We start from the raw sequence: 57483 nt of genomic DNA on the forward strand, positions 1-57483 counted from the left end.
ACGGTGTGGTGGCTCGCGTACGCCGGGATCGTGGTGCTCAACGGGCAGGTGCAGGGCATCCTGTTCATCCTCGTCATCGGCGCCGCGACCGACTACGCGCTTCTGTACGTGGCGCGGTTCCGAGAGGCGATCGGCGCGGGGGAGAAGAGATGGGATGCCACGATCCGGGCCTGGAAGGGGGCGTTCGAGCCCATTCTCGCCTCGGGCGGCACCGTGATCGCCGGGCTCCTCTGCCTGTTGCTGTCGGACCTCGCGACCAACCGTGCGCTCGGCCCGATCGCGTCGATCGGCATCGCGTTCGCCGTGCTGTCGGCGCTGACGTTCCTGCCGGCTCTGCTCGCCCTCTTCGGACGTGCGGCGTTCTGGCCCTTCCTTCCGAAGCCGGGCAGCGCAGACCTGCCGGACGACCTCACCGTCCCCGTGAAGGGGCTCTGGCCGCGGCAGGCGCGTCTCGTGGCGCGACGGGCGCGACCGATCTGGATCGTCTGCACGGTCGTCCTCCTCGCCGCGTGCGCCGGGCTCACGCAGCTCCGCGCGGACGGCGTCCCCTCCAGCGATCTGGTGCTCGGTGCCTCCGAAGCGCGCGACGGGCAGGCGGCGCTCGCCGAGCACTTCCCGGGCGGCTCGGGCAGCCCCGCGTACGTCCTCGTTCCCGAAGAGCGTGCGGCTGCGGCCGTCGAGGTGCTCGATCGGGCGGACGGCATCGACTCGGTCGCGGTTCTCTCCGCCGACGCCCCCGGGGGACAGGCCCCCGTCCAGGTGGCCGACGGCGCTCTCGCGACCACCGCGTTCGGCCCGCCGGGAACCCCCGCGCCGACGCCCACGGTGTCTGACGGCGACGTGCTCCTCGCGGCGACGCTCACCGACACCGCGGACTCGGCGGCGGCCGACGACGCCGTTCGTCAGCTGCGGGTCGATCTCGCGACGGAGCTGGGGGAGGGAACCGCGCTGGTCGGCGGCGTGACGGCGACCGACATCGATTCGATCGACACCTCGATCCGCGACCGCACGCTCATCATCCCGATCGTGCTCGCGGTGATCCTGCTGATCCTGATGGCTCTGCTGCGTTCGGTCGTGGCGCCGCTGATCCTCATCGGCACGGTGATCCTGTCGTTCGGCGCGGCGCTCGGCGTGAGCGCGCTCGTCTTCAACGGACCGCTCGGGTTCCCCGGGGCCGATCCGTCGGTGCCGCTGTACGGCTTCGTCTTCCTCGTCGCGCTCGGGGTGGACTACAACATCTTCCTGATGTCGCGGGTGCGCGAGGAGTCGCTCGCCCACGGCACCCGGGCCGGCATCCTCCGCGGGCTCGTCGCGACGGGCGGGGTCATCACCTCGGCGGGGCTCGTGCTCGCGGCGACTTTCGCCGCCCTGGGGGTGATCCCGATCCTGTTCCTCGCCCAGCTCGCGTTCATCGTCGCCTTCGGCGTGCTGCTCGACACCTTCGTCGTGCGCTCGCTCCTCGTGCCGGCGCTCGCCCACGACCTCGGCGCCGTGGTCTGGTGGCCCTCAAAGCTGTGGCGGCGCGAGCGGACCGGCGCGGGGGTCGCCACCGGCGCGGACGCGGCCCCCGCCACCCGCGCGGGTGCCGCCCCGGCCACTCGCGGCGAGGGTGGCACCCGCCACACCCGCGCGAGCGCGCGTAAGCTCGACTCATGACCAGGGCGCTGTTCATCGTGGATGTCCAGAACGATTTCACCGAGCACGGGGCTCTCGGAGTCGCCGGGGGCGACGCCGTCGCCGAGCGGATCTCGCGTTATCTGGCCGCGCACGCCGACGAGTACGCCGTGATCGTCGCCTCCCGCGACTGGCATCATGGCGACGACGACAACGGCGGCCATTTCTCCGCCACTCCCGACTTCGTCGACTCGTGGCCCGTGCACTGCGTCGCGGGTACCGAGGGGGCCGAGTACGACGCGGTGTTCGATGCGAGCCGCGTGACGCACCACCTCAAGAAGGGGCAGGGGCGTCCGGCCTACTCGCTGTTCGAGGGCGTCTCGGACGACGGGCAGACCGCGGCCGACATCCTCGACGCCCACGGGATCCGCGACATCGACATCGCGGGGATCGCGACCGACTACTGCGTGCGCGCGTCCGCCCTCGATGCGGTCGCCGCCGGCCGCGAGGTCCGCGTGTTCACCGACCTCGTCGCGGGCGTGCACCCCGATTCGAGTGCGGCGGCCCTGGCCGAGATCGAGCGCGCCGGAGCGACGCTGGTGACCTCAGAGGTCTAGTTCCTCGGCCCGCGGGATCGAGATGGTCACGCGGGTTCCGACGCCGGGCTCGCTGCTGAGACGCAGGACGCCGTGGTGCTCGGTCACGATCCGCTGCACGCTGGCGAGACCGATGCCGCTGCCGCCGTCCTGGGCGTCGGCGAAGCGTCCGCGCTCTCCCTCCTCGACGATGCGCTGCAGGTCCTCGGGATGGATGCCACGACCCCGATCGCTCACGGAGACCGCCGCCCCCTCGTCCGTCTCGTACACCTCGATCGTGATCTCGTCGTCGGAGTACTTCGCGGCGTTCTCGAGGACGTTCGCGACCGCGCGGCGGAGACCCAGGATGTCGCCCTTGACGGCGACGGCATCCATTCGTCCGAACACGACGCGCCCGGGCCCCTCGCCGGGGAGGACGAGGGCGACGGCACCGCGGGCGATCAGGTCGAGCGTCGCCTGTCGTCGCCCGCGCTCGGGCCGCGTCAGGGCGTCGGTCATGAGGGCTTGGGCCATCGCGACGAGGTGATCGCTCGTCTCGCTGGCGAGTCGCAGCAGGCGGTGATCGGCGGGGAGCTCTTCGCTGAGCAGATCGAGGTATCCGCGGAGGGCTGTCACGGGCGAGAGGAGATCATGGGCGAACGTGCGCTGCAGCGCTGCCTGCTCGTCGGCGATCTGCTTCTCGCTCGTGAGATCGCGGACGAGCTTCACGAAACCGAGCACCTGCCCCTGCTCGCTCCGGATGGCCGAGATCGTCACGCGCGCCCAGAACTCGCTGCCGTCCTGGCGGACGCGCCAGCCCGTGTCCTCGACGTGGCCGTCGCGCTGAGCCGCGGCCAATAGACGATCCGGGATGCCGCGCCGTCGGTCCTCCTCGCGATAGAAGCGCGAGAAGTGGGAACCGAGGATCTCGTCCTCGGTGTAGCCCTTGATGAGCTGCGCCCCGAGGTTCCACCCGCGCACGAAGCCGCCGCCGTCGAGTTTGACGATCGCGAAGAGGTCGACCTGATCGTCCCAGTCGGTCGGCAGGACGCGCCGGAAACTCGCGAGCGGACGGTCTGGGCCACCGGGGACGTCGTCCGCCCGGGGCGGAACGGGGGCGCTCATCCGCGCACGGCGGAACACTCGGGAATGCTTGCTGAGGGCATTCTTCGATCTTGACCGGTGAGGGGCACGGGCACCAGCACTTGACAGGACTTTCTGGCCGGATGACGCGCGCGTCAGCTGACGGTCACCAGCGTGCGCTGCCAGCCGCTCGACCCGTTGGGCGCGATCGCCGCCTGTTCCTGGATCTGCAGGTTGCCCGCCTTGTCCCGCGCGCGCACGGCGATGTAATGCGCGCCCGGGTCGGCGTTCCACTCGAGTTTCCACTGCACCCACGACTGGTCGTTGATCGGGGTCGACAGGGTTGCCTGCTGCCAGTCCCCGTCGTCGATGCTCACCTCGACCGCTTGCACACCGATCGGCTGCGCCCAGGCCATCCCACCGATGACCACGGTGCCGGCGGAGACGGGAGTGCCGATCTTGGGAGTGTCCACGCGCGATGACATCTTGATGGGGGCCTCGGCCGCGTAGCCGCGCGGAGTCCAGTACGCCTCGGCCTCGTCGAAGCGCGTCACGGTCAGCTTCGTCACCCACTTCGTCGCCGAGACGTAGCCGTACAGACCCGGGACGACCATCCGCACCGGGAAACCGTGCTCGAACGGCAACGGTTCCCCGTTCATGGCGACGGCGAAGATGGCATCCAGGTCGTCATCGATGAGAGACGCCAGGGGAGTGGATGCTGTGTACCCGTCGACGCTCTCGGAGAGCACCATGTCGGCCCCGCTCTGCGGACCCGCCTTGCGCAGGACGTCGCGGATGGGGACGCCGGTCCAGATCGCGTTGCCGACGAGGTTGCCGCCGACCTCGTTCGACACGCAGGTGAGCGTGACGCCGTACTCGTCGAGGCCCATGCCGACGAGATCGTCGAAGCTCAGCTCGATCGGGGTGTCGACCATACCCTCGATCGACAGCTTCCAGGTCGTGGGATCGACGTTCGGAACGGTGAGCGCGGTGTCGACGCGGTAGAAGTCGGAGTTGGGGGTGATGATCGGCGTGATGCCGGGAACGCCCAGGTCCGCTCCGGCGGGCACCGTCACGGTGGTGCGCGGGGAGGGGATGCGCAGGGCATCCCGCGCGGCGGCCACGGACGCCGTCGCCACGTTGACGACGCGGGCGCCGACGCCGACGACGATCGCGGTCGCGGCGGCGATCCCCGAGACGAGGAAGAAGCCGCGACGGTCCACTCCGGCGGCGGGGGCATTGTCCGCGACGGAGGCGTTGACCCACTTCCGCAGCCGCGCGGTCAGGATGAGCAGCAGCGCCACGCCGGCGAGGGTCCCGACCACGGGCGGCAGCCAGGCGAGGGCGCTGGCTCCGGTGCGCGTGACGATCGCGGCGGTCGCCAGCGCGCCGCCGATCGCGAGGAGGATCGCGCCGACGAGACGGAACCGGTACTCGAGAAGCCCCGCGATCGCAGCCGCGACGACAGCACCGAGTCCCACTCCGACCAGGAGGGCGATCTTGTCGGACTCCCCGAACAGTGTGATCGCGAGCTCTTTCAACGGCCGCGGCACGATGTCGACGATGAACGATCCCACCGCGAGGACCGGGCTCGCTTCGCGCGCGAAGATCGCGGCCAGCAGTTCGGCGCTGCCGAGCAGGGCCAGAGCCGACACGACCCCGGCGAGCGGCGCCCAGATCCAGGTGCGCGGTCGGCGGATGGCGCGTGCGCCGGCGGTCTCGGTGGTCATGGCATCCCTCGTCTCCGACGGGCACGCGGGGCGGGACCGTCACCCTCGTATTCGGAACGGGAAGGAGAACGGATGCCGCCGCCTCAGCGTCGCGGAGCGAGATGGAACAGCGCGACCCCCGACACGATCAGCGCGAGGGCGACCGCGAGGCCCGCGGTGATCGGCTCGCCGAGGAGCGGAACCGCCACCACGGCGGTGAGCACCGGGCTCAGGGCTCCGGCACTGGAGGCGAGGCTGCCGCCGAGGTTCTGGACCGCGACGACGTAGCAGGCCGTCGAGAGGAGCCCGGTACCCACTCCCTGCACGAGCGCGTAGGTCCCGATCTGCGACCACGGCACGGTGCCGTCGAGCAGGTGCGACGGCATCGCACCCGTCAGGGCCAGGGCGACAGCCGCCAGGGTGGAGGTGACGCTGATGACGACGATCACGCTCACGAGGTCCAGTCGAGCGGATGCCAACCCCAGCGTGTAGAGCGCCCAGACCAGGCCGGCGGCCAGCAGGATCGCGATCCCGCCGAGATCGGCCGAGCCCCCGCGGAGGATCGCGCTCGCCGCGACGCCGACGACGATCGCCGTCAGGGCGAGGAGGCGCCGAGGAGAGACACGGGTGCGGTGACGCAGGAAGAGCAGAAGCGTGACGAAGAGGGGAACGGTGCCCGGGACGAGCAACCCCGTGAGCCCCGCCGAGGTGAGCTGTGCGCCCCACGCGAAGAGGAGGAAGTGCGGGATGCCGGCGAGGAGCACGAGCGCGAGGGCTCCGGCACCCGCTCCGCGCAGGGAGCGCAGCGTCCGGGGAATCCACGGAGCCAGCAGGACCACGGGGACGGCGAAGCGCAGGATCGCGGCATCCGCCGTCGTCAATCCGGTGGCTTCGAGAGCGCGAGTCGACAGCGCGAACGCCGACCACAGGGCGATCACCCCGGCGAGAGCGGCCGTGCCGACGACGGTGCGGCGCGAGAGAGCTAAGCGCGGGGCGAGCGCGAAGGTGGTCACGTCGTCAGCGTAGGAATTTCCCCGGCGCAGGCGATTGCGGAAATTGCTCTACGGGCGGCCTGATTGGCAGAATCTGCTTCATGCACGCTCTGGATGATATCGATCGCCGAATTCTCCGCGAACTCGAGCAGGATGGACGGATCTCCAACCAGGACCTGGCCGACCGCGTGGGGCTCTCGCCGTCGCCCTGCCTGCGTCGGGTCCGGCAGCTCGAACAGGCCGGGGTCATCGAGGGGTATCGCGCGGTCGTCTCACCGAAGGCCGTTGACCTCACCATCACCGCCTTCGTCCGGTTGCGGCTCGCCTCCCACGAGGGGGCGACGGTGGATGCCGTCGAGGAGCGCCTGCGTGCGATCCCGCACATCGTGGAGGCTCATCTGCTCGCCGGCGATTGGGATTACCTCGTGCGCATCGTCACCCCGAGTTTCGAGGAGTACGAGCGGCTTCTCCGCGAGAACCTGCGCGCGATCCCCGCGCTCGCGTCCATCGACACGACCTTCGCCTTCGCGGTGACGAAGCCCGTATCGCCGTTGCCGCTCGGATGACGCGGCCGGGGTGACCCGCGCCTCGCCGATACGATGACACGACCCGTGGCATCCGGCATCCGCCCCCGCCCGAGAGGAGCCCGACGTGGAAGACCTCACGCGCTGGGTGGCGGCGCTGACCACGCTCGTGGGGCTCGGACTCACCCTCGGCCTGAACCCCGCGCTGTACGGCGCGACGGCCGACATGCTCGCGCAGAACGTCCGCGTCGTGCCGCGAATGGCGTGGATGGTCGCGGGCCTCGCGACCGGGGCGACCATCCTCTACCTCGCGCTGCAGAGTTTCGACCCGACCGAGTTCGTGACCGCCGCCGAGCGGAGTGCGACCACGGCGGTCCTGGATCGCCGGGTCGACCTCGCCGCGGGTGCCCTGTTCCTCGCGGGCGCGGTAGCCGTCGCGGTCTGGCGTCTGCGCGTGCCGGTGCGCCCCGTGCGCGCCCGGGCGACGAAGAGCCGCGCGCACTCCTGGAGCTACTACGTGCTCGGGGTGAGCTGCTCGATCATCGGATTCACGACGCTGCCGATCATGTACATGACCGGGCGGATCGCCGACGGCGTGAGCGATCATCCCGCTCTGCGGTGGGTGGCGTACGCGATCTTCCTCGTGGCGCTCGCCGCGCCGTTCGTGCTCCTAGCGACCGCGTGGCTGCATTTCCCCGTCACGGCGGCGCGCGTCAACGGCTACTACGTGCGGGCGATCGACATGGATCACCGGTGGCTCTACGCCGGGGTCCTGGGCCTCGCCGGGGTCGCGTGCGTGACCCTCGGTCTCCTGCCCGGTCGTTGAGGGTCAGCGCTTCGCGCGCGAGTCGGCGGCCCGAGTGGAAGCGGCGTCTTCGTAGACTCCCGGCATGGCTTTCGCGTCGTTCCGAGACGATCCGTCGATCCTGCTCGCGACGCTGGGCCCGGGCGGGCGCTCCGGGGCCGAGGTCCGCTCGGTGATCGCGACGTGGGACATGATCAACGTGGACGTCCCCTCGCGCGAGATGATCGAGACGGCGGCGGGCGCGCTCCAGCGTGCGGGCCTCGTGACCATCGAAGAGGGGTGGCGACTCCGCCTCACCGCCGAGGGAGCTCGGATCCGACGCATACCGCGTGTCTCCGGAATGCGATCGCTTCCGAGCGCTCTGGGGGAACTGCTGCCGCCGTTGACGCCTGATCCGTCCGTGGTGCTGCCGCCGGAGATCTACGACGCCGCGTTGGACGACTACCTGCACCCTGCCCCGCTGCTCCCACGGTGGGTGTCGGCCCTCTTCCGTTCGGGTCAGTCCGCTAAGGGCTCGAGGCCGAAGAGAGCGGGAGGCGGGTCCACCTCAGGCCGCACCGGGGTCCCGTTGGTGCGCCGCGGTCTACCGGGATGCGATGATCGGCGGGTGATGAGCGACGAGGAGTCCGAGGCGGATGCCGATGACGATGCCGGTCACGTGATCGTCAGCCTGAGCGTCTCGACGACGACCCGTGTGGACGAGCTCGAACGGTATCTCGAAGATCCATCGGGGCCCCCCTTCATCTATGACCTCGGTATGTCGAGCTTCGATGAGTCCGCGGCTGAGGCGCGGGCCGACAAGCTCGAGATGACGATCACGGAGCTCGTGGATCGGCTGGAGGACGTCCCGCGCGCTGTGCTCCACGACCCGGAATCCTTCGTGCGGCTGTACATGACGCTTCCCGCGGGAGCCGAGACGATCGGGGCCGACATCGTGAAGCGGCTGGCCGAGGTGAACGCCACGATCTGGATCGACGCGTAGCGCACCCTCGACCCGGCGTCCGAGACCCCGCCGGGGTCGCATGCGTGACCCTCGGGCTGCTGCCCGGTCGTTGAGGGTCAGTGCTTCGCGCGCTGCTTCTGCACCTTCGCGATGACCTTCCGGCGCACCTTCCGCACCTTCGGGTCGGTCCACACGCGGTAGGCGACGGTTCCGGCGGCGACCGCGCGGCCGATCGCCGTTCGGGCGAGGACAGCCCCCGCGAGGCCCACGGCCCCGGTTCCTACCCAGCGTGCAACTCCCATGGCATCCCTCGTTCTCTCGGTGAAGCACCCACCTCACACGATGGGGCGAGGGATGCCAGGGCGCTTGCGCCGCGGTGCGCGATGTGCAGGGGCGCCCGCACGCGAACGGCGGGATCGCTCTCACGGGGGATGGTTGTATCGAAGTTCTTCGGTCGGTCAAGGTGAGGCATGACGAGAACAGTTCTGTATGTCATCGCCTCCGTGGCGTTCGCCGTCGCGGCCGTGGCAAGCGCCATCGGCGGGCAATGGGTCATGGCCTCCGCGTTCGTGGCCATCGCGGCCGCGTTCCTCGTGATCGCCATCCGATCGCGTCGCGATCCGGGGCGTTAGGCGTCCCCCGGCCGTCACCTGCTCGGTCGTCAGGCGCTCGGGGTGCTACTGGCGCGGACGACGAGCCGCGGGGTGAGCGTGAGCGACTCGAGGTGCGTGTGCTCGCCGTCGGCCAGGTCGAGAATCAGCCGCATCGCCGCCCGCCCGGACTCTTCGAAGGGCTGCCACACCGACGTGATGCCGAGGATCTCGGACGCGATGCTCCCGTCGTAGCCGACGAGCGCGATGGGCCGCGCGAGGGGGAGGGTGGAGAGGACGGCGTGGACCTCCGCAGCGAGGTGGTCGTGATTCGCGACGACCGCTGTCACAAGAGGGTCCGACACCGCCGCCTCGATTCGGGATGCCAGCGCCGCCGAATCCGGCACCTCGCAGCCGACGACCTCGACGTGTCTCGACATCCCCTCGGCCCGGAGCATTCCCGCTGACACGTAGTCGGAGGATCGCTGCGTCTCATGCACGAAAGCGACCCGGCGATGCCCGAGGCTCCCCAAGTGCCGGCCGATGAGCTCGCCGCCACGACGGTCGTCGATGAGCACGACGGGAATGTCCGGGTGGATCCCGGTGCTGTCGGGGACATCGACCAGGACGACGGGCGGTCCGGGGAGGGATGCGGTTTCGGTGGCGTCGCGAGAAAGGGGTGCGCCCATCACGATGATGCCGTCGATACCCGCCCGAACCGGGAGTGCTTCCAGGACGGGAGCATCCGCTCCAGCCGTCGAGGGCAGGTCGTGCACGACGATGTCGACCCCCACCGTCGAGGCGAACGTCAGCATGCCCGTCAATCGCGTGTAATACGACGGATAGGTCGAGAAGGGCGCGGCGACGGCGATCCGCTTCCCGGCGGAGAGCTGGGTCTGACCTCGATAGCCCAGACGAACGGCCGTAGCGATGACGGACTGTCGGGTCACCTCGTTCACCTTGTGCGGACGATTGATGGCCAGAGAGACCGTGGAGATGCTGACCCCGGCCGCTTTCGCCACCTCGTAGATCGTGACGCGACCTCGATCGGAGTTCTTCTTCGTCATCGCGCACCCTAAAACCTTTGTATCGAAGTGTTTTGATCGTACAGAGTGTCAGGAAGAGAGGAGTCGACGTATGAGAAATCGCAGGACAGTCGACCCGTTCGTCGCGGCGACCGCCCGTCGGATCGATTCGGCGGCTCGCGGGGACGGCCCCGCATCCCGCGGACCGCGGCGCCCGTCGAGCGATCCGGTTGCGCGCCGCGAGGACGCGCGGCGACAGGATGCCATCGCCTTCGCTGCGATGCGGATAAGTGCCCCGTCGGTGGCTGTGGAAGAGCACGTCCTCCCCGTGGCGCCTCACCCGGACGCGCGGCTCCGCGTCTACTGGCCCACGGAAGAACCGCTCGACGCGTCCTCCGTGGAGAAGGTCCCGATCCTCGTGTACTTCTTCGGCGGCTCGTTCACCGTGGGCGGGATCGACTGGGTCGGTCTCGACGCCATGTACCGGGCGCGGGCGTCGGATGCCGGGGTGATCGTCGTCGCCGGCGAGTACTCCCTCGCTCCGGAGGTCACGTATCCCGCCCAGCCCGAACAGTGCTGGGCGGTCCTCGAATGGACCGTCGCGCACGCCGCGGCCATCGGGGGAGACGCGAGTCGGGTAGCGATCGGGGGAGCGTCGGCGGGGGCGAACCTCGCCGCGGCCGTCGCGCTCATGAACCGCGATCGCAGCGCTCATCCGCTGCGTCTGCAGATCCTGGAAGTGCCGGCCCTGGACCTGACGGGCTCCCACCTCGATGCGCGAGCGGTTTCACCGCTGCTGCCCGGGTTCGTGGTGCGCCGCCTTCTCCGCCCGATCGTCCGCGACTATCTCGGCGCCGACAGTGCACGAATCGCCGGCCTCGATCCGTACGCGTCACCGATGCTCGCGTCGGATCATTCGGGTCTCCCGCCCGCACTCATCCTGACCGCGGAACGCGATGTGCTCCGCGGCGATGGCGAGGCCTACGCGCGCGTGCTCTCGGCATCCGGTGTTCCCGCCACCTGTGTCCGCTACCTCGGACAGGACCATGGATCAGCCGGATACCGCGGTCTCAACCCGGCTGCCGATCACGCCCACCGGCAGGTCGTCGCCACGCTCCGGACGCTTCACGACGATCCCGTCGACTACTCGGCGGCTCTCGGGGTATCGGCCTGATGGACGACACCGCGATCGAGGTCGCGCCGGCCATCCTCGCGTGGGCAGAACGGATCGCGGAACTCTCGCGATCCTTGCCGGGGCTGACGGCGGAGGACATGTCCGTGCGTCGAGAGGCGGAACGACGTCTGTCGGATGCGCTCGCTCTCGAGTTCTGCGAGCCGCCCGCCCGTGACGTGACGGTTCGCGACGAGGTGGTCCACACCGCCGTAGGCCCCCTCCTGCTACGCCGATACCGCCCTCCGGGCCTGCCCTCGGCCGCGCCGACGGAGGTTTTCCTCCACGGTGGCGGCTTCATCTCGGGGTCCGTGCGCGAAGTCATCAATGATCGGCTGCTGACGGCTCGTGCACGACGTGCTCGCGTGCAGGTGGTTGCGTTGGAGTACCGCCTGGCGCCCGAGAATCCCTACCCCGCCGCCGTCGAAGACACGGTCGCCACGATCGACGTGCTGCGCGAAGATCCCGGACGATTCGGCGTGGATGCCACGCGGATCGGCATCGCGGGTGTCTCGGCCGGTGCGGGCATCGCCGCGAGCGCGACCCTGTTCCTCCGCGATCGCGGCGAGAGCCCTCTCGTTCTCCAATCCCTCGAGGTTCCCGCACTCGCGCTCGAGGCCTTCGGTCCTTCGTCGGTCCGGTTCGCACGCGGGTACGGGCTGGATGGGTACGAGGACCTGCTCGAGCTGTATCTCGGCGGCGGACCGGGGCCGCACACGACGGGCGCCCAGCCGCTCTTCGTGGCCGACCTCGCCGGACTGCCTCCCACCTTCATCCAGGTCGCCGAGTTCGACCCCTTGCGGGATGCGGGTCTCGAGTTCGGCGAACGGCTGCGAGCAGCCGGGGTCCCCACCGCCGTGTTCCTCGGTGCCGGGCATGTGCACGGTTCTCCCGGCCTCACGGCGACGTTCCCGCCCGCTCGCGCCTGGCACCGCCGATCGGCTGCCGCGGCGCGGCTCGCCTACCACCGTGCGAGTGACCACTCCGCTTGAGACCTCGAGGACGACGATGTTCCCTCCCACCCCTTCCGATCCCGCCATGGCGTCACCCGCGCCCGCGTTCGCGACGAGCACCGCCGCGCGGGACGACATCCCCGGCAGCCCCCAGCCCCGCGGGTTTCTTCCTCTGTTCGTCCTGGCGTGGTTCGGGGTGACGATCGCCCTCGGCACGATCAGCGGAGCCTCGATCCCCAAAGCGTTGGCGTTCCTCGACGACGCGACGAAGGCGACGAACCTGTCGATCATCGCGGGTGCCGGGGGCGTCATGATCATCGTCATCACGCCCCTGTTCGGCCGGCTCTCCGACCGCACGATGTCGCGCTTCGGCATGCGGCGGCCCTGGCTGATCGGTGGAGCCCTCGTCGCGACGGTCGGTGTCATCGTGCTCGCCCTGACACAGGATCTCGTCGGGACCCTCGTCGGGTGGCTGATCGTTCAGGCCGGATTCGGCGCGAGCAACATGGTGATCCACGCACTCCTGGCCGATCAGATCCCCCGGCGCATCCGCGCACGCGTCGCCGCGGCCGCCGGCGTGGCGACCGGGCTCGGACTCATCGTCGGCGCGCAGATCATGGTGCTGCTTCCGAACGACCAGAGATGGGCCTGGTTCGTGGTGCCGGGTCTGATCGGTGTCGTGCTGAGTGCTCTCTTCGTGTTCCGCTTCCGTGACATCGTTCGGACGGCGCCGCCGCCGCCCTTGCGTGCGGCTGACGTCCTCTCGACGTACTGGCTGAGTCCTCGCCGGTACCCCGACTTCTTCTGGGCTTTCTTCTCGCGGTTCTTGGTGACGATGTCGATCACCGCGATCTCGACCTTTCTGCTGTTCATCATCATCGACCGGCTCCACGTGCCCGTGACCGAGGCCTCACCGGTCCAAGCCCTCGCGCTGGTGGTCTTCACGATCGGCAACATCGTGACGGCGGTGCTCTTCGGATGGATCTCCGATCGATCGGGCCGACGCAAAGCCATCGTGGTCGTCGCCAGTGTGCTGAGCGCGCTCGGTCTGGTGGTCACGATGCTCGCCTCGGACGTCGGCTCGATTCTGATCGGTATCGCGATCGTGGGAGCCGCACAGGGGGCGTACGTGTCGGTCGACGTGGCGCTCATGACCGAAGTCCTCCCCTCCTTCGATGAGGCGGGGAAAGATCTCGGCATCGTCGCCCTGTCCTACCAGATCCCTCAACTGCTCATTCCGGTGATCGCGCTCCCGCTGCTGGCCGCCGGAGGGGGCGGGTACGACGCGTTCTTCGTCCTCGCGATCGCGTTCGCGGTCGTCGGCGGGCTCGCCGTCCTTCCCATCCGTTCCGTGCGCTGATCGAGACATCGCCCCGAAAGGAGAACCCCATGACTCCCCGCGCCATCGTCGGCGTTCTCGCGCTCCTGCTCGCGCGAGGCGCTCTCCTGGCTGTCGCCGCCTCCGTCCTGATTCCTCAGGGGGCCGGCATCCTGCTCAATGTCGTCATCGTCGGTATCGATCTCGCGACCATCCTGGTGGTGGCCCGACTCGTGCGGAAGAACGGGGGAGGGCTGCGGAGCTTCCTCGGACCGCTCGTGCTGCGGCGCGACCTCCCCTTCGCCGGCATCACGATGTTCGCCCTCTTCCTCGGTCTGGGCGTCGGCACCTTCGTCGGCAACGCGCTGATCTACGCCGGCCCCGCGCCCGCGTCGTCCTCGCCGGGCTCCGTGCCGGTGTGGGTCGGGCTCTGGTCTCTGCTCCTCATGCCCGTCACCGTGGCGGTCGCGGAGGAACTGCTCTACCGGGGCTGGGCGCAGGAGCGACTGCTCGCGGTGTGGCGTCCGTGGGTCGTCATCACCGTCGTGGCGGTCGCCTTCGGGCTCCAGCACGCGGCCCTGTCCGCGACCAGCCTGGGAGAGGCGGTCGTGCGGGTGATCGCGACGGGCCTCGCCGGAGCGGCGCTGGGAATCCTCCGGTACCGGGGCGTCTCTCTGTGGGCGCTCATCATCGGCCACTGGGCCTTCGACGTCATCGGCCTCGGAGTGCCCGCCGTGCTCCGATCGCTCGCCTGAGCCGCCGTCAGGCGTCGAGTTGCGCGATGCGCCGGGTCAGCGTGTGCTGCCGCCGAGGCGAACGCAACGCCACGCCCATCGCCGCGTTGCGGAGGCCGCGGAGAATCGGGCTCCGCAGGGTGGCCATGCGGGTCATTCGATCGGTGAGAGTGATGACTCCCTGCGCGGCGGGGCGACGAAGTCGTTCGTAGTCGTCGAGGCGATCCTCCGCGCGCTCGCCCTCCAGGACGTCGTTCAGGATGCCGCCGAGCAGAACGGCATCCTGGATACCGAGGTTCATCCCCTGGCCGCCGGCCGGACTGTGGACGTGCGCCGCGTCGCCGGCGAGGAAGACGTTCCCGTCACGATAGGCGGACGCGAGCCGATGGGCGACGCGGAAGCGCGAGCTCCAGGCGACGGACCGCACGACGGCGTCCCCCGGCCCTCGTTCGTCGAGGATGTGCTGGACGTCCGCGGCCGTGGGTTCGGCGGGCGCGTCGTCCATGGTCGCGACGATCCGGTGGCGTCCACCGGGGAGCGGGGCGACGACGACGAGGCCCTGCTTCGCGAGGAACAGCTGCACCTCGTCCGGCGCGAGGGACCAGGTCATCGAGACGTCGGCGAGAACGAAGGAGGCGGCGTACTCCGACCCCTCGAACGTGATCGCCCGCGCTTTCCGCACCCCGCTCCGACTGCCGTCCGCGCCGATGACGAACCGGGACGTGGCCTTCTCACGGGTGCCATCACGATGGCGGAGGACGACGGACTCCGCTCCCGCGCCGGTGCCGAAGGACTCGAACGCGACTTCCCTCTCGATCTCTCCGCCCAGGTCCGTGAAGGCTCGGGCGAGGAGTTCCTCGGTGCGCGCCTGCGACAGCATGAGGGTGAACGGGTACGGCGTCTCGAGGCTCCGGAAGTCGAGGTGGGCGAGCTTCCTCGCTCCGTCTCGAACGGTGAAGTCCGGCACGATGACGCCCTCGTCGACGATCGGCGCCGCCAGGTCGATGGATGCCAGCACCTCGAGCGTCCGCGCGTGGATCACCGCGGCGCGAGAGGTCGATGCACCGTGTTCCGCTGCGTCGACGATCCGAACGTTCGCCCCGCGCCGGCGCAGCGTCACGGCGGCGGCGAGGCCGACCGGACCGGCTCCGATGATCAGGACATCAGTGGTGTGAGGAGAATCGGAAGTCATCATGCGTTGACAATTTCACCGCGATCGAGAAAAGTCAACGCTTGTTGTTAAAATCTCCGCATGACTCCCGAGGACCCCCAGGCACCCACGGCGAAAGGCCGGCGATCCCGCGAATCGATCCTCCGCGCGGCCGCCGCGCGCTTCGAAGCCGACGGCTTCGACCGCACGACTGTTCGGGGGATCGCGAAGGACGCCGGCATCGACGCGGCGATGATCGTCCGCTACTTCGGAAGCAAGGAGAGCCTCTTCCTCGCCGCGACCGCGATCGATCTCGAGTTGCCGCGCCTGGACACCGATCCCGAGGGCGGCCCGGGGTACGCCCTCGCGCGACACGCGATCGCGCTCTGGGAGAGTGAGACTCCCGGACGAGCGCTTCGCATCCTGCTGCGGGCTTCCGCGCAGGACGCGGATGCGGCGGACCGGGTGAAAAAGGTGTTCACGACGCAGGTCTTGCCGTTTCTCTCCGGAAAAGGGGAGCGTTCGCCCACGCATGCCGGCCTCGTCGCCTCGCAGATCCTGGGGTACGCCTTCGGTCGCTACGTCCTCGGGCTGGAGCCCCTTGTCGGTGTCGCCGACGACGACGCGGCGCGCCGACTCGGCGCCGCCCTTCAGGCCGTGATCGACACTCCGTGATGCCCGGACATCCCGTCGCGCGGGCGCGCATCGGGCGGTAGTGTTCCTCCATGCGTACCCTGACGACGTTCTGGTGGCGGCTGCAGTAGCAGCCAGGTGACGCATGTTCGCGGGCTGCACGGCAGCTCGCGCCCCGCAGGTCTTCCCGTGCAGCCCTCTCGACCGGAGGACTCGCACTCATGGACTCATTCGCCGCGACCCAAGCCCGAATGGCCGACCTCGACGACCGCATCCGCGCCGCGCCGAGTCGCTTCCGCGTGCTCACAGGGGAGCGGCCCACGGGGCGTCTTCACCTGGGCCACTACTTCGGGACCCTGTCGGAGCGAGCCGTGCTCCAATCCCGGGGAGTCGAGGTCTTCCTCGTGCTCGCGGACTACCAGGTCATCACCGACCGCGACACCCTGGAGAACGTCGCGGACAACGTGGGGGACATCGTCCTCGATTACCTCGCGGCGGGGCTCGACCCTCTGGGGACGACGATCTTCCCGCACTCCGCCGTGCCGTCCCTCCATCAGCTTCTGCTCCCGTTCCTGAGCCTGGTGACGGAGGCGGAGCTGCATCGGAATCCCACGGTCAAAGCAGAGACCGCCGCCTCGGGCCGCGCCCTCAGCGGACTGATGCTGACCTACCCCGTCCATCAAGCCGCCGACATTCTCTTCTGCAAGGGCAACCTGGTCCCGGTCGGAAAAGACAACCTTCCCCATGTCGAGCTGACGCGCGTCGTCGCACGGCGGTTCAACGAGAGGTTCGGACCCGTCTTCCCCGAGCCGGAACCGCTCGTCACGACCTCGCCGGAGGTGCCGGGCGTGGACGGACGCAAGATGTCGAAGAGCTACGGCAACGCGATCGCCCTGGGAATGACCGAGGACGAGACAGCGGCCGTGATCCGCCGCGCGCGAACCGATGGAGAACGCCGGATCACTTTCGATCCTCCGCGGCGCCCGGGAGTCTCCGCGCTTCTCACGACGATCTCCCTGTGCACCGCGACGCCGCCGGAGATGATCGCGGACGAGATCGGCGATCGCGGCAGCGCCGAACTGAAACGCCGGGCAACGGATGCCGTGAACGCTCGGTTCGCGGAGCACCGGCGCCGTCGGGCTGAGCTCGGGGCCGACCCCGAGGTCGTCGATTCCGTCCTTCGTTCCGGGATCGAACGGGCGAGGGAGATCGCGGATCGCACGCTCGACGAGGTTCGCGAGGCGATGGGAATGCACTACCTGCGACGGCCCTAGCGGGTCGTACCGGGAGGTGCGACCGACCGTGCAGCGGCGGGCCACGGTGAACCCCACGATCTGGGCCGACACTGATCGGGAGGCCCCGATTCGAGACGCGCCCCCTCGACCGGAACGGGGCGCCGGACGAGTGTCCGACGCCCCGCTCCAGACGGTTCGCGCTGATCAGCCGCAGGCTCGACGGCTGTAGGTGGCCGTCGTGTCCGTCGCGCTGGAGACTCCGCCGACGACGCCGCGAACGGTGGCGACGACCGAGCCCGCCGGGAGCGTCCCGGTGCGTCCCGTGAGGGCCACCGAGCCTGTCTTCCCTGCGCTCAGCGACGTGATCGTCCGCGAGCCCAGCGGCGTGGCGATCTCGACCGACACCGTCACCGCCGCGCGATTGGTCACCTGCACGGTCAGCACGGGCTTGCCCGCGGCGCAGCGGGTCGAGACCGACACGCTGGATGCCGTGAGCGCCGTGCGGGCCGCGACGGTCGCCGAGGTCGCGGTGGCCGAGGTGAACCCGTCCTTTGTCGTGGTGGCGCGCACGGAGAGCGCGTGCCCGACGTCGGCCGACGCCACCGTGTACTGCGTGCCGGTCGCCGACGTGATCGGGGCCCCGTCGCGCAACCACTGCAGGGTCGTGGTCGCATCGGCGGGGTCGGTCGTGGCCACGCTCGCGGTGAGCACGGAGCCGGTCACCGGGTCCCCGGAGATGGTGGGAGCGCTGAGCCCCACCTTGCGGGAGACCGTCACGGTGTACGTCCGCACGGTCGTTCCGTCGGCCGCGGTGACGGTCACCGTGCCGACACCGTTCGCGTCCGCCGGCTGGACGATGGCGACGCGCGCGTTCGTGTCGGTCGGAGCGGCGTGAAGGGTCGGCCACGCCGCTCCGGCGTGCTCGACCGTGTACGACGTCGTCCCGGATGCGAACGCGGGCACCTGCTGGTAGTCGGTGCTGAGCCGCGCGAGATCCGCCACCGAAGAGGTGCTGGGGGCGAGAGCGAAGATCTGCACTTCCGACACGACGAGGTGCGTGGACGGGTAGGCGTTCATGACGACGCGAACCTGCGAAGCCGACACGTCGCCGAGAGGCACATCGACGACGGGAGCCCCGCTCGTCGGCGTGTCGACGGTGACGGTTCCCGCCGAGGTCCAGGTGCCGCCGGGCGTCTGGTACTCGACGGACATCGTCTTGGCCCAGCTGGTGGCGGAGCCGTCCTTGTAGAAGAACACCTTGACGTGGCGGACGTCCCGCGTGCGGTCGAGGGCGTACGTCAGGGTGTCCTGCGCGTTGAGCGTGCCCGAACGCCAGTTCGACCACCCCTTGTCGCTGGTCGACCCGTTCTTCGTGCGGTCGACACTGTACGAGTTGCTCTCGGTGTACGTCGCGGACGCGGTGCTCGCCGGTGCGACGTTGGTCTCGCCCGGTGTGGTCACCACCACCGACAGCTGCGCGTCGAGCGCGGGCTGACCCGTCTCGTTCGAGACGGCGGAGCCGCGCACGGTGACGACACCGGTCTGAGCGAACGCGTTCGCGGCGACGCCCGTCCAGTTCCACGTGACGGCGGTGTTGGTCCGCGCGTCGGACGATCCGACCCGAGCGGGAACCGTGGTGGGCGCTGCTGATTGCACCGCGGCCAGCGAGCTCCCCGCGTAGACCGTGACGGAGACCGGGTCGGTGTCGACGTATCGGCCCACGTCGACGGTGGCCGTCGCGGTGAAGGCCGAGCCGAAGGCATCCGTCCCCTGACCCGACACCTGCCGGGTGCCGGGCTGAGACCAGTCGATCGACGTGGTGTCCCAGGTGACGTCCGCCGAGCGCTGCACTCCGCCGGCGTACGAGAGGGTGACCTGGCCGGGCAGCGACGGAGCGCGGCCGGACGGCGTGGCCGCCGTGACGGGCGAGACGGACGCGATCGCCGTGCTGGCGAGGGTCCACCTCTGATTGCCGCCGCCGTTGGCGGTGTACACCCCGACGGACGCGCCGTCGGCGGTACTGGCCTGGTTCACGTCCAGGACGCTCTGCGAGCTCGCGTTCGCGAGCGCGAACGTCTTGCCGTCGGTCGTCGAGGGAGTCCACCGGACCCGCGGATCGGTGTCGGATACGGTCCCCGGGTCGAGAAGCGTCGTCCCCTGAGAGGTCGCGGCGAGGAGCTTTCCGGCGCCGTTGGTGAGGGAGACCGTCTGGCGGTTCGTGCCGGCACCGGAGAGGACGTGCGCGGTCCACTTCTGGGTCGTCGCGGTGGATGCCGCCGTCGCCGAGGTGCGCAACACGATTCCGGAGGTCTCGCCGCTCAGAGCCTTGCCGCTCTGCGCGCCGATGAACTGGTAGCTCTTGCCGTCCTCGAGACGCGGGGCCGCGGCGGCGACGCCGGACACGCCCTTCACGACGAACGTGGTGACCGATTTCGCCGGCACCGTGAGGGTCGCCGACTTCTTCGCGAGGTCCACGGGAACCGTCGTCCCGGCAACGAGCGCGTTCGCGGTGACATCGGTGTCCGGAGACTGGGTGGTGACGATGGGTGTCACCGTCGCCCCGGCGGAGAGCGTTCCGAACTGCGACAGGTCGATGGTGATGTCGCGCGAGGCGGTGTCGGAGTTGACGTGCACGAGCGTCACGCCGTCACCGGCCGCCGTGACCGCCGCCGTGGTCTGCGTGTCGTCGGTCGGAATGAGGTGATCCCCCGGGTGGATGTAGTGCGTGAAGTTGCGGATCGTGTTGAACTTCGCGTTGGTCAGCACCTTGCACGAGGGGTCGGCGTCACCGTCGGCGAGGCGCCGCGCCGACTTCCCGTCGGCGTTGCAGTCGAAGTCGACGAAGATGCTGCCCCAGTTGGTCTTCTCGACCTTCTGCATGTTGTAAAGGTCTTCCACGGGCTGCCAGAGCACCCAGGCGCTGGGCTCGAGCTCGCGGAGATCGTCGACCATGTGCCCGGCCACCCCCAGACCGTTGTCGATGTTCGTCTGGTTGAAGCCCTTGCCGGAGCTGTCCCAGTTGCCCTCGACCTCGCTCATCCACAGGTTCTTGTCGCTCGTCTTGGCGATGTCGCGCACCGCGAGGCGCCCCGACGTCCCGTACGTGTGGACGTTGAGCCGACTGACTGCGGACTTCGCCTCCGCGCTCCACCCGGCCCAGTCGGTCTGGAAGATGCTCGGGTTGGTCTCGTCGGGCGAGGCGATGTGCGCCTTCGTGGTGGTCCCGGGTTGCGCGAGACGGTCGCGCAGAGCTTTGATCACGAGGTCCTGGTTGGCGGGACCGACGTGGGCGCCTTCCTGCCGGCTCGCCGTCGTGGGCCACCCGTTCGACCCGATGTTCGTGCCCCAGTAGTTCGTGTTCGGCTCGTTCAGCGGCTCGATCGAGTCGAACGAGATGCCGTAGGTCTGCTCGAGGTGCTGGGTCACGTTGACGAGGTAGCTGGAGAACTTCGCCATGTCGGCGGGAGCGATCTGCTCCGAGGTCGAGTTCGTGCCGCCCGAGACGTAGCCGCTCTGGGTGAGGAAGTAGGGCGGCGAGTTGCTGAACGCCTCCCACTTCGTCACCTTGTTCTTCAGCGCGTTGACCCACCAGTTCTGGGCCGGATCGGCGGTGAAGTCGTACGACGAGGCGCTCTCGCCGTCCCACGCCGCCTTGTACCGATTGCGATCCGCGTACGTCGAGGTGATCGCGCCGTTCGCGTCGGTGGCGTTCAGATTCGGATTCCACCATCCGGGAACCGCGCCGCCGGGGCGCAGGTAGGACGGAACGTCGGTCGCGTTGCCGCCGCCGATGTTGTATCGCGCGACGTTCAGGTTGAGCCCGTCGGTGCCGAACACCTTCTCGTACAGGTCGTTGCGGACGGCGTCGGGGTAGCCTCCGGTCGCTTCGGCGAACCAGGCGAGGCTCGTGCCCCATCCCTCGAACGCGGAACCCTGCGAGGCGGGGTTCGGCGTGATGCGCACGACGTTGGCGGCAACCGCAGGGGATGCCGCCGACGCCGCGACGAACGATCCCGCGACCGTCGCGGCGACCGCGAGCGCCGCGAATGCTGCTCGTGTTTTCATTTTCCGTTCGTTTCTCATCGCGTGGGGGCGATGGCTAGGGGTGAATCGTTGTCCGTCGCGTTCAGGGGAACCGACGGGTGTTGCGTGTCCTTCGAAGACGGAGAGGGTGCTCATCTCCCATCGCCGCAGCGCGACGGCCCTCCTCCCGTGCGGCGCGAAGCATCGCGTCGAGCCGCGAGCGCGAACGCCGTCGACCGACGGCGGCCGATGCCACCACGAGGGCGATTCCCGCGAGGGCCGTCAGCTGCGGCCACGGCACCGAGAACACCGTCGTCTGGGCCGAGACCGAGTTCATCGGCACACCCCGGCCCTGGTCGTCGGCCGCGGAGCCGGTGAAGTCGACGGTCAGGGGAGCCCAGAACAGCACCCACGCCGACGGCAGGTCGACGCTGAAGCTGCGACGTTCCCCCGGGAAGATCGTGACCTTCCCGTCGTCGCCGGTGGGGAAGTCCTGAGCCTCGAAGCCTCCCGTGACGGTCCCGCCGGCGACCACCATCGTGTTCCCGTCGTTCACCACGTCGAAGGTCGCGCGCAGCGTGCCGGGCTGGAAGGGATTCCACGACAGGTCGTACGAGCCGCTCGGGTTCTCGATGTGCACGGCGGCGGAGAGCTCACCGCTCACCCGCGTTGTCACGCGGAACCCGACACGGCTGTCGACGGCCACCTGAGCATCCCCTTGCGTGCCGGAGGACAGAACGGATGCCGCGATGCCGGCGGAGTGGTCTCCGGGCTGGGCATCGGCGGGCACCGTCGTCGTGAAGGCGACGATCGCCGTTTCGTTCGCGGGAACGGTCACCTGCTCCGGGAGGGAGATCCAGGTTCCGGCATCCTTCGACTGCTGGCTTGTGGGGAGCATGTCGAAACGTCCGCTCGGCGTGTGAAAGCCGTCGGCGGCGGTAAGGCGGAAGGTGACGGTGTCGGTGCTGAAGTTCCGCACGGCGAAGTGATCGACGGCGGACGCCCCCGGATCCAGATCCTGCTCGATGATCCCTCGGTCGTCCGGGGCGCTCTCCCCGGCGGGAGTGACGGACCAGGTGATGTCCGGGGTGGCATCCTCAGCTCGTGCCATCGGCGCCGCGAGCATCGGTGCGGCGATGACCGAGGCCGCGAAGGCGAGCACGGCGACTCCGATCAGGGGCCACCGGCTGATGCGGGCATCCATGGTCATGTTCTCTCCTCCGGCTCGGCGTGCGGTCGGGCTCTGTGTCGCGTCGACCGCACGCCCGGTGCGAACAGTCGTCAGTTCACGTCTTCGAAGAGCGAGAGCGTCAGTGTCGAGTGGTACTCGCCCGGGGCGACCGTCGCGGGGGCCTTCAGGAGCAGGTGCGCCGTCGCCGACGACTGCGTCTGGCCGGCACTGACGAGAGCGGCCGAGTCGAGTCCGGCGTACAGCAGGTCGCCGCTCACCAGTCCGGTGTTGTTGTCGTCCGCGGGTGAGTTGGTGGCGGCGTCGGGGTGCGGCACGACGACGTCGCCCGGTGCGACGTTGCCGTCCCCGTCGGACCCGACGAGAGCCGGGGTCCACCCGAGGTTCGCGGCGGGGATCGTCGCCCCCGAAGGACCGGAGAACGCGGTGGCCTGTCCGGTCACGTACCACCAGCGCGACTGCCCGGTCGTCAGTCCCGAGGAGATCTCCGCCGCGGTACGGGTGTCGGTGACGGTGACTTTCGGCAGGTCACCGGCGAAGGCACGCTGGGCCGCCGAGCCGGATGACGTTTCCGCGAGCGCGGCGGTGGTGCCCGCGACGGTCAGCGTGAGCGAGCCGGGCGCGACGACCGGCGCGATGTCGACGGAGACGTCGACGTCGGTGCCGGACCCCACCTGGTTCGCGTAGGCGGCACTGGCGGTTCCCATCAGCAGGAGGCATCCCGTCGTGGCGACGACGAGACGGGCGGCGAGGCCTGTGGACATTCTCATGGTGTTTCTCTCTCCGATCACCGCGGCGGTGATCACGGGTGGGGTCGTTCGACGGGTGTCGATCGGTGTCTCGTCGTCGACCGCGGATGCGCGTGTCGATCGGATTCGCTGGGGTCGTCCGTCACAAAGCTGCCGCGCGTTCGTGGGACACGGCAGAGGGGGCGGAACGGCTTCGTGCGGGCGGCGGTGTTCGGCACGAAGAATGCGGGAGCGACATCGCTCCCGCGAGGTGGTCGGGTAGGTGTTCACGGGGATGTTAGCGCAAACATGGCCGTGTGACACCACCTTCGGCGTGGCGCGGTCCCTAGCCGATGAGCGAAGGGTGAGACGAGGAACGAAAATACTTCGCGCTCCAGAAATTTGCTTGCGCGTCGCTCCCAGGGCCGCTAGATTCTGGCCGTTTGTTATCGCTAACATTTGCGGACGGGCTCGACGACGTGCCCGCCGCCCTCATCGAAGAAGATCCGAGGGACCCGCCCCATGCAATCCACTCATCCACGCCCTCGCGGCCTCCGCCGCGGGCTCCTCGCGGGCCTTTGCGCGCTCGGCATCACGGCGACCGGTCTCGCGGTCCCCACGGCCGCGTTCGCCGACGACGTTCCCGCGCCCACGGCTCGTTACGACATGTCGCACTCGGGTTCGACATTGCTCGACGTCTCCGGCAACGGTCGGAACGCCACCCTCTCGGGCCTCACGGACGCGTCGTTCGTCGACGCCGGTGGGGATTCCGTGCTGCGCTTCCAGAAGAACGGTTATGCGGCCCTGCCGCAGGGGCTGGTGACGGGATCTGACAACGACTTCACCGTCGAGTACACCGTCACGACGGCCACCGCTCAGGCGCAGTTCGGCTGGGTCATCGGCGACGGCTTCGGCTCGTGGAACACCACCGCGCTGGGCAACTACGTCTTCGTGAACCCTCGCTCGCAGGAGTCGTCATACAGCAACCAGGTGCTCGGTGGCATCCGGGTCAAGAGCGGTTCGTCGAACGGCGAGACCCGTATCCCCGCGGGCGGTGGTCTGAACCCCGGTTTCACGACGCTGACGCTGGTGGGAAGCGGCAACACGCTGACGCTCTACCGCGACGGATCGAGCATCGGCACGGTCACGCACAGCCTCTCGATGAGCAACATCGTGCCGACGGGGAAGACGCTCGGCTATCTCGGACGCTCGCTGTACTCGTCGGATCCGCTGCTGCAGGCCGACGTCACCGACGTGAAGTTCTGGGACTCTTCGCTCACGCCCGCGCAGGTTCAGGCGAGCATGCCGACCGCGGCGGCGAAGAAATCCACCACCGACGGCCTGCTGCGCATCGACCTGCCCGCGATCCTGCGGGGGTCGAACACCTCGCTCACAGCGGTTTCCGCGAACCTCTCGCTTCCCGCATCGGCCGACAACGTTCCGCTGACGTGGTCGTCGTCGAACACGGCCATCGTCTCCGACGCGGGTGTCGTGACCCGGCCGAGCGGCAACAGCCAGACCGTGACGCTCACCGCGACGACCGGTGTCGGCACGACGCTCGCGTTCCCGGTCACGGTGCTCGGACAGGGCCCGAGCGCTGACCTCGACGCGATCAGCGTCCCCTCGCGTGTCACCGAGAACCTTCCGCTGCCGGCCGTGGGATCGGCCAACGGCTCCGCCGTCACCTGGACGAGTTCCGACCCGGCCGCCATCTCCGGGACGGATGCCTCGTACTCGGCGCCCGCGGTCGGTGCCGCCGATCCCTTCCGAGGCGCGGGCGTCATCGCGCGTCCGGCCTACGGCACCGGAGACAAGACCGTCACCCTCACAGCCCACGCGACCCTCGGCGGATCGACGGTGGATCGGACGTACGCGGTCACCCTCGCCGAGCAGGCGCGCTCCGCGCCCGACGCCGGATATGCGGCGGCGTACTTCAAGTCCGACTCCGACGAGAAGATCTATCAGGCCGCCACCTCCGGCAACGACTTCTTCACGTTCTCGGCCGTCAACGGGGGTGCCCCGACCATCAGCTCGAGCTCTGACACCCGAGGACTGCGCGATCCGTTCGTGCTGCGGTCGCACTTCGACGACAAGTACTACATGGTCGCCACGGACCTCTGCATCAGCTGCGGCACCAGCTGGGGAGCATCCCAGTCCGCCGGCAGCCTGAAGATCGAGGTCTGGGAGAGCACCGACCTCGTCCACTGGTCACGCACGAACGGGGTCGACACCGGCATCACCGTCAACCGTCCCGAAGCCGGGATGACGTGGGCTCCGGAGGCGTACTGGGATGACGCGCTTCAGTCCTACGTGGTGTTCTTCTCCTCGCGTCTGTACGGCAACACGGCGCACAGCAACACGGACAAGCTCTACTCGCGCGTCTTCTCCGTGCTCACGCGCGACTTCAAGACCTTCACGTACCCGCCGAACAGCTGGCAGGACACCGGCTTCGCGCGGATCGACTCGACCGTCACGAAGATCGGCGACACCTACTACCGCTTCACCAAGAACGAGGAGAGCAACGCCGCGGGCACGCTCGAGGCGGGCAAGGACATCTTCCTGGAGAAGTCGAAGGTGCTGACCGCCCCGACGACGAGTTCCAACTGGAGCGGTGACCCGTCGACGACGTGGCAGCTGGTGGACACCAACATGACGACGCCCAAGACCTCGCAGGCCGGCGAAGGTCCGGAGATCATCAAGCTCAACGCGGGGGATCCGAACAACACCTCCGGCGACGCCTACGCCTTCCTCGTCGACAACTACGGCAGCGGCGGGTACCGGGCGTTCCTGACGACAGGCTCCGCGATCGCGTCCAGCACCCAGACCGACCGGCTCTCGCAGCGGTCGTCGTGGGCGGTGCGCGCTCCCGGCGGCTTGCCGGCGAGCCCGCGTCACGGCGCCTTCGTCAGTGTGCCGCAGACCGTGCTCTCGGCCATGAAGGACTGGACGAACGTCCAGGCGGTGGCATCCACGACCGCCCTCGAGACGACGGCGACCTCGGCGACGGCGACGGTCACCGCCGCCGACGGGGGACAGGTCGCGGGAACGGTGACGTTCTCGCGGGGGAGTTGGACGTCCACCGTCCCGGTCACCGGTGGTCGTGCGACCACCGACGTACCGGCGGGGTCGGGGACGTTGACGGCGCACTACGACGGGTACTCCGACGGTCTCGTCAGCCCCTCGTCCGCCACCGCGACTCTGCCGAAGCGCTCGCAGACCGTGACCCTCGCCCCGATCGCCGACCAGGTCGTCGGCGCCGCCGACGCTCCGGTGACGGCCTCCGCCTCTTCGGGGCTGCCGGTGGCACTGTCCACCACGGGTCCCTGCTCGATCGTGAACGGTGCGGTGCATGTGACGGGCGCCGGCACGTGCACGGTGACAGCTGCGCAGGCCGGCGACGACGTGTACGACGCCGCCACGCCCGTGCAGCGATCGTTCGTCGCAACGGTGCCGCTGGCGGCACCGACGGTGGTCGTCTCCAGCCGCTGCGCCGTGGGCAAGCCTGTGCTGACCGTGCAGGGGACGAATCGTGCCGGTGTCACCGTGACGTTCGACATCGCGACGCCGCTCGGCTCCACGTCGGTCAACGGCGTGGCATCCGGCAAGACGACATCCGCGGTGTTCACCGGTCGATCCGGTTCGCTTTCGGCGGGGTCGGTGACCGTCACGGCCACCGCGAAGGTCGACGGCGTCAGCACCCGATCCACGACCACCGCCGCCTACCCCGCACGCACGTGCGGCTGAGGTGAGCGCTCGTCGGATCGATTCGTGAAAGGGGAAGGGGCGGCGTCGACGACGCCGCCCCTTCTTTTCAGGCCCTGCGTTCGGCGGGGTGGCGAACGGTCACGCGACGGTGAGGAAGCCGAGGACGGCGGCGGCGACCGAGAGCAGCGCGAGCACGATCGCCGGAACCGGGCTTTCCTGACGCCGCAGGTGGGTGGCGGCGGCTCCCGCCATGAGCACCGCGAGCGCGATGCCCGCGATGGGGCTCAGAACGGGAAGGATGCCGACGAGGGGAGGGACGACGAGTCCGATGGCGCCGAGCACCTCGGCGACACCGATGAGCTTGATCGGACCGGAGGTGAAGTCTTCCACCCAGGCGAGCCCGGACGAGGCGAGTGCGTCCTTCGGTCGAGCGATCTTCATCAAGCCGGCGGCGAGGAACGCCAGCGCGGCGAGCCCGGCGACGATCCAGAACGCGATGATCATGTTTTTTCCTTCGTGTCGTGAGGTGTGCGGAGGGCGGTGCCGGCGTCATCTCGAGATCGCTCGACCGTGTTGTTGCCCGCGCAACAACATATCCAAGAACTCGTTGCCTGGGCAACTACAGCACTAGACTGGACCCATGGAACCGACCGTGCCGCGGATGGACAGCACGCAGGGAGCGGCCTGGCTCGCCCTCGTGTCGCTCGCCGATCTGCTTCCGCACGCCCTTGATGCGCAACTCACCGCTGAGGCCGGGATCATCAACTTCGAGTACGGGATCCTCAGCCTGCTCAACGTCGCGGACGATCAGACGCTTCGGATGAACGAGCTCGGCACGCGACTGCGGTCACCTGCTCCTCGTCTGTCCAAGGCCGTTCGGCGGCTCGAGTCGAAAGGTCTGGTCGAGCGGAAAGTCGGCGCGCCGGGAGATGCGCGCGCCGTCCATGTGCGCATGACGCGAGCCGGCCGACGGGCCTGGCTGACCGCCACCCCTCCGCATATCGCGTTCGCGCGGGACACCCTGCTGGCCCCGCTGACGCCCGGCCAGCTCGAGGACCTCGCACGGCTCCTCGACCCGATCCTCCGCCAGCTCGACCCCGAGCTGTGTGAGACTCGCGCCACAGGTGGCCGTCCGCCCGCCGACGGCTGATCGCTTCGGCCCGCTTCGCATCAGAAGAATGTCTGTCGGAAACGCATCGGAGCTAAACAGGCAACTCGAGTCGGTGCACGGCAAGGCTACGGCGTCGCTATAGACGGCGAAAGCTGCGCTGGCCCATTCGCTCCAGTACGCCACGGTGAGCAAGGCCGGCACTTCCTGAAGGCAATGCAGTGATGAGCGACTTCGCGGTCGGTCGTCTTCTCGGAGCGTGAAGTCGCGATTGTCGGTGACGCTATCGAGTATGCGCGCAACTTGTTCGAGTAAGACGAGTTTGGTGGGCCCGGAGGGGCTCGAACCCTCGACCCGCGGATTAAAAGTCCGATGCTCTGCCAACTGAGCTACAGGCCCTCGACCCCCAGCCTAGCGGGCGCGACGAGGCTCGCCGTCCTCATCGGCGGGAGCGGGCCACGATCCAGAAGAGGTACGCGCCGCCGACCACGGCGGTGAGCAGGCCGACCGGGATCTGCAGGGGTGCGAGCGCGCGCTGCGCGATGACATCCGCCACGAGGAGCACGGCAGCGCCGGTGACGGCCGAGCCGATCACGGGGATGCCGCTCGTGCCCATCGCTCGGCGCGCGAGCTGGGGCGCGGCGAGGGCGATGAACCCGATCGGGCCCGCGACGGACGTGGCGGTGCCGGTCAGGAGGGCGGCCACGATCACCAGGATGAGACGGACGCGACCGGTCCGGACGCCGAGCGAGCGCGCTGTGTCGTCGTCGAGCTCGAGGGCGCGGTAGTCGCGGTGCACCGCGATCAGCACGGCCCCCAGCACGCCGAGGGATGTCAGAAGAAGAACGACATCCTGGGCGGAGGTCGCGACGAGGCTCCCGTGCAGCCACTGCGTCGCGTTCCGGGCCACGTCGATCGGCGCGCGCGTGAGCAGGTAGTCGTTGACGGCGGCCAGCAGTGTCGAAAGGGCGATGCCGGCGAGGATCGTGCGCTCCCGCGAGATTCCGACGCTGCGCGCAATGGCCATGACCACGACGACGGTGAGGAGGCCTCCGGTCCAGGCGCCCACGGCGGGCGAGGCCGGGGGAGCGATCAGTGTCAGACCGATGAGCGCGCCGGTTGCGGATCCGGCGCTGAAGCCGACGATGTCGGGACTCGCGAGCGGGTTGCGCGCGAGCGTCTGGAACACGGCGCCGGCCAGCCCCAGAGCCGCGCCGATCAGCAGAGCGGCGATGGTCCGTGGCATCCGCATGCCGACGACGACGACGGTCGTGCGCCCGTCGGCTCCGCCGGTGAGAGCGGATGCCACATCCCCCAGCGACGCGTGGAACGAGCCCGTCGTCAGGCCCGTCACCGCGGCGATCGCGGCGATCGCGACCGTGACGGTCATGACGAGAACGGCGCGCTGTCGTCGAGAGGAACGCAGCCGTGTCCGGATCTCGGCGAAGGTGTTCACGAGGACTTCCGCAGAATCAGCCACAGGAGGAGCGGCGCGCCGAGGAAGGCGGCGACGATCCCGGCCTCCACCTCGCCCGGGACGGCGATGACGCGTCCGACGATGTCGCTCGCGAGGGTCAGTGCCGCACCGACCACGGCGGCGAGCGGGAGGGACACGGGCACGGAGCGCCCGACCGCGCCACGAACGGCGTGGGCGACGATCAGACCGATGAAGGCGAGGGGACCGGCCGCCGAGGTGGCCGTGGCGCACAGGAGGGTGATGGCCGCGCCCGCGCTGAGGGTCACGAGAGCGGGGGAGACCCCCAGTGCGCGCGCCAGGTCCGCACCGAGTTGAAGCTGATCGAGGCCTCGAGCGACCATCGCAGCGAGCAGCAGTCCCGCGATGGCGAAGGGGAGGAGCTGCGCGGCCACGTCGGGATCGCGGCGTTCGAACGACCCGACGGCCCAGAACCGGAACGACTCGAAGGTGTCGTCATCGGCGAGCGTGATGATGCCGACGATGGCGCTGAGGCAGGCGCTGAGCGCGACCCCGGCGAGGATCAGGCCGACGGTGTCGTCCCGGCGATCCGGCCGAGCGGCGGTGTTCACGAGTAGTGCGGCGCCCGCCGCTCCCGCGAAGGCGAACCAGACGTACCCGCTCGCCGTGCCCATTCCGAAGAACGCGATCGCCACGACCACACCCACCGCCGCGCCCGCGTTGACGCCGAGCAGGCCCGGGTCGGCCAGAGGGTTGCGGGTCAACGCCTGCATGAGCACACCGGCCACGCCCAGACACGCCCCGGCGAGGAGCGCCGTGAGAGTGCGCGGGACGCGGAGCTCGTGGACGATCACGCCGACGGCATCCCGTCGGTCCGAGAACAGTGCCGAGACGACGTCGCCCGGCGCGAGGGCGCGCGACCCGACCGCAAGACTCAGAACCACGAGACCGACGAGCACGGCGGCCATGACGAGGGTGAGTGTGACGGCGCGGACGATTGCTGATCGACGACGCGCACCCAGGTGTGCGACGACTCCCGTCGCAGCAGCTGTGGACGAGTCGAGCACAAAGGTAAGGTTATCCTAACCGTGTGAATGACTTTCGCTTTCCGTCCCACCGCGCCCGTTCTCGTCCTCGGCTCGCAGCTGTCGCTCTGGGGGCTGCCGTGCTGTTGGCGCTCACGGGCTGCTCCGGCGTCGCGGCACCCGCTTCGACGGTCGATGCCGAAGCTGCGGCGACCGGGGACTGGGTGGTGGCGCGCGATCTCGAGCCGGGCATGGGCTCGAGCGAGGCGGACGGCGTCTTCCCTCGATCGGTGACGCACTTCGGCGGTGTGACGGAGATCCCCGCGGCTCCCACGCGCATCGCGGTCGTCTCGACCGGCCAACTCGACGCCCTGCTCGCGCTCGGAACCGTGCCCGTGGCGGCGACGCGGGCAGAGAACAGCGGACTCGTTCCCCAGTACCTGAACGACGCCTTCCCCCAGGACGCATCCGCCCTCGGTGCGATGTCCGACATCGGCAAGCGCACCGAGCCCGACCTCGAGGCCATCGCGCAGGCGGATCCGGACCTGATCCTCATCAACTCGACGCGCGGCACCGAGCTGTACGACGCGCTGTCGGCCATCGCTCCGACGGTGCTCACCAAGGGCAACGGCGTGAACTGGAAGAGCGACTTCCTGCTCATCGCGGACGCTCTCGGGAAAGAGGGGGAGGCTCGCGGCATCCTGGATTCCCTGCAGTCCGATAGCGCGGCGTTCGCCGAGACGCACGCCGCGGGGGAGCCGACGGTGTCGTTCCTGCAATCCACGGGAGACCGAACGCGGATCATGGGGGTGCCGTCGTTCGCGGGCGGCATCGCCCAGGACCTCGGTCTCGGGCGCCCCGCCTCCCAGCAGTTCGACGACACTTCTCAGGACATCAGTGCGGAGCAGATCGATCTGGCGGATGCCGATCACGTGTTCTACGCGGGGATCGGTCAGGGGCAGGCGTTCCTCGAGGACGCTCCGCTGTGGCCGACGCTCGACGCGGTCGCCGCGGGCCATGTCACCGCAGTCGACTACGACCCGTGGTTCACCAATGCCGGGCCGGTGGCCGCTCGACTCGTCCAGGACCAGATCGTCCGGGCGGTGAAAGCCGACTGAGGCGTTAACGAGAGCGAGCGCCGGACCCCCTCGCCTGGGGTCCGGCGCTCGCCGTCAGATCCGATCGAAAGATCGGCCGGGTGCGTGGATTACGCAGCCGGGGGCGTGAGAACCGTGTCGATGAGGTACACGGTCGCGTTGGCGGTCTTCACGCCACCGCAGATGACCTTGGCGTCGTTGACCATGATGCTGTCACCCGAGCCCGAGACGGTGACGTTCTGGCCCTCGACCGTGGCGTGCGTGCCATCGATCTCGGAGGGGCTGAGCTGGCCGGCGACCACGTGGTACGTGAGGATCTTGCTCAGCGCGGCGCTGTCGGTCTTGAGGCCGTCGACGGTCTCGGCCGGGAGCTTGGCGAAGGCCGAGTCGACCGGCGCGAAGACGGTGAACTCGCCACCGTTGAGCGTGTCGACCAGGTTCACGTCGGGGTTCAGCTTGCCGCTGACGGCAGCGGTCAGCGTGGTGAGCAGCGGGTTGTTCGAGGCGGCGACGGCGACCGGGTCGGCGGCCATGCCCGCGACCGAGCCGGCACCCGAGGGGACCTGCGAGGCGTAGTCGGCGCAGCCGGGGCCGACGAGGTCGGCGGCCGGGTCCATCATCGACGAGGACGCCGAGGGCGACGCCGACATGGCGGGAGCGCTGCTGCTCTCCTCGCTCATCGACCCACCCGAGGTGGAGCCTCCCGAACAAGCGGTGAGGGCGAAGGCCGAGCCCAGAACGAGGGCGAGACCAGCAACAACAGGCTTCTTGTTGGTGAGCATGACATTCCTCCGAAATCGTTCGGACCGCGAATGCGATCCGTCAGGGACACCCCGGTGCGGGTGGTTCGCCGTGGAGCGGCTTACACGGGGTCTTCGGCTCCCCGCGGAGATCGGATTGGAGAAACCTCGAAACTTGTCTCCTCTCGTTGCGCCGAGATCAAGAAAAGCCCTGGTGAAAGGGCGGGAAACATTCTCGAGAATATTTCCGGGGAGGGGCGCCTCGGAGCCGAGGGGGCCGCGTAACGGTTCCCTAACCGATGTCTCGACGCGCGTGAAGATCAACGGGCGAGGGTTTCGACGTAGGCAATGATGGATGCCATGGTGATCGACGGTTTCGACCTGCCCGAAGAGGGCTCGGACCGCGTCGACCACGTAGGCGACCTCATCCAGCGCGTGGCGGCGGGCGACCGGGACGCCTTCGCCGAAGTGTATGACGCCCTGTCCGCTCGGGCGTTCGGCCTGATCCTCCGCGTGCTCGTCGATCGGGCGCAGAGCGAAGAGGTGCTCCAGGAGGTTTTCCTGGAGGTGTGGCAATCCGCTGCGCGCTTCACTCCGAAAAGAGGGCAGGGAAGATCGTGGGTGCTCACGATCGCACACCGGCGAGCGGTGGACCGCGTGCGGTCTTCGCAATCCAGTGTCGATCGCGACGTGCGCGCGGGCTTCCGCGATATGGACGTTGCGTATGACAACGTCTCGGAAAAAGTCGAGATGAAGATCGAAGGGCGGCGCGTCGTCGATGCACTGGCGGCGCTTCCCGACGCCCAGAAAGAAGCTCTCACCCTGGCCTACTTCGGTGGATACAGCCAGAGTGAGATCGCTACTCTCGTCGGGGCGCCCCTCGGAACGATCAAGACGAGGATGCGCGACGGTCTGTCACGCTTGAGGATGGAAATGGGGGTGGACAAGTGAACGAGAGGGATTTCGCCGACCTCGCAGCCGGTCACGCGTTGAATGCGCTGTCGGATGCTGATGAACGCGCGTACCAGGAGGCACTTGCGAGCAATCCCCACTGGGATTCCCATGTGCGTGACGCCTCCGAGGCGATCGCCGCGCTGAGCGACATCGTCGAGCCGGTCGATCCGCCCGCCTCGGTGCGCGCATCGCTCCTGGAGCGCATCGCCGACCTGCCTCAGCAGACCGACGTTCCTCCCGCGCTCGACGAGGACAAGGAAGACTTCGCCGCCGCCGGCCCTGCACCCGTCGAACCGGATGCCACCCCCGCACGCCCCGCGAGCTGGGGCCGCCGTCGCTGGTTCACGCTCGCGGCATCCATCGTCGCTGTTCTGGTGCTCGGTTTCGGCGCCGCCTCGATCGGTCAGTACGTGACGCGGCCGGCGTCGGTCGTGGCACTCGAGCAGATCGAGAACGCGCCGGATGCGCAGTCCGCCTCGGTGACGATGCCCGACGGAGGCTCGGCGACCGCTCACTGGTCCGCGTCGACCGGGCAGAGCGTCCTCGTGACCGACGGCATGCCGGCCCTCAGCGACGATCAGACATACGAGCTGTGGTTCGTGCGGGGCGAGACGCCGATCGCCGCCGGGATCTTCGAGACGGATGCCGAGGGCCGGGCGACCGCGATCCTCGATGGCGAGTTCCACTCCGGCGACACCATCGCGGTGACGATCGAGCCCGCGGGCGGCTCGCCGGACGGCACCCCCAGCTCCGCCCCGGTGGTCGCGGTCGCGACCGCCTGACCGGCTCCCACCGCTGCGCGGGTGAGGGGTCCCCGAGCTCATGAAGGTCCCTGAGCCTGTCGAAGGGACCGGCCCCGACCCCCGAGCTCGTGAAGCTCCCTGAGCCTGTCGAAGGGACCAGCCCCGACCCTCGAGTGAACCGCCTAGCCTGGAACGATGAGCGATTCGCCGCGCGAGTTCCACAAGCCCATCCGACGTCCCGCCGAACTGTTCGACCGCCTCTTCGCCGCCGATGACCCCGCCGAGGTCTCGCGCGTCGCCCACAGCACCGCTCACGCCCTCCTGTCACGGGTTCGCGCCGATCCGAGCGTCGACGTCGTCGAGCGTCTCGTCGCGTTCACCGACGACCACGGCATCGACGACATCGCCGAGCTCTGGTCGCGCTCGCCGGCACGCTCGCTCCCGGGCGCGCTCTGGCGGCTGTATCTGCTGCAGCTCATGATCCACGACGACGCCGCGACGGCCGCCCTCCTCTACGAGCGAGGTCGCGTCGAGATGGCGACCGTGGACCCGGTCGTGGTGGGCGCTCCCGCTCCGGCGGGTCCCGAGGAGCTCGTGCAGCTGATCGACACGATCCTGCGCGGGCTCTTCGAGGGCGACTTCGCCGTGGCCCTCGACCGGGCGGCCGCGTTCTGCCGCGTGCAGGCGTCGGGGTCGACGCACCTGGCCGACGACTACGAGAACACGGAGTCGGAGCGGGCGTCTGCGCTCACGACGCGAGCCCTGCGTCTGTCGACGTACGCCGAGGATCTGTCCGCGGCGGCGGCTCTCTGGCGTCGGGACGCGCTGGGCTGAGGGCTGGTTCGGTCCCGGTCCCTTCGACGGGCTCAGGGACCTCGGGTGCACCGGTGGCTGAGCCTTTCGAAGCCCCCCGCGCGATCCGGGCCGTGGCGAAGCAGGGGGCTGAGCTTGTCGAAGCCCGCCGGCGGGAGGACACACCGCAGAAAAGATAAGTGCCGGACCGCAGAACGCCTCTCGGCGCATGGCCGCTCATAGCGGCAGAAGATGGAGCCCGGGGTTACTGCGGCCCGGCTAGGAAAGTGTAACAAGCGCCGGCTCCGCACATTCCCTCCGGCGGCCCCGTTGACAAGGCCCGGGCGTGTCGCATCACGGGCGTAGGCTCGCTCCATGGCCCTGCTTTTCGCGCTCGTGATCGACCCCGTGGCATCCGATGATCGACGCGAAACGTACTCCGCGACCTTCACCGCGGTCGATCCCGACGGTCCCGTGCTGCCCCTCGGAGAGCTCAGCGCGCAACGCGGCGACGGCGTCTTCGAGTCGATCGGCGTGGTCGACGGACACCCGCAAGAGGTCGGTCCGCACCTGGAGCGCCTGGCGCACTCGGCGCGACTCGTCGATCTGCCCGCGCCGAATCCGGAGCAATGGCGAGAGGCGATCGCCCGCGTCGCCGCCGAAGCCGGCGAGGAGGAGCTCGTGATCAAGCTCATCCTCAGCCGAGGCGTGGAGCAGGGATCCTCGCCGACCGCCTGGATCACCCTCGCGACAGCCCCCGACAACGTGGTCGCCCGTACCGATGGGGTCGGCGTCGTCACTCTCGATCGCGGATATCAGCTCGACGTGCCCGGACGCGCGCCGTGGCTGCTGCTCGGGGCGAAGACGCTCTCTTACGCGGTCAACATGGCGGCCATCCGCGAGGCGAAGCGCCGGGGAGCCGACGACGCCGTGTTCGTCACGAGCGACGGATACGTGCTCGAGGCGCCCACGGCATCCGTGATCCTGCGTTTCGGTGACAGGTTCGTCACCCCCGAGCCGAACGCGGGGATCCTGCACGGCACCACCCAGCTCAGCCTGTTCGCGTACCTCGACCGCCGCGGCTTCGCGACCGCGTACGAGGCGGTGCTCCTGAGCGACCTGCGGACCGCGGATGCCGCGTGGTTGCTGTCCAGCGTGCGCCTGGCCGCGCCGATCTCCGCCGTCGACGGTGTGGAGAAGGCCGTCGACCGCGCGCTCACCGACGAGCTGAACGCGTACCTGCTCTCGCCCCGCAACTGACGCGGAAACGACGAGAGCCCCGCCGAAGCGGGGCTCTCTCGCGATGCGGGCTTATCCGAAGCGCCCCGAGACGTAGTCCTCGGTGGCCTGGACGGTGGGCGCCGTGAAGATGGTCGCCGTGTCGTTGTACTCGATGAGCTTGCCGGGCTTGCCGGTGCCGGCGATGTTGAAGAACGCCGTCTTGTCGCTCACGCGCGAGGCCTGCTGCATGTTGTGCGTCACGATGACGATCGTGTACTCGTTCTTCAGCTCGCCGATGAGTTCCTCGATCGCGAAGGTCGAGATCGGGTCGAGCGCCGAACAGGGCTCGTCCATCAGCAGCACGTCGGGCGACACCGCGATGGCACGCGCGATGCACAGGCGCTGCTGCTGACCGCCCGAGAGACCGCCGCCGGGCTTGTCGAGGCGGTCCTTGACCTCGTTCCAGAGGTTCGCACCCTGCAGCGACTTCTCGACGAGGGCGTCGGCGTCGCTCTTCGACATGCGCTTGTCGTTGAGCTTCGCGCCGGCCAGCACGTTCTCGCGGATCGACATGGTGGGGAAGGGGTTCGGACGCTGGAAGACCATGCCGACGTGGCGGCGCACGAGCACCGGGTCGACGCCGGGGCCGTACAGGTCGTCGCCGTCGATGAGCACGCGGCCCTTGACGTGACCGCCGGGGATGACCTCGTGCATGCGGTTGAGCGTGCGCAGGAACGTGGACTTGCCGCAGCCCGAGGGACCGATGAAGGCGGTGACCGAACGCGGCTCGATGTCGATCGAGACGCCCTCGACCGCGAGGAAGTCGCTGTAGTAGACGTTGAGGTCCTGGACCTCGATGCTCTTGGACATGTGGGGGTGTGCCTTTCCGCGCTCAGCGGGTCTTCGGCGCGAACAGGGCCGCGACGATCCGGGCGATCAGGTTGAAGATGACGACGAGGACGACGAGGAGGAAGGCCGCACCCCAGGCGTTGGCCTGGGAGGCGTCGATGTCCTGGCCGGGGAAGCTGTACGCGGTGTACGCCATGACCGGAAGGGTCTGCATCGGGCCCTCGAAAGGGTTCGCGTTGAAGTTGTCGGTGAAGCTCGCGGCGATGAAGATCGGTGCCGTCTCACCCACGACGCGGGCCACGGCGAGCACGACGCCGGTGATGATGCCCGAGGCGGCCGTGCGCAGCACGACCTTGATGATCGTGGCGGAGCGCGGCACGCCGAGAGCGAGGGAGGCCTCGCGCAGGTCGGCGGGCACGAGACGCAGCATCTCCTCGGTCGAGCGGATGACGATCGGGATCATCAGCACGCACAGGGCGATGGATGCCGAGAACCCGCTGAACGCCTTCGGACCCACGATGAGGCTGAACAGCGAGAAGGCGAACAGACCGGCGACGATCGAGGGGATGCCGGTCATCACGTCGACGAGGAAGGTGATCGTGCGACGCAGCGGGTTGGTCGGGAGCGCGTACTCGACCAGGTAGACGGCGGCGAGGACACCGACGGGGACCGAGATCAGTGCCGCGATCCCGGTGATGATCAGGGTTCCGGTGATGGCCTGCCACGCACCGGCCGTCGCGACGACCGCGAGCGTGTCCGGGTCGAAGGTCGTTCCACCGACCTGGGTGATGAACGGCAGGTTCACCACGGCCAGGCCCTTGGACACCACGGTCCACAGCGTCGAGATCAGCGGCGCGAGAGCCAGGAGGAAGGCTGCGGTCACGAGGCCCCGCACGACGCGGTCGACGGCCTTTCGGCGGTTCTCGACGATCGAGGAGCCCACGCCGATCGCGATGAGGTAGATCACCGCGGTGAGAACGAGCCAGACCGCGACGTTGAAGCCGCCGATGAGCAGCTGCACGCCGGCGATGACGACCGCGACGCCGACGAGGAGAGCCGGTTCGATGTAGCGCGGCAGCTGACCGCTTGTGAGGGCCAGGGGGGTCGAGGCCGGGACGGCGGTGGCGGTCACGAGCGCTTTCCTCTCTTGCGGCCCTTCGCGCCCGGTCCCGTCGCCGAGATGATGTAGCGCGCGAGCATGTTGACCGCGAGCGACACCACGAACAACATGAGACCCGTACCGATGAGCGCGGAGCGCTGCAGGTCGGTCGCGATCGGGAAGTTCAGGGCGATGTTGGCGGCGATGGTCTGGGAGTTGTAGCCGTCGGTGAGAAGCAGCACCGAGTAGATGAGGCTCGGCGAGATGATCAGTGCGATCGCCATGGTCTCGCCGAGAGCGCGGCCGAGGCCGAGGAGCGTCGCCGACACCATGCCGCTGCGGGCGTAGGGGAAGACCGCCAGGCGGATCATCTCCCAGCGCGTGGCGCCGAGGGCCAGGGCTGCTTCTTCGTGCAGGCGCGGGGTCTGCAGGAAGATCTCGCGCGTGATCGACGTGACGATCGGCAGGATCATCACCGCGAGCACGACGCCACCGGTGAACATCGTCGAGCCGGTCGACGAGACGGGGCCCTGGAAGAGCGGAATCCAGCCCAGGTACTCGTTGAGGAACTGGCTCACCGGCAGCAGGAGCGGACGCATCACGATGATGCCCCACAGGCCGAAGACGATCGAGGGCACCGCGGCGAGCAGGTCGACGACGTACCCGAGGGCACCGGCGACCTTTCGCGGCGCGTAGTGAGAGATGAACAGCGCGATGCCGATGGCGACGGGCGTGCCGATCACCATGGCGATGAGCGCGGCCCAGATGCTGCCGAAGAGCAGCGGTCCGACGTACTCCCAGAAGCTGCTCCAGTTGCGGTTCTGGTATCCGGCGAGATCGCCCTCGCTCCAGTTCGCCGTGATGGCGGGAAGGCCTCGGATGATGAGGAAGATCGCGACGCCGGCGAGGATGACCATGATCGACACGGCGGCCGTGGTCGACAGGCCGAGGAAGACGGTGTCGCCGACGCGACGCTTCCCGACGATGCTGGCTCTCGGGGAATCGGGTGTCGCGGCGTCGGTCGCGGCGTCACTCACGGTGTCAGTCACGGGGGACCTCATGCTCGGCACGGATCAAGGGGTGCTCCTCGGTCGGGTTCTCTCTGAGGATGTTCGGCTCAGCGGAACGGTCGATGCTGAATCGACCCCTCCGATCAGCCCGGCCCGGTCCGCACGAGAGGTGCGGACCGGGCCGAGTCCGAGAGGTGTTACTTGATCGCCTCGAGGGTCTTCGCGGCGGCCGCGAGAACCGAGTCGGGCAGCGGAGCGGAGCCGGCGTTCTTGGCGGCGACAGCCTGGCCCGTGGTGCTGGTGACGAAGCCGAGGTACGACTTCACAAGAGCGGACTGCTTCGTGTCCTTGAACGTCGAGCACGCGATCGCGTACGAGACGAGCGGGATCGGGTAGGTCTCGGCGGTCAGCTTCGAGTAGTCGAACTTCTTCGAGAGGTCACCCGGAACGCCGTTGCTGGCGTCGACCGCCGCAGCGGCGAACGTCGCGGTGACGGCCTCGGCGCTGTAGGGGATCGCGGTGCCGTCCTGGATGATCGCCGCAGCGTTCAGGGTGCCGATCGCGGAGTGGTCGGCGTAGCCGATGGTGCCCGAGCCGGCCTTGACCGCCTCGACGACGCCGGAGCCGCCCTTCTGCTTCGACACGTTGCCCTCGATGGGCCAGTCCTTGCCCGCGGGCGAGGTCCAGACCGACGACTGGGTCGCGGCGAGGTAGTTGGTGAAGTTCTGGGTGGTGCCCGAGCCGTCCGAGCGAGCGACGGTCGTGATCGCACCGGCGGGGAGCGCGGTGCCGTTGTCCTTGGTGATGGCCGGGTCGGACCAGTCGGTGATCTGCAGCGCGAAGATCTTCGCGATGGTCTCGCCCGAGAGCTTGAGGTCGGTGACGCCGGGGACGTTGAAGATGATCGCGACGCCGTCGAGGTAGACGGGGATGTTGACGCCACCCTCGGTGCACAGCGCCTTGGACTGAGCGGTCTGGTCGGCGTTGAGGGGCGAGTCGGAGCCGGCGAAGTCGTACGCGCCGCTCAGGAAGTTGGTGACGCCGCCGCCGGAGCCCTGCGACTTGTCGTAGTTGATGGTGACACCCTTGGCCTGCGCGTTGTACGCGGCGGTCCACGCGGCCTGCGCGTTGGACTGCGCGCTCGAGCCACCGGCCGTGATCGTGCCGCTCAGGCTGGGGTCGATCGTGAACGCGACGTCGGAAGACGTGGCGGACGGCGAGGAAGCCGCGGCGTCGCCGGAGCCGGAGGGGGAGGAGCAACCGGCGAGAGCCAGGGAGGCAACGGCCGCCACGGCGCCCAGCTGGACGAATCGGGAGAGCTTCACTGTGTGAATCCTTCGTATGTCGGGGACACGAACCCGGTGCAGGGTTCTCCCGCACGGTAAACACCGACTCTTACGAGAGTGCGTTGCGCGGGTGAACGGGAGGTGAACCGCTCCGGCCTGACCGGGACGTTTTCTTGGGCGGTATACGCTTCACCCCCGTGACGACCCCCGCCCCCGCCGCGCAAGCGCCGCTCGATCGTGTGAGCGCCGCCCCGCCCGCCCGCACGCTCATCGACCTCCTCGCCGACGTCGCCGCACGGCATCCGGAAGCCTCCGCGATCGACGACGGCTCGGGCGCCCTCAGCTACCGCGAGCTCCTCGCGCGGGTCTGGCGGACCGCCGGTGCGCTCCACGCCGCGGGAGTGCGCCGGGGCGACCGGGTCGGCGTGCGCATGCCATCGGGATCGAAGGAGCTCTACGTGTCGATCCTCGCGGTGATGGCCGCGGGAGCCGCTTACGTGCCGGTGGATGCCGACGACCCCGACGAGCGTGCTCGTCTGGTGTTCGGCGAGGCCGGAGTGAAGGGCATCATCGCGGGCGATGGAGAGTTCGTCGCCGACGACGATGATGTGGTTCGTCTCTACGACGGCGACGCCCCGCACCCGAGCACGAACGCGCTGCCCGTGGTCGCTCCACCGACCGTGGACGATGACGCGTGGATCATCTTCACCTCGGGGTCGACGGGTGTCCCGAAGGGCGTGGCCGTCTCGCACCGCTCGGCGGCGGCGTTCGTCGAGGCCGAGGCCCGCATCTTCCTCCAGCAGGATCCGCTCGGGCCGGGCGACCGCGTCCTCGCGGGTCTGTCGGTGGCGTTCGACGCCTCGTGCGAGGAGATGTGGCTCGCCTGGGGACACGGTGCCTGCCTGGTCCCCGCGCCCCGCTCCCTCGTGCGCTCGGGCGAGGATCTCGCCCCCTGGCTGCTCCGCCAGGGCATCACCGTCGTCTCGACCGTTCCGACGCTCGCCGCGATGTGGCCCGCGGATTCGATCGAGAACGTCCGCCTGCTGATCTTCGGCGGAGAGGCGTGCCCGCCCGAGCTCGCGGCCCGGCTCGTCGCCGAGGGGCGCGAGGTGTGGAACACCTACGGTCCGACGGAGGCCACGGTCGTCGCGTGCGCCGCCCCGCTCGACGGCTCTCTGCCCGTGCGGATCGGACTGCCCCTGGACGGCTGGGCCCTGGCGGTCGTGGATGCCGAGGGCCTCCCCGTCGGCGAGGGAGAGGTCGGCGAACTCATCATCGGCGGCGTCGGCCTCGCGCGGTACCTGGATCCCGCAAAGGATGCCGAGAAGTACGCGCCCATGCCGACCCTCGGGTGGGAGCGGGCCTACCGCTCCGGTGACCTGGTGCGGTTCGACCCGGAAGGTCTCCTCTTCCAGGGCCGCGCCGACGACCAGGTCAAGGTCGGGGGGCGCCGCATCGAGCTCGGTGAGGTGGAGTCGGCCCTGCAGGATCTCGCCGGAGTCAGCGCCGCCACCGTCGCGGTGCGGACGACCGGGGCCGGAGTCCCCGTGCTCGTGGGCTATCTGGTGATGGATGCCGGGGTCGACCTCGACCGCGGAGCGGCCCGCGCCACCCTGTCCGAGCGTCTCCCCGCCGCGACCATCCCTCTCCTCGGCGTCGTCGACGAACTCCCCGTGCGCACCTCGGGCAAGGTCGACCGCGCCGCGCTGCCGTGGCCCCTGCCGGGCGTCGACGCTCCTGCCGCCACGGACTTCTCGGCCGACGAGCTCTGGCTGGCCGAACAGTGGCAGGCCGTCCTCGGACTCCCGGTGACCGAGCGCAAGGCCGACTTCTTCGACCTCGGCGGCGGTTCCCTCGCCGCCGCGCAGTTGGTCTCGCGGATCCGCGCCCGCGTGCCCGAGTTCTCGGTCGCCGACATCTACGACGTCCCGCGCCTCGGGGCGATGGCGAAGGCGCTCGGCCCGCAGCTCGTCGATGACACCCCCGCCGAGTTCCACCGCGCGACGCCGACACCCCGCGCCACGCAGTGGGCGCAGACGCTGCTCGGCGCTCCGCTGTTCATCCTCGCGGGCGTGCGGTGGCTGCTCTACCTGCTGACCGCGTCGGCGATCCTTCGGTTCCTGCCCGGCTTCGAGGTCCTCCCCGCGGTGCCCTGGCCCGTGCTGCTCATCGGCCTGCTGGTCTTCGCGACGCCGTTCGGGCGCATGGCGATCGCCGTGGCATCCGCTCGTCTCCTGCTCTCGGGCGTGCGCCCGGGCGACTATCCGCGCGGAGGGTGGGTGCACATCCGCCTGTGGCTCGCCGAGCAGATCGCGGATCAGGTGGATGCCGTGGGCCTGGCCGGAGCCCCGTGGGTGTCGTACTACGCCCGGGCGCTGGGCGCGCGCATCGGCCGCAATGTCGACCTGCACGCCCTGCCCCCGGTCACCGGGATGCTCGTCGTGGGAGACGGAGCCTCGATCGAGCCGGAGGTGGACCTGACCGGCTACTGGATCGACGGCGACCTCGTCCGCATCGGCGAGGTGCGCATCGGGGCGGAGGCCACGGTGGGAGCGCGCTCAACGCTCGCTCCGGGTACGCGGATCGGTCGTCGGGCCGAGATCGCCCCGGGGTCCGCGGTGTTCGGCCGGGTCAAGGCGGATCAGTCGTGGGCGGGCTCTCCCGCCGTCCGCGTCGGCGGGACCGCGAAGGGCTGGCCGGGGGAGCGTCCCCCGGCCCCCACGCGCTGGCTGTGGGCGTACGCGGCCTCGGCCGTCGTGCTCGCCCTCCTTCCGCTCGCTGCCTTCACCGTCGGCGGCCTCGTGATCGCCCAGGGCATCTCCGGGGCCGACTCGCTGGGGGAGGCCACCGCCCGCGCGTTCGCCTGGCTCGTGCCCGCGGTCGCGGTCACCGGGGTCGTGTTCGCGGCATCCGTGGTCCTTCTCGTGCGGCTGCTGTCGATCGGACTCGTCGAGGGCACCTTCCCCGTGCGCAGCCGGGTCGCGTGGCAGGCGTGGAGCATCGAGAGACTCCTGGATGCCGCCCGCACGATCCTCTTCCCCCTGTACTCGTCGCTCTTCACCCCCGTGTGGCTGCGGATGCTCGGCGCGCGCGTCGGCCGGGACGTCGAGGCATCCACCGTCCTGTTGATCCCGTCGATGGCCCGCATCGAGGACGGGGCGTTCCTGGCGGATGACACGATGGTCGCGTCCTACGAGCTGCGCGCCGGGTGGCTGCGCCTCGGGCCGGTCCGTATCGGCAAGCGCGCGTTCCTCGGTAACTCGGGCATGGCGGCTCCCGGCCACCGGGTACCGCGCGACGGTCTCGTGGCGGTGCTCTCGGCCGCACCGCTCAAGGCGAAGCCGGGGTCGTCCTGGCTCGGCTCGCCCGCGGTGCGCCTGCGGCGCCTGTCCGCGGCGGGTGATGAGTCGCGCACGTACCAGCCGACGCCGGGCCTGCGCCTCGCGCGCACGCTGTGGGAACTCGGCCGGTTCGTGCCCGTGGTGGTCACGTGCGGCATCGGTCTCGGGGTGCTGTTCACCCTCGCCGCCCTGTGGGACGTGGTCGGGCCCGTGTGGACGCTGCTGCTCTCGGGCGTCGTCATGCTCGCCGCGGGCGCGGTCGCGGCCGGGGTGTCCACCGCGGCGAAGTGGGCGATCGTCGGGGTCATCCGGGCGGGCGAGCAGCCCCTCTGGTCGAGCTTCGTCTGGCGGACGGAGGTGTCGGACACCTTCACCGAGATGGTCGCGGCACCCTGGTTCGCCCGCGCCGCCTCCGGCACACCGGCACTGGCCGTGTGGTTGCGCAGCCTCGGAGCGAAGATCGGGGCGGGCGTGTGGTGTGAGAGCTACTGGCTGCCCGAGCCCGACTTGGTGACTCTGGGCGATGCGTCAACCGTCAACCGCGGATGCGTCGTTCAGACGCATCTGTTCCATGATCGAATCATGAGTATGGACACCGTCGAGCTGGAACCCGGGGCGACCCTGGGCCCGCACAGCGTGGTGCTGCCGGCATCCACGCTCGGAGCCCACGCGACCGTGGGACCTGCGTCGCTCGTGATGCGCGGCGAGACCGTTCCGGTCGGTTCGCGCTGGAGCGGGAACCCCATCGGCCCGTGGCGTGCGGTGAAGGTGCGCGCGTACCAGTCGACGACGTGAGCGCCGATCCCTACGCCCCGCAGAGCGGCGATCCGTCCTACGACGTGCGAGAGTACGACCTCGAGCTCGGCTATCGGGTGCGTACCAACCGACTCGACGGTGTGGCCAGGATCACCGCGGTCGCGCGACAGCCCCTCACCGCATTCACGCTCGATCTCGTCGGGCTCCGCGCGACGCGCGTGAAGGTCGACGGCGCGACGGCTCGCCACGTGAGCGGCCCCCGGGCCCTGCGCGTCACGCCGCCGGTCGCGCTCGCCGCGGGCACGTCGTTCACCGTCGAGGTCGCGTACGCCGGTTCGCCGGCGCCGCGGCGCTCGCGTTGGGGGACCGTGGGGTGGGAAGAGCTCACCGACGGCGCCCTCGTCGCGGGGCAGCCGACGGGCGCGCCGACCTGGTTCCCGTGCAACGACCGGCCCGACAACCGCGCGCGCATGCGCATGCGGATCACCGTCGACGACGGGTACACGGTCGCCGCGACCGGAGTCCCGGGCGCCGTGACGCGACGTGGCGGCCGCACCTCCACGACCTTCACGTCGGATGTTCCCACCGCGACCTACCTCGCGGCCGTTCACGTGGGCCGGTATCGCACGCAGCATCTGGCGGGGAGCGGCGTCGACGTCGTCCCGGAGGTGAGCGTGACCGCTCCGCCGGCGCTGACGGCCGCCGCCGATCGGGCCTTCGCCCGGGTCCCCGAGATGCTGCGCGTGTTCGACCGCCTGTTCGGGCCGTACCCGCAGGAGACCTGCACGCTCGTGGTCACCGCGGATGAGCTCGAGATCCCGCTCGAAGCCCAAGGTCTCGCGGTCTTCGGCATGAACCACCTCGTTCCCGCCGCGCAGCGTCTCGTCGCCCACGAGCTCGCCCACCAATGGTTCGGCAACAGCGTCGGCATCGCCCGATGGAGCGACATCTGGCTCAACGAGGGCTTCGCCTGCTACGCGGAGTGGCTGTGGTCGGATGCCTCGGGCGGCCCGTCCGTCGACGCCTGCGTCGGCGAGAATAACACCCGCCTCGCCGCGAAGCCCCGCGACCTCCTCCTCGTGGACCCCGGACCCGACGACATGTTCGACGACCGCGTCTACAAGCGCGGCGCCCTCGCGCTGCACGCGGTACGCCGGGTGGTGGGCGACGAGGCGTTCTTCGCGCTCCTGCGCTCGTGGACCGCCGACCACCGTCACGCCCTCGTCACGACCGACGACTTCCGTGCCGCGGTCGAGCGGACCGGGGGAGCGGATGCCACGGCCGTGCTGTCGGCGTGGATCGACCACCGCGAGCTGCCCGCGTTGTGAGCTGACGCATCTTGCCCTGACGCGTGCACGGCTGACGCCTGAGCGGCTGACACGCGATGAGCGGAGGATCAGGGGGCAGGGGGAGGACCTGGTCGCGGTTTCGCTTCCTCCGTTCGCCCCTCATCCTCCGCTCATCACGCCTATGGTCCGGCTGGTGACGGGCGACGACGGTCCGTCACCGGTGTCGCGGGGAGCACCGCGACAGCGACGACGACCCCATCCGGCCCCGCGACGTCGTACCCGTGGAGCGTGAGTCCGTCGTCGATGGTGGCGCTCCACGTTCCGTCTTCTCGCGCCGTCACCCGAACGCGCGCCGGATCGATGTCGAGCCCACGTCCGTCGGCTTTCACCACCGCCTCGACGCGTGCCCACGCTCGCGCATCGGCACCGGGCAAGACGCGGTCCAGGCCCGAGGCGGGGCCGGAGACGGCGTCGACCCCCACGCGTCCCTCACCCTCGAGCGTCGCGACCACCGCCCAGCCTTCCGCGTAGGACACGGATGCCGAGGCATCCACCCCCGAAACACGCAGGCGACCGTGTTCACCGCCGCACCGCTCGCAGCGCGAGGACAGCCGCGCCGCCGGGAGGAGTTCCGTCACCAGCGCCCGCGACACCTCACGACGCGATGCCCCATCAGCGACCTCGCCCCAGGCGACGCGCACACCCCGGGGGAGCGTCACACCGGCGGCTCGTGGGTCTCGATGGCGACGATGCCCGCTCCGGGGTGGTGAACGGGAATGTGGACCACCGAGAACGCCCCCGTCTCGAGCGCCGAGGAACTGCCGAGGTACGACCCCCGCATCGTCCCCGTCGCCAGGGCGAGTTCGTGCATGATCGCCGGCAGCACGGGGCCGTGACTCGAGAGCACGACGGGCTTGCGGGCACGCACCCGCTCGCCCACGGCGGTACGGACGTCGGCTCGCCCCTCTTCCCAGGCGTCCTGGCTGATGTCTGCGGTCGTCTGGATCCTCGCCGCCAGAGCCTGCGACAGCGGTGTCACCGTGCGGACGCACCGCTCCGCGGGGCTCGACACGATCCGGCGGACCCCGAAGGCGAGCAGCGGACCGACGATGGCGTTCGCCTGCCGGCGTCCGCGCGGGGTCAGGGGGCGCTCGGCATCCGGCCCCTCCCACTCGTCACGCGGGCGGGCCTTGCCGTGGCGCAGGGCGATGATCGGGAAGGTCGGGAGGGCCTTCTCGTCGACCAGCCGGATGAACTCATCGAGGATCTCGAGGTCGACGGGATAGCTCAAGTGCTTCCGCGCCTTCTTCAGGCTCATCCACTCGATCGCCGCGACCTCTTTGTTCGGCACGAAGCTGGATGTGCGCACCGCCGCGTCCGAGGCCTCTGCCGCCCAGTAGTGCACGATCTTCGTGCGCGAGCTCGGCATCCGGTATCGGGAGACGCCGACGGGCACCCCGAGAGCGACCCGGATGCCGGTCTCCTCGCGGATCTCGCGCACGGCGGTCTCGGCGAGGGTCTCGCCGGGGTCGACCTTGCCCTTGGGGAGCGTGATGTCGCGGTACTTGGTGCGATGGATCAGCAGGACGCGAAGTTTGCCGTCGATCTCGCGCCAGACCACCCCACCTGCCGCGTAGACGGCGGTTTCCGTCACCGTGCCGCCCGAACGCGCCGCTTGCGCTGCACGCGTGCCATCGTGTGCTCCTGCAGGTCGACGAGGGGTGCCCCCTCGGCATCGACGCTGTGGCGGACCCACTCGCCCTCGGAACCCAGATGCCACGACATCGTGCCGTCGTCCATCGCGAGGTCGAACAGGGTCGAGAGCTCCTGGAGCTGGTTCGGGTCGACGACGCGCACGAGGGCTTCGACGCGGCGGTCGAGGTTGCGGTGCATCATGTCGGCGCTGCCGATGTAGATCTGCTCGTCGCCGTCGTTCGCGAACGAGAAGATGCGCGAGTGCTCGAGGTATCGGCCGAGGATCGAGCGCACCGTGATGTTCTCGCTCATGCCGGGCACGCCGGGCTTGATCGAGCAGATGCCCCGCACCCAGACCTCGACGGGGACACCCGCCTGGCTGGCCCGGTACAGAGCGTCGATGATCTCTTCGTCGACCATCGAGTTGACCTTGATGCGCACGCGCGCGGGCTTGCCCTCGAGCGCGTTGCGGCGCTCCTTGTCGATGTGCCGGAGCAGCCCCTTGCGCAGGTGCAGCGGGGCGACGAGAAGACGCTTGAACTTCTTCTCGATCGCGTAGCCGCTCAGCTCGTTGAACAGGCGCGTCAGGTCGCGACCGACCTGGTCGTCGATCGTGAAGAGACCGAAGTCCTCGTAGATGCGGCTGGTCTTGGGGTTGTAGTTGCCCGTCCCGACGTGGCTGTAGTGGCGGAGCCGCCCCTCTTCCTCGCGGATGACGAGCGCGAGCTTGCAGTGCGTCTTGAGGCCCACGAGACCGTAGACCACGTGGACGCCGGCCTTCTCGAGCTTCCGCGCCCAGACGATGTTGTTGGCCTCGTCGAAGCGCGCCTTGACCTCGACGAGGGCGAGCACCTGCTTGCCGGCCTCGGCCGCGTCGATCAGTGCCTGCACGATGGGGCTGTCGCCCGAGGTGCGGTACAGCGTCTGCTTGATGGCGAGCACGTGCGGGTCGCGCGCCGCCTGCTCGAGGAACGCCTGCACGCTCGTCGCGAAGGACTCGTAGGGGTGGTGCACGAGCACGTCGGCCTTGCGGATCGCTCCGAACAGGTCGGCGCGTCCGTTCTGCTCCGGCGGCTGGAAGGCGAGGGCCGTCTTCGGCACGTGCGGCGGGTAGTGGAGGTCGGGACGGTCGATGCGCGAGAGGTCGAACAGTCCGCGCAGGTCGAGCGTCCCGGGCAGGCGGTAGACCTCCTGCTCGGTGATGTCGAGCTCGCTCAACAGCAGCGAACGCGTGACGTCGTCCATGTCCTCGGTGATCTCGAGGCGGATCGGCGGGCCGAAACGACGGCGCAGGAGCTCGGCCTCGAGGGCCTGGATGAGGTTCTCCGTCTCGTCTTCCTCGATCGTCATGTCCTCGTTGCGCGTGAGGCGGAACGCGTGGTGATCGAGCACCTCCATGCCCGGGAAGAGGTCCCCCAGGTGGTTGGAGATGAGCTCCTCGAGGGGGAGATAGCGCACGCCCGGGCCGTCGCTCGGGACCTCGACGAACCGCGGCAGCATCGGGGGCACCTTCAGACGCGCGAACTCCTGGCGACCGGTCCGCGCGTTGCGGATGCGGATCGCGAGGTTCAGCGACAGGCCGGAGATGTAGGGGAACGGGTGCGCCGGGTCGACCGCGAGGGGCATGAGGACCGGGAAGACGTTGCGCTGGAAGTACTCCGTCAGTCGCTCGGCCGTCGGCTCGTCGAGCGAGTCCCACGTGACGACCTCGATGCCGGCGTCGGCGAGGGCGGGACGGACCTTCTCGGTCCACGCCGCGGCGTGCCGCAGCTGAAGACGGTGGGCCTCCGCCGAGATGTCGGCGAGGACGTCCAGCGGGGCGCGACCGACGTTCGTCGGCACGGCGAGCCCGGTGATGATGCGGCGCTTCAAACCGGCGACGCGCACCATGAAGAACTCGTCGAGGTTGCTGGCGAAGATCGCGAGGAAGTTCGCGCGCTCCAGGACCGGGACCGTGGGGTCTTCGGCGAGCTCGAGCACCCGCTGGTTGAAGGCGAGCCAGCTGACCTCCCGGTCCAGGTACCGGTGATCGGGAAGCTGGTCGTCCTCGGCCTCGATCGCCTCGTCGAAGTCGTCGTCGTCCGCGTCGCCGAGGCCCGCGTCGAGCGCGTCGTGTTCCATCATCCCCACATCATTGCAGGGGTCGGTGACACGGGAGTGAACACGCGGTACCCGCGTGCTCCGGCGGGGGTGTTCAGACGGAAGTGGATGCCACCGGCGGCTGCTCGTCTTCGTAGACGTTGAAGCGGTAGCCGACGTTGCGCACGGTGCCGATGAGCTGCTCGAGATCGCCGAGCTTGGCGCGCAGGCGGCGCACGTGCACGTCGACGGTGCGCGTCCCCCCGAAGTAGTCGTATCCCCAGACCTCGCTCAGCAGCTGCTCGCGGGTGAACACCCGGGAGGGGTGCGTCGCGAAGAAGTGCAGGAGCTGGAACTCCTTGTAGGTGAGGTCCAGCGGCTTGCCGTGCACCTTCGCGGAGTACGAGGACTCGTCGATCGTGATCCCGGAGGTCTGGATGCGCGTCGACACCTGGTCGGCACTGCGGCGGCCCATCGCGAGGCGGATGCGGGCGTCGATCTCGGCGGGACCGGCCCCGACCAGCACGACGTCGTCGATGCCCCAGTCGGTCGAGACGGCGGTGAGTCCGCCCTCGGTGATGACGAGGATGAGGGGAGCCTCGATGCCCGTGGTCGTGAGGATCTTGCACAGCGACTTGGCGCCGACCAGGTCGAAGCGCGCATCGACGAAGACGATGTCGGCGCTGGGGGCGTTGACCAGTTGCGCGGGTTCGGCCGGAATCTGCCGTACCCGGTGGCTCAGCAGTTCGAGCGCAGGCAGCACGGCACCGCCGCCGGGGGCGGAGCTGAGAACGAGAAGTTGAGCCACACGGTCCTCCCAGTGCGGGCTGCCGCACACCCGCCCATCTTAGGGTGAGCCGCGACACGACGCCGTACGACCCTCTTCCCACGTGCGCCACGCCTCCGCGTGGGGAATGATGGAGGCATGTCGACGCCCGACCTCGTACCGCGCCGCACCTACGGCGGTGTGATCGCCGTCTGGGCCCTGGCGGTCGTGGCCGGTGTCGTCATCGGCATCCTGGTTCCGGTGCACGCGCGGGCGCAGTGGGTGACGGTGGCGCTGGGCGGGTGCGTCATCGCGGCGTTCGCGATCCAGCTATGGTATGGCCGGTCGCAGGCCTTCATCCAGCGGATGGCCGCGAGCGTGCTCGGAGCCCTCATCGTTCTGGGGCTCATCACGGCCGGCTTCGGGCTGGCGGCCATCGTTCCCCGCTAGAGTTGAGGGCATGAACCTCCTCGCGCTCGAACTGTTCTTCGTGGGACTTCTCGGCCTGGCGTCGCTGGCGATCGCTTTCGTATCGGGAACGGTCATCTGGAACCTCTACCGCGGCCAGCGCTGATCGGCATCTCGTGATCGAGATTCCGACGGATCTTCCCGCCGACCTCGTCCCGCTCTCGTGGCTCCTCGGCGTCTGGGAGGGCACCGGGGTCATCGATTACGAGGCGGACGGCCGGTCGTTCTCGGGCGAGTTCGCGCATCGCGTGAGCTTCAGCCACGACGGCGGCGATTTCCTGAACTACTCCGCGGACGCGTGGCTCCTCGACGGTGAGGAGCGACGCCCGCTGGTCTCGGAGATCGGGTATTGGCGTATCGCCCGGCCGTCGACCGATGCGGATGCCGGTCCGGCTCTGCTGCCGCCGACCGACGCCGCCGTCGTCCGCTCGGCGGACGATGTGGAATCGCTCCGCAACGCCGACGGCGGGTTCGATCTCGAAGTGAGTCTGGTGCATTCCGACGGCGTCCTCGAGCTGTACGTGGGGCAGGTCAAGGGTCCCCGCATCGACCTCGCCACCGACGCCGTGGTGCGGACGGCCGGCGCGAAGCCGTACACCGCCGCGACGCGCCTGTACGGTCTCGTCGACAACCACCTGCTCTGGGCGTGGGACATTGCGGCTCTCGGGCGCGAGCTGGGCTCCCACGCCTCGGCGCGGCTCGCCCGGGCGGAATGATCATGGCGACGCTCGCAGACGTGCCCGGTGCCGTCGTCGACGACCGCGGTCTCCGCCACATCGGCTCTCCCGTCGCGGAACAGCGACGCTTGGCATCCGGTGCCGCTCTCGCCCCCCTCGGCGACCGCCGTGTCATCTCGGTGGGTGGCGAAGACCGGCGCAGCTGGCTCGACTCGCTCTCGTCGCAGGCGCTGACGCACCTCGCCCCGGGCGTGTCGACGGAGATGCTCATCCTTGATCCGCAGGGGCGCGTCGAACACGCCGCCTCCGTCGTCGACGACGGCGAGACCGCATGGCTCATCGTCGACGCGACCGACATCGAGGCGCTCGCCGGGTGGCTGACGCGCATGCGGTTCCGCTTACGCGTCGAGGTGAAGGACCGCTCCGACGATCTCTTCGTCGTGGGCGGCACGCGCGACGCGGTGTCGTCTCTGTCGGCCGTCGCGCCGGTCTGGATCGACCCGTGGCCGGACGTGTCGCCCGGGGGCTGGGCGTATGCGCGCGTTGAACCGCACCCCGGCGCCGACCGCGACTGGGCCGAAGCGATTCTGGATGCCGCGGAGTTCGACCGCGTGATCGACGCTGCCGTGCGGGGCGAGGTCTCGCTGGCGGGCCTCGACGCCGTGGAAGCGCTCCGCGTGGCCGCCTGGCGTCCTCGGGTCGGGGTCGACGCCGACGAGCGGTTGCTTCCGCACGAGATGGACTGGCTGCGGACCGCGGTCCACCTGTCGAAGGGCTGCTACCGCGGTCAGGAGACGGTGGCGAAGGTGCACAACCTCGGCCACCCGCCTCGGCGCGTGGTCGCGCTCCAGCTCGACGGCAGCGACAACGTCCTCCCGCAGCGCGGTGACGAGGTGCGGGTTGGGGACGCGGTGATCGGCGCGATCACGTCGGTCGCCGTGCATCACGAAGAGGGTCCGATCGCGCTGGCCCTGATCAAGCGGAATGCCCCCGAGGGCGTGCCGCTCGTCATCGACACCGCCGACGGCCCGCTGGCCGCCGCGCAGGAGACCGTCGTCCCCGCGGATGCGGGTGCCACGGCCTCGATTCCGCGGCTTCCGCGCCTCGGACGCCGTCGCGCCGCGGAATGACCGCGGACGACTCCTCGACCACCACCGTCGGGGTGGCGGTGTCGCGGCCGGGATGGCGCGTGTCCCTGGCTCGACGCAGCGCGCGGGTGCGCGAATCCCTGCCGGCGATCGCGCAGATCGTCGTCGCGGCGACCGCGGCCTACTGCTTCGCGCACTTCGTGCTGGGGCACAGCATCCCGCTCCTTGCGGCCACGGTGACCGTCTCGAGTCTGGGGCTCGTCCGCGACGCGCGACCCTGGCGCGTCGCCGAAACCGTTGCCGGGATGCTTGTCGGCATCCTCATCGCGGAGCTCGTGCTGCTGGTCGCGGGTGCCGGGTGGTGGCAGATCGCGCTCGCGATGACGGTCACGCTCCTCGCCGCGCGCTTCCTCTCGCCGCAGCCCGGTTTCGCGCTCGCGGCGGTCGTGCAGTCGCTCATCGCCCTCGTCCTCGTCTCCGGCGTGCCGTTCCTGCGGCTCGTCGACGGCGCGGTCGGGGGAGTGGCGGCTCTCATCGTGACCGCGCTGATCCCGCGGACCCTGCGCCGCACGGAGCTGCGCGACGCCGACGAGCTCTTCGACGCCCTCGACGTGGCGATGACGACCATCGTGCGGGCACTGCGCAAGGGCGACAGGGCGCGCGCCGAGCGCGGCCTCGAGCGCGCGCGATCGCTGCAGACCTACGTCGACGCGTGGAGCGGATCGCTCGAGTCGGGGCAGGAGGTCGCGCGCATCTCGCCGTTCCTCCGTCGCCAGCGGACCGAGCTGCAGAGGCACGCGCGCGTGCGCGAGGCCCTGGACCTGGCGACCCGCAACCTGCGCGTGGTCGCGCGGCGCGCCGCCTACCTCTGCGCCGACGGCCACGCCCGACCGGTTCCCGCCGACCTCCTCGCGGAGCTGGCGCGCGGCGCGTCCCTGGTCCGCGACAGCCTCGACGACATCTCCCTCGAACCGGCGGCGCGCGCCGCTCTCGTCGCCGTCATCCGCCGCCTCGATCCAGCGGTTCTGCTCCCGGACGGCGGGGTCGGGGAGCTCAATCTCGTGGCCGCGATGCGACCGCTCGCCGTCGACCTGCTGGTCGCCGCGGGGATGCCGTCGACCGAGGCCCGGGCTCTGCTCCCACGGATCTGACCGGCGCGTGTCTGCGTGCCTCAGCGGGGCGCCACGGCGGCCCAGGCCACCTCGACCTCGCCGAGCCTCCACCGCTCCCGCCGCACGAGCGGCCAGCCGCCGTCGACGAGGGCGTGCATCGCGGTCCGCCAACGATGCACGGGTCCGAAGGGCGCGACCGCCGCGGCCCTCGTCCACTCCCGATCGAGGGATGCCACGAACTCGTGCACCCGCTCGCCGGGGACGTTGCGGTGGATCAGCGCTTTCGGCAGGCGCTCGGCGGCGATCGCGGGGGAGTCGAGCTCCGCGAGACGCAGCGAGATCGTGAGAGTCCGGGGCACGGCATCCGCCCCCACCTCGATCCAGGTCGCGACCCGTCCGATCTCGTCGCAGGTGCCCTCGACGAGGATGCCGTCGGGCTGCAGTCGCGCACACATCAGCGCCCACGCCTCGGCCACATCGGACTCGTCGTACTGCCGCAGCACGTTGAGGGCTCGGATGACGGCCGGTCGACGCGCCCCGGGGACGGGGACTTCGAAGCCGCCGCGCGCGAAGGACACGCCCTCGACCCCGACGGACTGCTCGCGCGCCCGGGCGACGCGGTCGGGATCGATCTCGAGCCCCAGGACCTCGGCATCCGGCCTCTGGCTCCGGAGACGGGCGAGAAGCTCGAGGGGCGTGACGGCGCTCGCTCCGAAGCCGAGGTCGACCACGAGCGGGTCGTCGGTGCGGCGGAGCACCGGATGCCGAGCGATCCAGCGATCGATCCGCCGCAGGCGGTTGGTCCCGGTCGTGCCGCGGGTCGGGCGGCCGACGGGGGAGGAACTCATTCCCGACATGATGCCAGGCTCCGCTCGGGAGCAACCCGTCCGCGTCGATAGCATGGACTCATGCCTCACACGCTGATCCTCCTCCGCCACGGGCAGAGCGAGTGGAACAAGACCAACCAGTTCACCGGCTGGGTCGACGTGCGACTCACCGACCAGGGCAAGGCCGAGGCGAAGCGCGGCGGCGAGCTGCTCGCCGAGTCCGGCATCCTGCCTGACGTGCTGCACACCTCGGTGCTCAGCCGCGCGATCCAGACGGCGAACATCGCGCTCGACGCGGCCGACCGTCTGTGGATCCCCGTGAAGCGCTCGTGGCGCCTCAACGAGCGTCACTACGGCGCTCTGCAGGGCAAGGACAAAGCGCAGACGCTCGAAGAGTTCGGTAACGAGCAGTTCATGCTCTGGCGCCGTTCGTTCGACGTTCCGCCGCCGCCGCTGCCCGCGGACGACCAGTACAGTCAGGTCGGTGACCCCCGCTACGTCGGCATCAACGGCGAGGTTCCCGACACCGAGTCGCTGAAGATCGTCATCGACCGCATGCTGCCGTACTGGCACAGCGACATCGTCCCCGACCTGCAGGCGGGAAAGACCGTGCTCGTCACCGCGCACGGCAACTCGCTGCGCGGCCTCGTGAAGCACCTCGAGGGCATCAGCGACGCCGACATCGCGGAGCTGAACATCCCCACGGGCATCCCGCTCGTCTACCGCCTCGACGACGACCTCAAGCCCCTCGGCCCGGGCGAGTACCTCGACCCCGAGGCCGCTGCCGCGGGGGCCGCGGCCGTGGCCGCGCAGGGCAACAAGCACTGACACCGCACGAGAGAAGGGGGTGGATGCCGATCGGCATCCACCCCCTTCTTCGTTCCGCGCTCAGACGAGGGGGGTGTGTTCGACCTCATCGTCCGCGCCGGCCCAGTCGCCCGTCGCGAGGTACACGACCTTCTTGGCGACGGACACCGCGTGATCGGCGAAGCGCTCGTGGTAGCGGCTCGCGAGGGTCGCGTCGACCGTTGCGGTGGCCTCGCCCTTCCACGAGTCGCCGAGGACCTTCTCGAAGACGCTGACGTGCAGCTCGTCGATGTCGTCGTCGGCGTCGCGGATGGCCTCGGCGATGCGCAGGTCCTGCGTGCGCAGCAGCTCGGCGAGCTTGCGCGACACCTCGACGTCGAGCTCGCCCATGCGGGTGAACGTGGTCTTGAGGCCCTTGGGGATCGCGCGCTCGGGGAAGCGCGACCGCGCCAGCTGCGCGATGTGCTCGGCCATGTCGCCCATGCGCTCGAGCGAGGCGCTCACGCGCAGCGCCGTCACGACGATGCGCAGGTCGCGCGCGACAGGCTGCTGGCGAGCGAGGATCTCGATGGCGAGCTCGTCGAGCTCGAGGGCCTTCTCGTCGATGACCGCGTCGGCCTCGATGACCTCTTCGGCCAGCGAGACGTCGCTGGTACCGAATGCGCGCGTGGCGCGGTCGATGGCGACCGTCACGAGGTCGGCGATCTCGACCAGGCGGCCCTGAACGTCCTCGAGGGACTGGTGGAATACTTCGCGCATCGCGGTACCTTCCGTCGGCGGCACGGCACAGGGACGTCCCGCTACCTCCCGGGATTGTTTCCAGCGAAGATGAACGAACGGTGCCGTGACAGTGAATAGTAACGTTCGGCTTCGGCATCCACCGCCTGAACGGCCGGTGACGCCGTGACCTCGCCTTTACTCTGGTGACATGGAACCACCGCAGCTCTCGCTGCTCGCGCTCCTCGTCGGGCTTGTGCTCGGGGGCGGCATCGTCGGCCTCGTGGTCGGCGCCCTGCGAGCGAGGGATCGGTCGCTCGCGCAGACGACCGCGGACCTCCCCGAGGGGGTCGAGGCCATGCTCGGAGCGATGGACGACCCCGCTTTCGTGTGCGACATGTCGTCGACGGTCCTGGCCCTGTCCTCGTCCGCCGGGGTGTTCGGCCTGGTCGCCGGAGAAGTGATCGCCAGCGATGAGCTGCGACGGGTCGCCCGCGCCGCACGCGACTCGGGCGCATCGGTGAGCGAGAACCTCCGCCTGCGCCGAGGGGCCGCTCCCGCGGAGCCGCGTCTCGTCGCGGTCCGGGCAACCCCGATCTCTCCGCGGCTGGCGCTCCTCGTCTTACGCGACATCACCGAGCGCGAGCGCGTCGAAGAGATGCGCCGCGACTTCGTGGCGAACACCAGTCACGAGCTCAAGACCCCCGTCGGCGCGGTGAGCCTGCTGGCCGAGGCGATCGAGTCCGCCGCCGACGACCCCGAGCAGGTGCGCTACTTCTCGTCGCGCCTGCAAGCGGAGGTCACGCGGCTGGGTGCTCTGGTCAATCGCATCCTGAGTCTGTCCCGCCTGCAGGCGTCGGACGAGTTGCGCGACGTCCGCGACGTCTCGATCGACGAAGTCGTGACCTCGGCGGTCGAGGCGTATGCGATGGCCGCGGACTCCGCGCAGGTGACGGTGGTGCGCGGCGGCACCAAGGGTCTGTGGGTGCGCGGCGAGCCGCAGATCCTCACCGAGGCTCTCGGCAACCTCGTGGCCAACGCGATCGCCTACTCGCCGAGCGGCTCCAAGGTCGGCGTCGGCGTGAAGCTCGACGACACGGTCGTCGAGATCGCGGTCACCGACCGCGGCATCGGCATCCCCGAGGCCGACCAGCACCGGGTGTTCGAACGCTTCTACCGCGCCGACCAGGCACGATCGCGTCGCACCGGAGGCACCGGGCTCGGCTTGTCGATTGTCAAGCACGCCGTCCAGCGCCACGGCGGCGAGGTGCGGTTGTGGTCGCGCCCCGACCGCGGATCGACCTTCACCATCCGCCTGCCCCTGTCCGAGGCACCCGACCTCGAACCCGCCCGCGCGAAGCCGGGACGCAAGAGCCGCAAGGCCGCTTCCGTCCCGCGTCCCGCCCCCAAGAACGGAGACCCCGTATGACCCGCGTTCTGATCGTCGAGGACGAGCCGGACCTCGCCGACCCGCTGGCCTATCTGCTGCGGCGGGAGGGATACGAGGTCGAGATCGCCGAGGACGGCGCGCTCGCCCTGTCGGCCTTCCACGATCGCGGAGCCGACATCGTGCTGCTCGACCTGATGCTGCCGGGGATGCCGGGCACGGAAGTGTGCCGTCAGCTCCGGCTGTCGTCGCACGTGCCGATCATCATGCTGACCGCGAAGGACTCCGAGGTCGACATCGTCGTGGGTCTCGAGCTCGGGGCGGACGACTACGTGACCAAGCCGTACTCGACGCGCGAGCTCCTCGCGCGCATGCGCGCGGTCCTGCGGCGCCGGACGCCGGATGACGCCGATCTC

At 69.7% G+C, this 57483-nt stretch carries 51 protein-coding genes and 1 tRNA gene (2 of these 52 cut by a window edge); 28 read left to right on the forward strand and 24 right to left on the reverse strand.

All coding sequences use genetic code 11. The features are described from left to right. Together MTES_RS13215 and MTES_RS13220 are read left to right on the forward strand one after the other, a co-directional pair. Positions 1–1656, forward strand: partial view of an MMPL family transporter gene (locus tag MTES_RS13215; RefSeq protein ID WP_013585769.1) — the 3' portion only. 684 nt of this gene lie to the left of the window's left edge; 1656 of the gene's 2340 nt are visible here — the last part of the coding sequence; the start codon falls outside the window, past its left edge; the stop codon is at positions 1654–1656. Continuing rightward, the gene (locus MTES_RS13220) at positions 1653–2231 is read left to right on the forward strand and encodes an isochorismatase family protein (RefSeq protein ID WP_013585770.1); all 579 of its coding nucleotides are present in this window, start codon (positions 1653–1655) and stop codon (positions 2229–2231) included. Before MTES_RS13215 ends, MTES_RS13220 begins: the two co-directional genes overlap by 4 nt. Here MTES_RS13220 and MTES_RS13225 read toward each other — a convergent pair. The 3 genes from MTES_RS13225 to MTES_RS13235 all read right to left on the reverse strand — a co-directional run bounded on the left by MTES_RS13225 (position 2220) and on the right by MTES_RS13235 (position 5994). Then, positions 2220–3314: a sensor histidine kinase gene (locus MTES_RS13225; RefSeq protein ID WP_080575515.1), complete on the reverse strand. Its 1095-nt coding sequence runs from the start codon at positions 3312–3314 to the stop codon at positions 2220–2222. The two genes, MTES_RS13220 and MTES_RS13225, sit on opposite strands and share 12 nt — an antisense overlap. A 113-nt stretch (positions 3315–3427) precedes the next feature. Next, positions 3428–5002, reverse strand: coding sequence for a molybdopterin-dependent oxidoreductase (locus MTES_RS13230; protein ID WP_013585772.1), 1575 nt, complete (start codon positions 5000–5002; stop codon positions 3428–3430). Positions 5003–5085: 83 nt separating this feature from the next. Further along, a complete protein-coding gene (locus tag MTES_RS13235) occupies positions 5086–5994 on the reverse strand; it encodes a DMT family transporter (protein WP_013585773.1) in 909 nt (302 codons plus the stop codon). An 80-nt stretch (positions 5995–6074) separates the two neighbouring features. On the opposite strand from MTES_RS13235, the gene MTES_RS13240 reads away from it, so the two are divergent. The 3 genes from MTES_RS13240 to MTES_RS13250 all read left to right on the forward strand — a co-directional run bounded on the left by MTES_RS13240 (position 6075) and on the right by MTES_RS13250 (position 8284). Further along, positions 6075–6539 (forward strand): Lrp/AsnC family transcriptional regulator, encoded by a 465-nt coding sequence (locus MTES_RS13240; RefSeq protein ID WP_013585774.1) that lies wholly within the window; start codon positions 6075–6077, stop codon positions 6537–6539. Between the two features lie 85 nt (positions 6540–6624). Next, complete coding sequence (locus MTES_RS13245; RefSeq protein ID WP_013585775.1) at positions 6625–7323, forward strand: hypothetical protein; 699 nt, start codon at positions 6625–6627, stop codon at positions 7321–7323. Positions 7324–7387: 64 nt separating this feature from the next. After that, positions 7388–8284, forward strand: coding sequence for a hypothetical protein (locus MTES_RS13250; protein ID WP_013585776.1), 897 nt, complete (start codon positions 7388–7390; stop codon positions 8282–8284). Positions 8285–8361: 77 nt separating this feature from the next. Here the strand turns inward: MTES_RS13250 and MTES_RS19385 are convergent, their stop codons facing one another. Next, entirely contained in the window at positions 8362–8547 is a 186-nt protein-coding gene (locus tag MTES_RS19385) for a hypothetical protein (protein ID WP_013585777.1), read from the reverse strand. Between the two features lie 168 nt (positions 8548–8715). Between MTES_RS19385 and MTES_RS19575 the strand changes: the two genes are divergently transcribed. Further along, complete coding sequence (locus MTES_RS19575; RefSeq protein ID WP_013585778.1) at positions 8716–8877, forward strand: hypothetical protein; 162 nt, start codon at positions 8716–8718, stop codon at positions 8875–8877. 29 nt (positions 8878–8906) lie between these two features. On the opposite strand, the gene MTES_RS13255 is transcribed toward MTES_RS19575, so the two are convergent. Next, positions 8907–9902 (reverse strand): LacI family DNA-binding transcriptional regulator, encoded by a 996-nt coding sequence (locus MTES_RS13255; protein ID WP_013585779.1) that lies wholly within the window; start codon positions 9900–9902, stop codon positions 8907–8909. A gap of 259 nt (positions 9903–10161) precedes the next feature. Between MTES_RS13255 and MTES_RS13260 the strand changes: the two genes are divergently transcribed. The 4 genes from MTES_RS13260 to MTES_RS13275 are packed head-to-tail and all read left to right on the forward strand — an operon-like array spanning position 10162 to position 14057. Next, on the forward strand, positions 10162–11034 hold the full coding sequence (locus MTES_RS13260) for an alpha/beta hydrolase fold domain-containing protein (RefSeq protein ID WP_231848085.1): 873 nt from the start codon (positions 10162–10164) through the stop codon (positions 11032–11034). Further along, positions 11034–12023, forward strand: coding sequence for an alpha/beta hydrolase (locus MTES_RS13265; protein ID WP_013585781.1), 990 nt, complete (start codon positions 11034–11036; stop codon positions 12021–12023). The genes MTES_RS13260 and MTES_RS13265 overlap by 1 nt, the downstream gene beginning before the upstream one ends. A 46-nt stretch (positions 12024–12069) precedes the next feature. Next, complete coding sequence (locus MTES_RS13270; RefSeq protein WP_050901795.1) at positions 12070–13344, forward strand: MFS transporter; 1275 nt, start codon at positions 12070–12072, stop codon at positions 13342–13344. 29 nt (positions 13345–13373) lie between these two features. After that, positions 13374–14057: a CPBP family intramembrane glutamic endopeptidase gene (locus MTES_RS13275; RefSeq protein ID WP_013585783.1), complete on the forward strand. Its 684-nt coding sequence runs from the start codon at positions 13374–13376 to the stop codon at positions 14055–14057. 7 nt (positions 14058–14064) lie between these two features. On the opposite strand, the gene MTES_RS13280 is transcribed toward MTES_RS13275, so the two are convergent. Further along, the gene (locus MTES_RS13280) at positions 14065–15231 is read right to left on the reverse strand and encodes an FAD-dependent oxidoreductase (RefSeq protein ID WP_013585784.1); all 1167 of its coding nucleotides are present in this window, start codon (positions 15229–15231) and stop codon (positions 14065–14067) included. A 57-nt stretch (positions 15232–15288) separates the two neighbouring features. On the opposite strand from MTES_RS13280, the gene MTES_RS13285 reads away from it, so the two are divergent. Together MTES_RS13285 and trpS are read left to right on the forward strand one after the other, a co-directional pair. Next, positions 15289–15861, forward strand: a complete 573-nt coding sequence (locus tag MTES_RS13285; RefSeq protein ID WP_013585785.1) for a TetR/AcrR family transcriptional regulator — start codon at positions 15289–15291, stop codon at positions 15859–15861. A gap of 179 nt (positions 15862–16040) precedes the next feature. Continuing rightward, positions 16041–17093 (forward strand): tryptophan--tRNA ligase, encoded by a 1053-nt coding sequence (gene trpS / locus MTES_RS13290; protein WP_013585786.1) that lies wholly within the window; start codon positions 16041–16043, stop codon positions 17091–17093. A gap of 165 nt (positions 17094–17258) precedes the next feature. On the opposite strand, the gene MTES_RS13295 is transcribed toward trpS, so the two are convergent. The 3 genes from MTES_RS13295 to MTES_RS13305 form a co-directional block, all read right to left on the reverse strand. Beyond that, a complete protein-coding gene (locus MTES_RS13295; protein WP_013585787.1) occupies positions 17259–21119 on the reverse strand; it encodes an RICIN domain-containing protein in 3861 nt (1286 codons plus the stop codon). A 61-nt stretch (positions 21120–21180) separates the two neighbouring features. Then, positions 21181–22287: a DUF916 domain-containing protein gene (locus MTES_RS13300; protein WP_013585788.1), complete on the reverse strand. Its 1107-nt coding sequence runs from the start codon at positions 22285–22287 to the stop codon at positions 21181–21183. Between the two features lie 71 nt (positions 22288–22358). Further along, on the reverse strand, positions 22359–23036 hold the full coding sequence (locus tag MTES_RS13305) for a hypothetical protein (RefSeq protein WP_099046955.1): 678 nt from the start codon (positions 23034–23036) through the stop codon (positions 22359–22361). 480 nt (positions 23037–23516) lie between these two features. Between MTES_RS13305 and MTES_RS13310 the strand changes: the two genes are divergently transcribed. Further along, the gene (locus MTES_RS13310; RefSeq protein ID WP_013585790.1) at positions 23517–26738 is read left to right on the forward strand and encodes an immunoglobulin-like domain-containing protein; all 3222 of its coding nucleotides are present in this window, start codon (positions 23517–23519) and stop codon (positions 26736–26738) included. 99 nt (positions 26739–26837) lie between these two features. On the opposite strand, the gene MTES_RS13315 is transcribed toward MTES_RS13310, so the two are convergent. After that, positions 26838–27203 (reverse strand): DoxX family protein, encoded by a 366-nt coding sequence (locus tag MTES_RS13315; RefSeq protein WP_013585791.1) that lies wholly within the window; start codon positions 27201–27203, stop codon positions 26838–26840. 136 nt (positions 27204–27339) lie between these two features. Between MTES_RS13315 and MTES_RS13320 the strand changes: the two genes are divergently transcribed. Next, positions 27340–27849 (forward strand): MarR family winged helix-turn-helix transcriptional regulator, encoded by a 510-nt coding sequence (locus MTES_RS13320; RefSeq protein WP_013585792.1) that lies wholly within the window; start codon positions 27340–27342, stop codon positions 27847–27849. 281 nt (positions 27850–28130) lie between these two features. Here the strand turns inward: MTES_RS13320 and MTES_RS13325 are convergent. The 3 genes from MTES_RS13325 to MTES_RS13335 all read right to left on the reverse strand — a co-directional run bounded on the left by MTES_RS13325 (position 28131) and on the right by MTES_RS13335 (position 30309). Next, a tRNA-Lys gene (locus MTES_RS13325) sits at positions 28131–28206 on the reverse strand. A 40-nt stretch (positions 28207–28246) separates the two neighbouring features. Beyond that, complete coding sequence (locus tag MTES_RS13330) at positions 28247–29263, reverse strand: FecCD family ABC transporter permease (RefSeq protein ID WP_013585793.1); 1017 nt, start codon at positions 29261–29263, stop codon at positions 28247–28249. Continuing rightward, positions 29260–30309, reverse strand: coding sequence for a FecCD family ABC transporter permease (locus tag MTES_RS13335; protein WP_013585794.1), 1050 nt, complete (start codon positions 30307–30309; stop codon positions 29260–29262). Before MTES_RS13335 ends, MTES_RS13330 begins: the two co-directional genes overlap by 4 nt. A 23-nt stretch (positions 30310–30332) precedes the next feature. On the opposite strand from MTES_RS13335, the gene MTES_RS13340 reads away from it, so the two are divergent. Further along, positions 30333–31385, forward strand: a complete 1053-nt coding sequence (locus MTES_RS13340) for an iron-siderophore ABC transporter substrate-binding protein (RefSeq protein WP_148272883.1) — start codon at positions 30333–30335, stop codon at positions 31383–31385. 89 nt (positions 31386–31474) lie between these two features. Here MTES_RS13340 and MTES_RS13345 read toward each other — a convergent pair whose 3' ends face one another. After that, complete coding sequence (locus MTES_RS13345; RefSeq protein ID WP_013585796.1) at positions 31475–32146, reverse strand: fasciclin domain-containing protein; 672 nt, start codon at positions 32144–32146, stop codon at positions 31475–31477. A gap of 306 nt (positions 32147–32452) precedes the next feature. Here MTES_RS13345 and sigK point away from each other — a divergent pair, with 306 nt between their 5' ends. The 4 genes from sigK to MTES_RS13365 all read left to right on the forward strand — a co-directional run bounded on the left by sigK (position 32453) and on the right by MTES_RS13365 (position 35853). Further along, on the forward strand, positions 32453–33055 hold the full coding sequence (sigK, locus tag MTES_RS13350) for an ECF RNA polymerase sigma factor SigK (RefSeq protein ID WP_013585797.1): 603 nt from the start codon (positions 32453–32455) through the stop codon (positions 33053–33055). Beyond that, entirely contained in the window at positions 33052–33840 is a 789-nt protein-coding gene (locus MTES_RS13355) for an anti-sigma factor (RefSeq protein ID WP_013585798.1), read from the forward strand. The genes sigK and MTES_RS13355 overlap by 4 nt, the downstream gene beginning before the upstream one ends. Positions 33841–33996: 156 nt before the next feature. Then, on the forward strand, positions 33997–34635 hold the full coding sequence (locus MTES_RS13360) for a hypothetical protein (RefSeq protein WP_013585799.1): 639 nt from the start codon (positions 33997–33999) through the stop codon (positions 34633–34635). Positions 34636–34968: 333 nt separating this feature from the next. Beyond that, positions 34969–35853 (forward strand): aminodeoxychorismate lyase, encoded by an 885-nt coding sequence (locus MTES_RS13365; RefSeq protein WP_013585800.1) that lies wholly within the window; start codon positions 34969–34971, stop codon positions 35851–35853. A 51-nt stretch (positions 35854–35904) separates the two neighbouring features. Here MTES_RS13365 and pstB read toward each other — a convergent pair whose 3' ends face one another. The 4 genes from pstB to MTES_RS13385 all read right to left on the reverse strand — a co-directional run bounded on the left by pstB (position 35905) and on the right by MTES_RS13385 (position 40097). Next, a complete protein-coding gene (gene pstB, locus MTES_RS13370; protein ID WP_013585801.1) occupies positions 35905–36684 on the reverse strand; it encodes a phosphate ABC transporter ATP-binding protein PstB in 780 nt (259 codons plus the stop codon). Between the two features lie 22 nt (positions 36685–36706). Next, positions 36707–37795, reverse strand: a complete 1089-nt coding sequence (gene pstA / locus MTES_RS13375; protein WP_013585802.1) for a phosphate ABC transporter permease PstA — start codon at positions 37793–37795, stop codon at positions 36707–36709. Then, on the reverse strand, positions 37792–38811 hold the full coding sequence (pstC, locus tag MTES_RS13380) for a phosphate ABC transporter permease subunit PstC (RefSeq protein ID WP_013585803.1): 1020 nt from the start codon (positions 38809–38811) through the stop codon (positions 37792–37794). Before pstC ends, pstA begins: the two co-directional genes overlap by 4 nt. A gap of 158 nt (positions 38812–38969) precedes the next feature. After that, complete coding sequence (locus tag MTES_RS13385; RefSeq protein ID WP_013585804.1) at positions 38970–40097, reverse strand: phosphate ABC transporter substrate-binding protein PstS; 1128 nt, start codon at positions 40095–40097, stop codon at positions 38970–38972. Positions 40098–40255: 158 nt separating this feature from the next. Here MTES_RS13385 and MTES_RS13390 point away from each other — a divergent pair, with 158 nt between their 5' ends. Together MTES_RS13390 and MTES_RS13395 are read left to right on the forward strand one after the other, a co-directional pair. Then, positions 40256–44194, forward strand: coding sequence for a Pls/PosA family non-ribosomal peptide synthetase (locus MTES_RS13390; RefSeq protein ID WP_043361447.1), 3939 nt, complete (start codon positions 40256–40258; stop codon positions 44192–44194). Beyond that, positions 44191–45483 (forward strand): M1 family metallopeptidase, encoded by a 1293-nt coding sequence (locus MTES_RS13395; RefSeq protein WP_013585806.1) that lies wholly within the window; start codon positions 44191–44193, stop codon positions 45481–45483. Before MTES_RS13390 ends, MTES_RS13395 begins: the two co-directional genes overlap by 4 nt. Before the next feature lie 140 nt (positions 45484–45623). Here the strand turns inward: MTES_RS13395 and MTES_RS18580 are convergent, their stop codons facing one another. The 4 genes from MTES_RS18580 to MTES_RS13415 all read right to left on the reverse strand — a co-directional run bounded on the left by MTES_RS18580 (position 45624) and on the right by MTES_RS13415 (position 50026). Then, positions 45624–46082 (reverse strand): hypothetical protein, encoded by a 459-nt coding sequence (locus tag MTES_RS18580; RefSeq protein WP_148272884.1) that lies wholly within the window; start codon positions 46080–46082, stop codon positions 45624–45626. A gap of 77 nt (positions 46083–46159) precedes the next feature. Further along, positions 46160–47098, reverse strand: coding sequence for an NUDIX hydrolase (locus tag MTES_RS13405; RefSeq protein ID WP_013585808.1), 939 nt, complete (start codon positions 47096–47098; stop codon positions 46160–46162). Further along, complete coding sequence (locus MTES_RS13410; protein WP_013585809.1) at positions 47095–49263, reverse strand: RNA degradosome polyphosphate kinase; 2169 nt, start codon at positions 49261–49263, stop codon at positions 47095–47097. Before MTES_RS13410 ends, MTES_RS13405 begins: the two co-directional genes overlap by 4 nt. Positions 49264–49333: 70 nt before the next feature. Further along, a complete protein-coding gene (locus MTES_RS13415; RefSeq protein ID WP_043361449.1) occupies positions 49334–50026 on the reverse strand; it encodes a winged helix-turn-helix transcriptional regulator in 693 nt (230 codons plus the stop codon). A gap of 117 nt (positions 50027–50143) precedes the next feature. Between MTES_RS13415 and MTES_RS13420 the strand changes: the two genes are divergently transcribed. The 4 genes from MTES_RS13420 to MTES_RS13440 all read left to right on the forward strand — a co-directional run bounded on the left by MTES_RS13420 (position 50144) and on the right by MTES_RS13440 (position 53368). Beyond that, positions 50144–50434, forward strand: a complete 291-nt coding sequence (locus MTES_RS13420; RefSeq protein WP_013585811.1) for a hypothetical protein — start codon at positions 50144–50146, stop codon at positions 50432–50434. Between the two features lie 134 nt (positions 50435–50568). Further along, positions 50569–51168: an FABP family protein gene (locus MTES_RS13430; RefSeq protein WP_013585812.1), complete on the forward strand. Its 600-nt coding sequence runs from the start codon at positions 50569–50571 to the stop codon at positions 51166–51168. A gap of 2 nt (positions 51169–51170) precedes the next feature. Beyond that, complete coding sequence (locus tag MTES_RS13435; protein ID WP_013585813.1) at positions 51171–52259, forward strand: YgfZ/GcvT domain-containing protein; 1089 nt, start codon at positions 51171–51173, stop codon at positions 52257–52259. Next, entirely contained in the window at positions 52256–53368 is a 1113-nt protein-coding gene (locus MTES_RS13440; protein WP_013585814.1) for an FUSC family protein, read from the forward strand. The genes MTES_RS13435 and MTES_RS13440 overlap by 4 nt, the downstream gene beginning before the upstream one ends. 20 nt (positions 53369–53388) lie before the next feature. On the opposite strand, the gene MTES_RS13445 is transcribed toward MTES_RS13440, so the two are convergent. Then, a complete protein-coding gene (locus MTES_RS13445; protein WP_043362956.1) occupies positions 53389–54177 on the reverse strand; it encodes a methylase in 789 nt (262 codons plus the stop codon). A 60-nt stretch (positions 54178–54237) separates the two neighbouring features. Between MTES_RS13445 and MTES_RS13450 the strand changes: the two genes are divergently transcribed. Continuing rightward, entirely contained in the window at positions 54238–54984 is a 747-nt protein-coding gene (locus MTES_RS13450) for a phosphoglyceromutase (protein WP_013585816.1), read from the forward strand. A 60-nt stretch (positions 54985–55044) separates the two neighbouring features. Here MTES_RS13450 and phoU read toward each other — a convergent pair whose 3' ends face one another. Further along, on the reverse strand, positions 55045–55722 hold the full coding sequence (gene phoU / locus MTES_RS13455) for a phosphate signaling complex protein PhoU (RefSeq protein WP_013585817.1): 678 nt from the start codon (positions 55720–55722) through the stop codon (positions 55045–55047). A 169-nt stretch (positions 55723–55891) separates the two neighbouring features. Between phoU and MTES_RS13460 the strand changes: the two genes are divergently transcribed. Both MTES_RS13460 and MTES_RS13465 read left to right on the forward strand, forming a co-directional pair. After that, positions 55892–57109, forward strand: coding sequence for a sensor histidine kinase (locus tag MTES_RS13460; RefSeq protein ID WP_013585818.1), 1218 nt, complete (start codon positions 55892–55894; stop codon positions 57107–57109). After that, positions 57106–57483, forward strand: partial view of a response regulator transcription factor gene (locus MTES_RS13465; protein ID WP_013585819.1) — the 5' portion only. Its footprint extends 306 nt past the window's final position; 378 of the gene's 684 nt are visible here — the first part of the coding sequence; it begins with the start codon at positions 57106–57108; its stop codon lies beyond the right edge, outside the window. Before MTES_RS13460 ends, MTES_RS13465 begins: the two co-directional genes overlap by 4 nt.

This window comes from Microbacterium testaceum StLB037, assembly GCF_000202635.1.
Lineage (GTDB): Bacteria > Actinomycetota > Actinomycetes > Actinomycetales > Microbacteriaceae > Microbacterium > Microbacterium testaceum_F.

Bases quoted from the DNA above. Each gene is read 5' to 3' on its own strand.
- MTES_RS13220 (WP_013585770.1), top strand. From the start codon at position 1,653: ATGACCAGGGCGCTGTTCATCGTGGATGTCCAGAACGATTTCACCGAG.
- MTES_RS13225 (WP_080575515.1), bottom strand. From the start codon at position 3,314: ATGAGCGCCCCCGTTCCGCCCCGGGCGGACGACGTCCCCGGTGGCCCA.
- MTES_RS13230 (WP_013585772.1), bottom strand. From the start codon at position 5,002: ATGACCACCGAGACCGCCGGCGCACGCGCCATCCGCCGACCGCGCACC.
- MTES_RS13240 (WP_013585774.1), top strand. From the start codon at position 6,075: ATGCACGCTCTGGATGATATCGATCGCCGAATTCTCCGCGAACTCGAG.
- MTES_RS13250 (WP_013585776.1), top strand. From the start codon at position 7,388: ATGGCTTTCGCGTCGTTCCGAGACGATCCGTCGATCCTGCTCGCGACG.
- MTES_RS19385 (WP_013585777.1), bottom strand. From the start codon at position 8,547: ATGGGAGTTGCACGCTGGGTAGGAACCGGGGCCGTGGGCCTCGCGGGG.
- MTES_RS19575 (WP_013585778.1), top strand. From the start codon at position 8,716: ATGACGAGAACAGTTCTGTATGTCATCGCCTCCGTGGCGTTCGCCGTC.
- MTES_RS13255 (WP_013585779.1), bottom strand. From the start codon at position 9,902: ATGACGAAGAAGAACTCCGATCGAGGTCGCGTCACGATCTACGAGGTG.
- MTES_RS13265 (WP_013585781.1), top strand. From the start codon at position 11,034: ATGGACGACACCGCGATCGAGGTCGCGCCGGCCATCCTCGCGTGGGCA.
- MTES_RS13270 (WP_050901795.1), top strand. From the start codon at position 12,070: ATGGCGTCACCCGCGCCCGCGTTCGCGACGAGCACCGCCGCGCGGGAC.
- MTES_RS13275 (WP_013585783.1), top strand. From the start codon at position 13,374: ATGACTCCCCGCGCCATCGTCGGCGTTCTCGCGCTCCTGCTCGCGCGA.
- MTES_RS13280 (WP_013585784.1), bottom strand. From the start codon at position 15,231: ATGATGACTTCCGATTCTCCTCACACCACTGATGTCCTGATCATCGGA.
- MTES_RS13285 (WP_013585785.1), top strand. From the start codon at position 15,289: ATGACTCCCGAGGACCCCCAGGCACCCACGGCGAAAGGCCGGCGATCC.
- trpS (WP_013585786.1), top strand. From the start codon at position 16,041: ATGGACTCATTCGCCGCGACCCAAGCCCGAATGGCCGACCTCGACGAC.
- MTES_RS13295 (WP_013585787.1), bottom strand. From the start codon at position 21,119: ATGAAAACACGAGCAGCATTCGCGGCGCTCGCGGTCGCCGCGACGGTC.
- MTES_RS13300 (WP_013585788.1), bottom strand. From the start codon at position 22,287: ATGACCATGGATGCCCGCATCAGCCGGTGGCCCCTGATCGGAGTCGCC.
- MTES_RS13305 (WP_099046955.1), bottom strand. From the start codon at position 23,036: ATGAGAATGTCCACAGGCCTCGCCGCCCGTCTCGTCGTCGCCACGACG.
- MTES_RS13310 (WP_013585790.1), top strand. From the start codon at position 23,517: ATGCAATCCACTCATCCACGCCCTCGCGGCCTCCGCCGCGGGCTCCTC.
- MTES_RS13315 (WP_013585791.1), bottom strand. From the start codon at position 27,203: ATGATCATCGCGTTCTGGATCGTCGCCGGGCTCGCCGCGCTGGCGTTC.
- MTES_RS13320 (WP_013585792.1), top strand. From the start codon at position 27,340: ATGGAACCGACCGTGCCGCGGATGGACAGCACGCAGGGAGCGGCCTGG.
- MTES_RS13345 (WP_013585796.1), bottom strand. From the start codon at position 32,146: ATGCTCACCAACAAGAAGCCTGTTGTTGCTGGTCTCGCCCTCGTTCTG.
- sigK (WP_013585797.1), top strand. From the start codon at position 32,453: ATGATGGATGCCATGGTGATCGACGGTTTCGACCTGCCCGAAGAGGGC.
- MTES_RS13360 (WP_013585799.1), top strand. From the start codon at position 33,997: ATGAGCGATTCGCCGCGCGAGTTCCACAAGCCCATCCGACGTCCCGCC.
- MTES_RS13365 (WP_013585800.1), top strand. From the start codon at position 34,969: ATGGCCCTGCTTTTCGCGCTCGTGATCGACCCCGTGGCATCCGATGAT.
- pstB (WP_013585801.1), bottom strand. From the start codon at position 36,684: ATGTCCAAGAGCATCGAGGTCCAGGACCTCAACGTCTACTACAGCGAC.
- MTES_RS13410 (WP_013585809.1), bottom strand. From the start codon at position 49,263: ATGATGGAACACGACGCGCTCGACGCGGGCCTCGGCGACGCGGACGAC.
- MTES_RS13420 (WP_013585811.1), top strand. From the start codon at position 50,144: ATGTCGACGCCCGACCTCGTACCGCGCCGCACCTACGGCGGTGTGATC.
- MTES_RS13435 (WP_013585813.1), top strand. From the start codon at position 51,171: ATGGCGACGCTCGCAGACGTGCCCGGTGCCGTCGTCGACGACCGCGGT.
- MTES_RS13440 (WP_013585814.1), top strand. From the start codon at position 52,256: ATGACCGCGGACGACTCCTCGACCACCACCGTCGGGGTGGCGGTGTCG.
- MTES_RS13445 (WP_043362956.1), bottom strand. From the start codon at position 54,177: ATGAGTTCCTCCCCCGTCGGCCGCCCGACCCGCGGCACGACCGGGACC.
- MTES_RS13450 (WP_013585816.1), top strand. From the start codon at position 54,238: ATGCCTCACACGCTGATCCTCCTCCGCCACGGGCAGAGCGAGTGGAAC.
- phoU (WP_013585817.1), bottom strand. From the start codon at position 55,722: ATGCGCGAAGTATTCCACCAGTCCCTCGAGGACGTTCAGGGCCGCCTG.
- MTES_RS13460 (WP_013585818.1), top strand. From the start codon at position 55,892: ATGGAACCACCGCAGCTCTCGCTGCTCGCGCTCCTCGTCGGGCTTGTG.